Here is a 55,938-nt window from a genome sequence, read left to right on the forward strand (position 1 = left end):
GCGGCCCCCAGCCGCGGGTTTCATCGCCGGCAGGCGGCTCGATCTTGACCACCGTCGCACCGTGGTCGGCGAGCGCCTGCGTGCAGTACGGGCCGCCGAGCACGCGGCTCAGGTCGACGACTTTCAGGCCGTCCAGTGCGCCGCGGGTTGCGTTCGTTGCGTTCGTCGCGCTCATCGTTCGACCTCCGGCAGCAGGTCGAGCGCAGTATCGAGCGCGACCGGCGTGCCGCGCAGCAGCGCATCGAACGCCGCCGGCTCGTCGTCGCGCGACGCCGGCGCGAGCGGATCGACCGGCAGCAGCTTGTGGCGCACGATCAGGTGCGCGAGCGCGAGGCGCCGGTAATCCGGTGCAAGACCCACGCCCTCGCAGGCCATCAGCACGGCCGCGCTCGCGTAGTACAGCGCGGACGCGGCCTGCCGCACGTGTGCGTCGTCGCCTTCCGCCGCGACCCGCGCCAGCGCATCGCAGGCGCGCGCGAGAATGCGCCGCAGCGCCGCGCGGCTCGCATCGGGCAGCGGTGCTGCACCCAGACGGTCGCCCAGGAACGCGCGCAGCGCATCGAGCGCATGCTCGCGCTGCGCGGCCCGCGCGACGTCCAGCGCGACGATGTTGCTCGTGCCTTCCCAGATCGAGCCGAGATGCGCGTCGCGCACGAGCCTCGCGTCGCTCCATTCCTCGATGTAGCCCGTGCCGCCGCGCACTTCCATCGCATCGCCCGTCACGCGGCGCGCGTCGCGGCACGCGCGGAATTTGATCAGCGGCGTCAGGATCCGCACGCAGCGCGCGGCCTGCTCGTCACCGCCATCGGCCTGCGGCAGCAGCAGCGCAATCTGCATGAACATCGCGCGGGCGGCTTCGGCCGGCAGCAGCATCTTCATCAGCTGGCGCTGCATCAGCGGCATCTCGATCAGCTTGCGGCCGAACGCCTCGCGATGCGCGGCAACGTGCAGCGCCTCGTTCAGCGCGCGCCGCATCAGCCCCGCCGCGCGCACGCCGTTCGACAGCCGCGACATGTTGATCATGTCGGCCATCTGGTGGAAACCGCGGCCGATCTCGCCGATCAGGTACGCCTGCGCGCCTTCGAGCGCGATCTCGCCGCTCGCCATCGAACGGCTGCCGAGCTTGTCCTTCAGGCGCACGATCCGGTAGCGGTTGCGCGTGCCGTCCGGCAGCGTCTTCGGCAGCAGGAACAACGCGAGACCCTTGATGCCGTCCGGCGCGCCGTCGGGCCGCGCGAGCACCATCGCGAGATCGGCGTCCGCGTTCGAGCAGAACCACTTGTCGCCGATCAGGCGCCAGACGGTCTCGCCCCGCGCGTCCGTCTCGCGCACGGCGCGCGTCGCGATCCTCGCGACGTCGGAGCCGGCCGCCTGCTCGGTCATGAACATCGCGCCCTGGTACAACGTGTCGAAGTCACGCGATGCAAGCATCGGCAGGTAGCGTGCGACGAGCGCCGGATCGCCGAAGCGGCGCAACGTGCGCGTCAGCGAATCGGTCATGCTGACCGGGCAGCACAGACCGAATTCCGCCTGCACGAACAGAAACGTCAACGCGTACTTGACGAGTGGCGGCACGGTTTCAGCCCCGTGACTGAGCGATGCGAGCCCGAGCTCCGCATACGCGACGCGTTCGAGCGCGACATAGGCGGGATCCTTGTCGATCCGCTGCACGGCCTCGCCGCGCCGGTTGCGGTGCTCGAGCACGGGTGGATGCTTGTCCGCACGCGACGCCCATTCGTCGAGCTCGCCCGACACGCGTGCGCCGAGCGCGCGCAGCCGCGGCTCGAGTGCCGCATAGCGCGCGTCGCCGAGATGCAGCTTCAGCAATGCGCCGAGATCAGGGTCGGCGGTAAAGAAATTGATGCCCCGGCTGTCGGGGATATTGGATGCGCCGGCGTCCGGCGTGCGAGCGGTGTCGTTCATGCATGCGTCTCCTGGATTGCCTGCACGTCGGCCGGAGGCGCAGCAGCGGCGCCCGGCCAGTCCCGCGCGAAGCCTTCCGCAGAGCGTAGGCGCGCGATCGATAAGCGTCCAATACACGATTTATCCGGTACGATAGATATTGCTTATCGATGCCGACGCCGGGAGGAGACACCATGGAACTAAGGCAGTTGCGCTACTTCGTGGCGGTCGCCGAGGAACTGCATTTCGGGCGCGCGGCGAAACGCCTGTTCATCTCGCAGCCGGCGCTGAGTTTCGACATCCGCAAGTTCGAGGACGCGCTCGGCGTGCAGCTGTTCTCGCGCACCAACAAGGCCGTCGCGCTGACCAATGCGGGCGAGGTGCTGCTCGGCGAAGCGCGCCGTCTGCTGCTGCAGGCGGCCGAAGCCGAGCGCCTGACGGTGCGCTCCGCGTCGGGCCTCGCGGGCCGACTGCGAATCGGCTTCGTCCATTCGATGCTGTATCGGGGGCTGCCCGATGCGGTGCGGCGCTTCGAGGCCGACTACCCGGGCGTCGAGGTCGTGCTGAGCGAGATGAACACGCAGGCGCAGGTGCGGGCGATCCAGCGCGGCCAGATCGATCTCGGCTACGCGCACTGGGGCCACTTCCCGCCCGAGGTCGAATCGGTGCCCGTCTATGCGGAGCCGTTCGTGTGCTGCCTGCCGGCCACGCATCCGCTCGCCCGGCGCAAGCAGGTCGCGCTCACCGCGCTCGCAGCGGAACCGTTTATCCTGTTTCCACGCGACGCGGCGCCGCACTATCACGACCTGATCATCGCGCAGTGCGTGAACGCGGGATTCAGTCCGCTGATCCGCCACGAAGCGCGGCTGTGGCAGACGATCCTGTCGATGATCGAGTTCGGAATGGGCGTTGCGCTGGTACCGCGCGTGCTGCAGCAGGCGAAGAGCGACCGGCTAGCGTTCCGGCCGCTGAAGGATGCATCGCTCGAATCGCGCACGCTCGCGCTGAAGCGCAGCGGTGCTGCCGAACCGGTCGCGCTGCAGTTCGCCGACTACGTGCGCGCGTCGATCGACGGGCTGCCTGCTCTGGCGGGTTGAGCACGCGGCTCGCGAACCGGTGCTTGCGGCTATCTGAAAAAATTTGCAGAAAGTACTTTACGAACCCCAAAAGCTCTGACATAATTTCATTCTTCTTCGGGCGGTTAGCTCAGCGGTAGAGCACTGCCTTCACACGGCAGGGGTCACTGGTTCGATCCCAGTACCGCCCACCAAGGATTCATCGGTGTGTGAGCCCGAAGAACAAAGGCCCTCAGGCGTAAGCCGAGGGCCTTTTTCTTTGCAGCCGAACTTGGCGAATTCAGCCTTTTGGCGCAGACGTGGCGCACTCAGACGATAAGCCCGGACGCAACAAGAACCACATAGTCTGGAGCATCGATGCCATCAAACTGGAAGGACTACTGGCGCGCGGAAGTTCGTCGTCGTGGCTAGCCGCCGGCACGCACCAAACCCGCCATGCACGGGAGAAAGGACTGCTCATCAGACATGGCAAACGTCAGCGCGTCGTGCTCTCACAGGACTTCCCGCGAAACGCCATGGTGGAAGTCGATGTAGAAACGGATGATGGCGCCCGCTAGTCGGTCACCTATATCGCCCCCATCAAACACCCAGGGCTTCGCCCCTGTCACTGGTACAAGTAATACGTGCCGGCGACGCACAAGAGGCGCACCGCCCGGCGGGCTACATTGCTGCCATCGAACGGGTCGAGTCAATCGAAGACACCGACTCGGCTGGAGTCGCGAGAGAAGGCGGCAAATACCAGGACAAAGTCGCACAGCAAGGATGATCGTTCGCTATGCTGCGTGTGACAACGCACCTATTCCATCCGACACACATGAGCACACCTGCGCTGACCATTCTCAAAGCCATTCTGAGCATCCCCATTGCCTTTGGGCTCGCCTATCCGCTTATCCATCCGTCAGAAGAGGGAGGCGTTCTCGGCGAGATGGAGATGCTTGGGCCAATCGGCGGCATCGTCGTCATCGCGGTTTTCCTGGCTCTGGTCTATGCCTACGCGAGCGACCTCAGGACTACCCTGAAATCGGTCGACCGAGGATCGCGTGTGGCCGAACCCAACAGCGTCTGGCTGATGTTCCTCTTGCCATACAACTTCATCGAGGACTTCTTCATTATTTCCAACGTTGCGAAGTCCCTGGAAGCGGAGTCTCATATCAATCCGGCTCTGTCGGGTTTGCGCTCGTTCGGCCGGATCAGCGGCATCGGGTGGTGTCTTGCCCAGGTTCTTTCGTTGATACCCAATGCCATTGGCTCCATCGCCGGCGGAGTTGCGGTTTTCCTCTGGGTTTGGCACTGGGTGTTTGTGCGTCGAGCGAACAAGATGCTCGCCGGCAGCCAGGTCTCCGTGGCTATCGGTTGATGCAAATCAGGGAAATACGCCAGCGGAAAAATCTCCCATTTCTTCGCGCATCAAGCGCCGCCACGCCGTCTCCCGGTTCAACGTACGAAACAAAGATCAGACATTTCACTCAGGTTATTAGCATTCTTTCAACACGAAAGAAAGAAAATTCCTAGTGTAATTTTTGGTAATTCTTCTGTAACATTTGTAGAAATCCGGATGCATAGAATTCTTACACCAAATAACAACCAGCCAAATCAGCATCGCATTTAGGCACGAACTCATGACTTGCGATGGTGAGAGCTGGTGACAGAGATTGCACACCCATGGCACAAGAGAAGAACGACTACACCCTGTGGCTTACCGGTCTGAGCGGCGCCGGCAAGTCAACCCTCTCGCGCGAAATCGCCCGGCAGTTGCGCGCACGCGGCATTCCGACCTGCATACTCGACGGCGACGAGTTACGGGCAGGCGTATCTCCCGATCTCGGTTTCTCGCGAGAAGACCGTACCGAGAACTGTCGTCGCACCGCCGAAATGGCGAAATTGCTCAATGCGCAGGGTTTTACCGTCATCGTCGCGCTGATCTCGCCTTATGAAGCCGACCGGCAACGGGCACGGCATATCGTCGGCGCAGATCGGTTTGTCGAGGTCTATCTGAAAACCGATATTGCAACCTGTTCCGCACGCGATCCGAAACAGCTCTATGCAAAAGCAATCACCGGCCAGACGACGCAATTCACCGGCATCTCGGATCCTTACGAAGTACCGATCGCACCCGATCTCGTTGTCGAAACCGGGATGATGGATATCGCGTCTTCGGCCGCACACATCATGGCGTTCGAGCGACAGCGATTCACGCACGCTTGATACCGTCCGGGTTCATTTCCCTTCAGGGCGCCCCCAGTTCACTTTCCGGCAGTCGGACCAGCCGCAATGGCCGGCCCGGCGCCGGGAACGCCACGCTGCAGAACCGCCCCCTCCCGCGCCTGTCCGGTCCGCCGGCATCCATCGAATTTCCGCCGGCAAAGACTCAACACGCCACGACATGATGGCAGCCACGCGAGCGCGGCCGAATCGTCGCACCGCTACCCCACCCGCTCCGCCGTCGCATCGAACGCCTGCTTCGCCTTGTCGACGATTTCGTCGACCTCCGCCTCGCGAATCACGAGCGGCGGCGACAACAGCATCCGGTCGCCGGTCGCGCGCATAATCAGGTTGCCGTTGAAGCAGAAGTCGCGGCAGATCGTGCCGATATCGACATCCGCACCGAACCGCTCGCGCCGGCCGCGGTCGCGCGCAAGCTGAACGCCCGCGACCAGCCCCGTGCCCGCAATCTCCCCGACGACCGGATGATCACCCAGCGCGTCGCGCAGCCGACGCTGGAAATACGGCCCGATGTCGTTCTTCACGCGCTCGACGATGCCTTCGTCGCGCAGCAGCTTCAGGTTCGCGACCGCGACGGCCGCCGCCACCGGATGGCCCGAGTACGTGAGGCCGTGATTGAATTCGCCGTTGTCGATGATCGGCCGCGCGACGCGCTCGTGAATGCCGACCGCGCCCATCGGCACGTAGCCCGACGTCAGGCCCTTCGCCATCGTGATCAGGTCCGGCTCGAAACCGAAGTGCTGGTGCGCGAACCATTCGCCGGTGCGCCCGAAGCCGCCGATCACTTCGTCGGCGACCAGCAGGATGTCGTACTTGCGGCAGATCCGCTGGATTTCCGGCCAGTACGTCGACGGCGGGAAGATCACGCCGCCCGCGCCCTGGAACGGCTCGCCGATGAATGCCGCGACGTTCTCAGCGCCGAGTTCGAGGATCTTCGCTTCGAGCTGCTGCGCACGCGCGAGGCCGAATGCTTCCGGCGTCTCGCCTGCCTGCGCTTCGCCGAAGAAATACGGCTGGTCGATGTGCACGATGTGCTCGACCTTCGACGGCATCTGCTCGTGCATGTAGCCCATCCCGCCGAGCGTGCCGCCCGCGATCGTCGAGCCGTGGTAGCCGTTCTTGCGCGAGATCACGTACTTCTTCTGCGGCTTGCCCTGCACGCGCCAGTACTGGTGCACGAGGCGCAGCACGGTGTCGTTGCCTTCCGAGCCGCTGTTGCAATAGAAGAAGTGGTTGAAGCCGGCCGGCGTCACTTCCGCGAGCATCGCGGACAGCTCGATCACCGGCGGGTGCGTCGTCTTGAAGAACGTGTTGTTGAACGGCAGTTCCTGCAGCTGGCGATACGCGGCGTCGGCGAGTTCCTTGCGGCCGTAGCCGACGTTCACGCACCACAGCCCGGCCATCCCGTCGATCACCTTGTTGCCGTCCGAGTCCCACAGGTAGACGCCGTCGGCCTTCACGATCACGCGGCTGCCGGCGCGGTTCAGCGCGCCCATGTCCGAGAACGGGTGGATGTGGTGCGCGGCGTCGAGCGCGCGGTATTCGGCGGTCGAATGCGGCGGGAAGGCTTCGTGTCGGTCGGTCATGTTTTCTCCGTCAAACAGCGCCGCACGTCACACGTGCAGCAGCAGATGCCTGCGTTCCCACGAGCTGATCACGCGGAAAAACGCTTCGTATTCGGTTTCCTTCAACGCCAGGTACGCCTTCACGAACTTGTCGCCGAGAATGCCGGCAAGCGGCTCGCACGCGGCCATCAGCGAGATGCCTTCCTCGAGGTTGCGCGGCAGCTGGTAAGGCAGGTCGTAACCGTCCGATGCGATCGGCTCGGTCGGCGCGAGCTGCTGCGTCATCCCGAGATAGCCGGCGGCGAGCGTCGCCGCGAACACGAGGTACGGGTTGCAGTCGACGCCCGGAATCCGGTTCTCGATGCGGCGCGCGACGGGGCTCGACTGCGGGATGCGGAAGCCAACCGTGCGGTTGTCGTAGCCCCACTGCACGTTGATCGGCGCGGCCATGAAGCGCGACAGGCGGCGGTACGAATTGATGTACGGCGCGAAGATCGGCATCAGCGCCGGCGTGTACTTCTGCAGCCCCGCGAGATAGCTGTGGAACAGCGGCGACACCGAACCGTCCTCTTCCGCGAACAGGTTGCGCCCGGTGCGCAGGTCCGCCAGGCTCTGGTGAATGTGCATCGCGGATCCCGGCTCGCCTTCCATCGGCTTGGCCATGAACGTCGCATACATGTTGTGACGCAGCGCGGCCTCGCGTACCGTGCGCTTGAACAGGAATACCTGGTCGGCCAACGGCAGCGCGTCGCCGTGCACGAAGTTGATCTCCATCTGCGCCGCGCCGACTTCGTGGATCAGCGTCTCGATATCGAGGCCCTGCATTTCGCAGTACTCGTAGATATCCTCGAACAGCGGATCGAACTCGTTGACGGCCTCGATCGAATACGACTGGCGGCCGGTTTCCGCACGCCCCGTGCGGCCGATCGGCGGACGCAGCGGCAGGTCGGGATCGGCATTCATGTCGACGAGATAGAACTCGAGTTCCGGCGCGACGACGGGCTTCCAGCCCTTTTCCCTGTACAGTTCGAGCACGCGGCGCAACACGTAGCGCGGCGAGATCTCGACCGGCGAGCCGTCGAAATGCACGCAGTCGTGGATCACCTGCGCGGTTGGATCGACGGCCCACGGGATCAGGCAGATCGTCGACGGATCGGGCACGCACACCATGTCGGGATCGGTCACGCCGGTCAGCGTGCCGTCCTCCGGATAATCGCCGGTGACGGTCTGCACCATCACGGCCTGCGGCAGCCGCATCGATTCGCCGGATTCGAATTTGTTGCGCGGAATGATCTTGCCACGCGCGATGCCGGCCATGTCGGGAATGATCGCCTCGACCTCGGTAATGCGGTGCTGTCGCAGGAATTCGCTCAGTTCGGGTTGCATGATCGGCCTCGTTCAGTCGACGTCGGATGCGGCCGGCGACGGCATCGCGCCGCCGGCCGCATGAAGGCGTTGCGTCATGCGCGCGCGGCACGCCACGCCGAATGCCGCAAAAATGTCGCGCGACAGCGGCTGTTCCGCGTAGCGCCATTCGGGATGCCACTGCACGCCGAGCGCGAACGCGCGCGCGCCGCGCACGCTGACGGCTTCGACCAGCCCGTCGGGCGCTCTCGCTTCGACGTCGAGCCCCGCACCGAGACGCGCGATGCCCTGGTCGTGCAGCGAATTGACCGTCGCCTCCTGCACGCCGCGTGCAACCCGCTGCAGCAGGCCGCCCGGCGCGAGTCGCACGACATGCGCGGGGCCGTACTGCCGTTCGAGCGGATCGGCCGGCCGTTCGCGATGGTCGTCGAAGCCGTTCGTCGCGTGCAGCCGCTGATGCAGCGTGCCGCCGTACGCGACGTTCAGCTCCTGCATGCCGCGGCAGATCGCGAGCACGGGCACGCCCGCGTCGATCGCCGCGCGGATCAGCGGCAGCGCGGTCGCGTCGCGCGCGGGGTCGTGCAACGTATCGGGCGCACTCGCGGCCTCGCCGTAATGACGCGGTTCGACGTTCGAATAGCTGCCGGTCAACAGCAGTCCGTCGACTGCCGCGACGATCGCGTCGGCCGGCTGCCGCGCGCCGAGCGCGGGCAGCACGAACGCCAGCACGCCGGCGCCGTCGACGAGCGCGGCGAGGTACTTCTCGCCCGCCGTGTGATTCGGATGCGCACCGCGCAGGATGCGGTCGGCGGTGACGGCTACGATCGGGCGCGCATGCATGAGCGTCTCTCCTGCTCCGGTAATCGCGCACGCCACACGTGCGCACGGGACGATGAAGGCCTGCAGTTGTGCCGCATGCGCGCGCGATCGCGCAGCGCATACGCATGCACATGAGCGATCCTGCCGCGCGGACGATGCGGCAAGCGGCGGTGCGGCCCGGGACGGAAGCGGAAAACGGCGCTAGGGCAACAAGGATGCGCTGCCGTCGCACTGCACCGCGCTGAATACATGCGCGGTCACGAGGTTGAAGCGGCGCAGGCCGCGATGGGAAAGGGCGAAGAAACGAGGCTCGCGTAAAGGGGCGGCACGCGTGCCGCAATCAGCATGCCGGTTCGGCCCGGCCTGAGGCGGCGCGCCCGCCGACGGACTTCGCGTCCGGCGTATCGAAGGGCTGGCGGCTTTCACGATCGTACTCGACTGACTGAAGGAGGCAGGACACGCGTCGCGATCAAGCGCATGCGGCAAAGCCGCGCGGCGACACGTCGGCAAGGTGTCACGCAGCGGTTTCGGCGCGGTAGGGCCAGCGTCGATGCCCCCGCCGCCGGTGCGCGCGTGACGACTTCCTGACATTCAGCTTATATCACCTAAAAATTGCGTCAAATTTTCAGGTGCCGATGACGACATCGATCAGACGAAAAAAACGGCATCGATCTCCGCGATCGATGCCGTGTTGTGCATTGCGTCGGCGCGCATGCTGCATGCCGACGGGCCGCGACGCCCTGCTCCGCCGCGCTGCCGCATGCGTGCGGTCCGCGCTCAGCGATGCGCGAGCGCGGTTTCGACGAGCGTCTGCAACAACGGCGCAATTCGCGCTGCACGCGCTTCGTCGTACGCGTACGGACGCGTCTCTTCCATGTAGGTGATCTGCGACAGCTCGAGCTGCACGGCCTCGACACCGGTATCGGGCACGCCGTAGTGACGCGTGATGTAGCCGCCCTTGAAGCGCCCGTTCGCAACGGCCGTATAGCCGCCGTGCGCGAGCACGCGCGCGGCCAGTGCCTCCGCGAGACCGGGCGCGGCACTCGCGCCGCTCGACGTGCCGAAGTTGAAATCCGGCAGGCGGCCGTCGAAGAAGCGCGGCACGTGCGAGCGGATCGAATGCGCTTCCCACACGAGCACGCGGCCGTGTTGGCGCTTCAGGCGCGCGATCTCGCCCTGCAGCGCGTCGTGATACGGCAGCCAGTAGCGGTCGCGGCGACGCATGATCTCGTCGTTGCCGGGCAGCGCGTTCGCCGGATAGAGCGGCGCCTTGTCGAACGTATCGACCGGCACGAGCCCTGTCGTGTCTTGCCCCGGATACAGGTTCTCGTTGTCGGGCGGACGGTTCAGGTCGACGACGTACCGTGCGTGCGACGGCACGAGGATCGATGCGCCGAGATCGGCCGCGAAGCCGTACAGCCGCTCGAGATGCCAGTCGCAATCGTCGACGAAGCGTGCATCGGGCGTCATCGTCGCGGCGATGTCGTCGGGGATGTGCGTGCCTGCGTGCGGAATCGAGATCAGCAGCGGCAGCGTGCCCTGCTTCAGCGTGAATACAGCCGGTTGTTCAGTCATGTCGCATCACCGTAAGAGTCTGCCGGCGCACGCACGCAGCGTGCGCCGGTTGCCGCGCGTCAGCGCAGCAGTTGCGCCAGCGCGGCGCGGTAGTCCGCATACGCAGCGGCTTCGTCGCGATGCCGGCGGCCGCTCACGACGCGTTCGCCGCCCGTGTAGACGTCGAGCACGGGCGTCTCGCCATGCTCGGCGAACACGATACCCGACAGCCACGACGTGCTGCCGTGTTCGGCGATCACCGGATGATCGGGATCGAGCACGAGCCAGTCGGCACGGCAGCCTTCGCGCAGCGCACCGACGCGCCGCCCGCTCGCCTGGGCGCCGCCCGCGAGCGATGCGTCGAACAGGCGGTCGGCGACATGCGCCTGCGACTCGCTCGCCAGCACGTTGCGCGCACGGTGCACGAGCCGCTGCCCGTATTCGAGCAGGCGCAGTTCCGAGCGCCAGTCGACCGATGCGTGGCTGTCCGAACCGACGCCGATCACGCCACCCTGTGCGAGATAGTCGACAGCCGGGAACACGCCGTCGCCAAGGTTCGCCTCGGTCGTCAGGCACAACCCGGCGACCGCGCGACGCTTCGCGAGCGCGGCCGTTTCGGCCGCATCGACGTGCGTTGCGTGCACGAGGCACCAGCGCGCATCGACGTCGAAGCGATCGAGCAGCCACTGGACGGGACGCGCGCCGTATGTGCGCACGCAATCGTCGACCTCGGCCGTCTGCTCGGCGATATGGATGTGAACCGGCGCGTCGTCGGGCAGCCCGTCGATCAGCGTACGCAGCCCGTTCTCCGACACCGCGCGCAGCGAGTGCGGCGCCACGCCGTAGCGCAGGCCGCCGTGCTCGGGCGCCGCGCGACGCATCGCGTCGAGCAGTTCGAGCAGGCCGTCCGGCGTGTTGATGAAGCGGCGCTGGTCGTCGCGCGGCGGCTTGTTGCCGAAGCCGGCGAACTGGTAGGACACCGGCAGCATCGTGATGCCGATGCCGGCCGAGCGCGCGGCATCGATCACGCGCGTGCCGAGCTCCGCGAGCTGCGGGTAGCGCGAGCCGTCCTGTGCATGATGCACGTAGTGAAATTCGCACACTGACGTATAGCCGCACTTGAGCATCTCGACATACAGCCAGCGCGCGATCGCCGCGAGCGCGTCGGGCGTGATCTTCAGCGCGAAGCGGTACATCAGGTCGCGCCAGCTCCAGAAGCTGTCGGCGGGATTCGCGCGGTATTCGGTGAGCCCCGCCATCGCGCGCTGGAATGCGTGCGAATGCAGGTTCGGCATGCCGGGCAGCACCGGCCCGGCCGCACGCGCGACGCCTGCCGGTGCGTCGCTATCGGGCGTCACGCCGGTCAGCGTGCCGGCCGCGTCCCAGCGCAGCAGCACGTTGCGGCGCCAGCCGTCGGGCAGGTACGCATGGTCCGCGAACAACAGGGTGTCGGTCATTCTGGTTCCTTGTCGAGCGGCCGGGTCACGCGCCAACGTGCCCGGCCCGCTGCAAAACTAGCCGTTCATCCGGCGAAACACGGTCGAGCCGCCGCGCACGACCTGCTCGCACAGCGGCCGGCCGATCCAGTACGCGAGCTCCGACAGCGAGCCGACCGACCATGCGGCGAAGTCGGCCTGGCGTCCGACCTCGAGCGCGCCGTGGCGATCCGCGCGGCCGAGCGCCGCGGCGGCATGGCGCGTAACGCCCTGCAGCACTTCGGGTACCGTCATGCGGAACAGCGTGCAGCCCATGTTCAACGTCAGCAGCAGCGATTCGAGCGGCGACGTGCCGGGGTTGTGATCGGTCGCGAGCGCGATCGGCACGCCGTGCTTGCGCAGCAGCTCGATCGGCGGCAGTTGCGTTTCGCGGATGAAGTAGTACGCGCCGGGCAGCAGCACGGCGACCGTGCCGGCCGCCTTCATCGCCTCGATGCCGGCTTCGTCGAGAAACTCGAGGTGGTCGGCGGACAGTGCGCGGTAGCGCGCGGCAAGCGCCGTGCCGCCCGCGTTCGACAGTTGCTCCGCATGCAGCTTCACGGGCAACCCGCGGCGCGTCGCGGCCTCGAACACGCGTTCGGTCTGCGCGAGCGAGAAGCCGATGCGTTCGCAGAACACGTCGACCGCGTCGACGAGGCCCTCGTCGGCCAGCGCCGGCAGCATCCGGTCGCACACTTCGTCGATGTACGCGTCCGCACGACCGGCATACTCGGGCGGCAGCGCATGCGCGCCGAGGAAGGTCGTGTAGACCGTGACCGGGAAGCGCTCGCCGAGCTGGCGCGCGACGCGCAGCATCTTGCGTTCGCTCGCGAGGTCGAGCCCGTAGCCCGACTTGATCTCGATCGCGGTCACGCCTTCGGCGAGCAGCGGCTGCAGGCGTGCGGCGGCCTGCACGAACAGCGTCGTCTCGTCGGCCGCGCGCGTCGCGCGCACCGTCGACACGATCCCGCCGCCCTGCCGCGCGATTTCCTCGTAGCTGACGCCCGCGAGGCGCTGCGCGAATTCGTCGGCACGCGTGCCGCCGTACACGAGGTGCGTGTGGCAATCGACGAGGCCCGGCGTCACCCACGCGCCGTGCAGATCCTCGCGCTGCCAGTGCGCATAACCGTGCGGCAGCGCGGACCACGCGCCGAGCCAGACGATCGTGCCGGTTTCGTCGACGGCGATCGCCGCGTCGTCGATCGTCTCGTCGGGATGGCCGTGCGGACACAGCCTCAGGTGATGCCAGACAGTCGGTTTCATGCGTTAGTCTCGTGCGCCGATGGCGAGCGATACGGCGAGCAGCGCGCCGCTACCGCTCATGACGACGTCAAACGCACGCAGCGGCCCGTCGAGCCGCAGCGTGTCCATTTCTTCCAGTGCGTAGTGCGTGCCGTCGATCTCGACACCGACGGCGCCGGTCGCGCAAAACAGCAGCACGGTATCGGCGTGCGCAACACGGTGCACACCTGCGCGCCACACGTCGAGCGCGCCGCGCGCGGCCGAGCGGCGCGTCATCAGGTTGAAGTCGCGTGTCGCGCCGTCATGCAGCGTCGCGTCGATCGCCGCTTCCCCGGCGAAATCCGCACGGGCCAGCGGCGCGTCGAGTACGTGCTCCGCACCGCCCGCTTCGGCGAGCGTCATGCCCGCGCCGGACAGCAGCACGAGCGTGCGGTCGACGCTATCGAAACGCGAGAACGGCCCGGCCGTGCCGACGTCCGCGACGCTCACGCGCCACGCGAACGTATCGAGGGCCGCGCCGGGCGGAAACGCGCCGATCTCGCGCGTCACGCCGCCGCCGTTCTTCCACGGCGACGCGACGAGATCCGCTGCGCGAATCATCGTCGCGTTCACCGGCGCCTGGTCGAGCGCCGTCATGCTCAGCGGCCGAGCATCGGCAGCTTCAGGCCGGCTTCGCGGGCCGTCTGCTGCGCGAGTTCGTAGCCGGCATCCGCATGGCGCATCACGCCCGTGGCCGGGTCGTTCAGCAGCACGCGACCGAGACGCTCGTGCGCTTCAGCCGTACCGTCGGCGACGATCACGACGCCCGAGTGCTGCGAGAAGCCCATGCCGACGCCGCCGCCATGGTGCAGCGACACCCACGATGCGCCGCCTGCCGTGTTCAGCAGTGCGTTCAGCAGCGGCCAGTCGCTGACCGCGTCCGAACCGTCCTTCATCGATTCCGTCTCGCGGTTCGGGCTCGCGACCGAACCCGTGTCGAGGTGGTCGCGGCCGATCACGATCGGCGCCTTCAGTTCGCCGTTCTTCACCATCTCGTTGAACGCCTGGCCGAGGCGATACCGATCCTTCACGCCGACCCAGCAGATCCGTGCCGGCAGGCCCTGGAACGCGATGCGCTCACGTGCCATGTCGAGCCAGTTGTGCAGGTGCGGATCGTCGGGGATCAGCTCCTTCACCTTCTGGTCGGTCTTGTAGATATCTTCCGGATCGCCGGACAGCGCGACCCAGCGGAACGGGCCCTTGCCTTCGCAGAACAGCGGACGGATGTACGCCGGCACGAAGCCCGGGAAGTCGAACGCGTTCTCGACGCCCATTTCCAGCGCCATCTGGCGGATGTTGTTGCCGTAGTCGAGCGTCGCCGCGCCGCGTTCCTGCAGCGCCAGCATCGCGCGCACCTGGACGGCCATCGACTGCTTCGCGACCTTCACGATGCTCTGCGGATCGACCTTCTGCGCTTCGCGCCATTGCGCGACGGTCCAGCCTTGCGGCAGGTAGCCGTTGATCGGGTCGTGCGCGCTCGTCTGGTCGGTCACGCAGTCCGGCGTGATGCCGCGCTCGACGAGTTCCGCGAACACGTCGGCTGCGTTGCCGAGCAGGCCGATCGACACGGGCTTGCCCGCGCGCTTCGCTTCGTCGATCATGCCGAGCGCTTCGTCGAGCGTCGTCGCCTTCTTGTCGACGTAACGCGTCTTCAGGCGGAAGTCGATGCGCGTCTCGTCGCATTCGACCGCGATCATCGAGAAGCCGGCCATCGTCGCAGCCAGCGGCTGCGCGCCGCCCATGCCGCCGAGGCCGCCCGTCAGGATCCAGCGGCCCGACGGGTCGCCGTTGAAGTGCTGGTTCGCGACCGAGAAGAACGTTTCATAGGTGCCCTGAACGATGCCCTGGCTGCCGATGTAGATCCAGCTGCCGGCCGTCATCTGGCCGTACATCATCAGGCCCTTGCGGTCGAGCTCGTGGAAGTGGTCCCAGTTCGCCCAGTGCGGCACGAGGTTCGAGTTCGCCAGCAGCACGCGCGGCGCGTCCTTGTGCGTACGGAACACGCCGACCGGCTTGCCCGATTGAATCAGCAGCGTTTCGTTTTCCTCGAGATCCTTCAGCGACGCGAGGATCTGGTCGTAGCATTCCCAGTTGCGCGCTGCACGGCCGATGCCGCCGTACACGACAAGCGCATGCGGATGCTCGGCGACTTCCGGGTCGAGGTTGTTCTGGATCATCCGGTAGGCCGCTTCGGCCAGCCAGGTCTTGCAGGTCTTCTCGCTGCCGCGCGGCGCGCGGATCGTGCGCGTCGGATCGAGACGGGGATCGATGTGTTTCGGATGGTTCATGACGACTGCTCCCGAAGGAAAATGACTATCAAATAGGAATCAGAAATGCCCGGTGAAGCGATAACGGCTGCCGGGATGCCACAGATTCGCCACCGAGGCGACGACGCCCTGCGACCAGGTGCGCCGATGTAAAACCAGACACGGCTCGACGTCGTCCATCCGCAGCTGCTCGCGCCGCTCCGGCGCCGGGGCCGCCGCTTCGATCCGGTACTCGACGCGCTGCAGCGGGGCCGCGCGCATCAGGTACAGGTTCGGCGTCGTATTCGTGAAATCCTGCTCGGCGTAATCCGGCGCGACCACCGGATTCACCCATCGTTCTTCGAGCTGCACGGGCTCGTCGTTCTCGAAGTGCAGCACCTGCGAATGAAACAGCTTCGTGCGCACGGCTACCTGCATCTCGTCGGCGAGCGCCTCGTCGGCGCGGATCGTGTCGAGACCGAGCACGCTGGCGTGATACGCATGCCCGCGTGCGCCGACTTCCTCCGAGATGCTGCGGATCGCCACCAGCGTCGACTCGTACTTCGGCCGCGCGACGTAGGTGCCCGCGCCCTTCATGCGCGTGAGCACCTGCTCGGCCGTCAACTCGCGCAGCGCGCGGTTGACGGTCATGCGCGCCACCTTGAATTCGCGCGCCAGCTCGTTCTCGGACGGCACCTGGTCGCCCTCCTCCCACTCGCCGGCGTGGATGCGGGCCAGGATGAAATCCTTGATCTCCTGGTAGACCGGCGCGCTCATCGGCTTACTGTTCCGATGCGAACGAGAACGGTGCGACCTTCGCGAACGCACGCTCGCCGACGAGCTTCGCGATCACCGCGATGTCCGGCGCGAAGTAGTGGTCGAGTTCGTAGTGCGCAACCTTGGCGCGGATCGTTTCCATCACCGGCGCCAGCTTCGGGCTCGTGTGGTACGGCGCACGCAGGTCGACGCCTTGTGCGGCAGCCAGCAGTTCGATCGCGAGGATGTGCTTCGTGTTGTCCGCGATGTCGGCGAGCTTGCGCGCGGCGAACGTCGCCATCGACACGTGGTCTTCCTGGTTCGCCGAAGTCGGCAGCGAGTCGACCGACGCCGGGTGCGCGAGCGTCTTGTTTTCCGATGCGAGGGCGGCCGCCGTCACGTGCGCAATCATGAAACCGGAGTTCACGCCGCCGTCCTTCACGAGGAACGGGGGCAGGCCCGACAGCGTCGCGTCGATCAGCAGTGCGATGCGGCGTTCGGCCAGCGCGCCGATTTCCGATGCGGCGAGCGCGAGGTTGTCGGCCGCGAACGCGACGGGCTCGGCGTGGAAGTTGCCGCCCGACAGCACTTCGCCGGTGTCCGGGAAGATCAGCGGGTTGTCCGACACGGCGTTCGCCTCGACCAGCAGCACGTCGGCTGCATGGCGCATCTGGTCCAGGCACGCGCCCATCACCTGCGGCTGGCAGCGCAGGCTGTACGGATCCTGCACCTTGTCGCAGTCGCGGTGCGACTGGTTGATCGGCGAGCCTTCGAGCAGGTCGCGATACGACGCCGCTGCGTCGATCTGGCCCTGGTGGCCGCGCAGCTCATGGATACGGGCGTCGAACGGCTTCACCGAACCGGCTGCCGCGTCGACCGACAGCGCGCCGGCGACGAGCGCCGTGCGGTACAGGTCTTCGATCGCGAACATGTTGTCGAGCGCCAGCGCGGTCGATGCCTGCGTGCCGTTCAGCAGCGCGAGGCCTTCCTTCGCCTGCAGCGTCAGCGGCGCGAGGCCCGCGACGCGCAGACCGTCGAGCGCGCTCGCACGCTCGCCGCGGATGAACACTTCGCCGACGCCGAGCAGCACGGCCGACATGTGCGCGAGCGGCGCGAGGTCGCCCGATGCGCCGACCGAGCCCTTCACCGGGATCAGCGGCAGCACGTCGGCGTTGAACAGCGTGATCAGCGCGTCCATCACTTCGCGACGGATGCCCGAGTGGCCGCGGCCAAGGCTCGACAGCTTCAGCGCCATCAGCAGCCGCACCGACGAACGGGCCATCGGCTCGCCGACGCCGACCGCGTGCGACAACACCAGGTTCTTCTGCAGCAGCTCGAGCTGGTCGTGCGGGATGTGCGTGCTGGCCAGGCGGCCGAAGCCCGTGTTGATGCCATAGGCCGGCTCGCCCTTCGCGGCGATGTCGGCGACGGCCTTCGCGCCGGCGTCGATCTTCGCGAAGCTGGCCGGGTCGAGCGTCAGCTGGACGGATTCGCGTGCGATCTGGCGCAGTTGCGGGAGGGTCAGATGGCCGGGGGTCAACGTAATCATGTGAGCAATCCTGTCTAGACAAGTTCGGAATGGATTGAAGTGTAGCCATCACAACTTGTCTAGACAACCCGTTTTTCATAATTCCGACCTCGGGAGTTTCCCTGATGTCCGGCGCGGCCCGTCGGGCCGCTCGGCAGGATCCGATTTTTAACGAATGTTGCAATTATTTTGATTTTGGCAACATACGAATCGTCATCCGCCACGGAGACCACCATGTCCTTCCCATCACGATTCGCCGCTCGCGTCGGCCGCCCCCTGCTCGTCGTCGCGTGCGCGCTCGCGTGCGGCGCATCGCTCGCCGCCGAGCCGCTGTCCGGCACGCTCGAGAAAATCCGGCAGGCCAACCTGATTTCGATCGGCCATCGCGAAACGTCGGTGCCGTTCTCCTACGTCGATGCGAGCGGCAAGGTGATCGGCTTCTCGCAGGACCTGTGCGACCGCGTGATCGCCGCGGTCAAGGCGCGCACCGGCAAGCCCGACCTGCAGGTGCGCTTCATTCCGGTCACGTCGCAGAACCGCATTCCGCTCGTGCAGAACGGTACCGTCGACCTCGAATGCGGCGTGACCACCAACCTCGCCGCGCGCCACGCGCAGGTCGCGTTCTCGACCACCTTCTTCGTCGCGACCACGCGGCTGCTCACGCGCACGACGTCGGGCATCCGCGACTTCCCCGACCTCGCCGGCAAGACGGTCGTGACGAACCAGGGCACGACGTCGGAACGCCTGCTGCGCAAGATGAACGAGGAAAAGAAGATGAACATGCAGATCATCAGCGCGAAGGACTACGGCGAAGGACGCCTCACGCTCGAATCGGGCCGCGCGGCCGCGTACATGATGGACGATGTGCTGCTCGCGGGCGTGCGCCAGCTCGCCGCGAAACCGGCCGACTGGCAGATCGTCGGCACGCCGCAGTCGTCGGAAGCCTACGGGTTCATGCTGCGCAAGGACGATCCGCAGTTCAAGGCGCTCGTCGACGGCGTGCTCGCACAACTGATGAAAAGCGGCGAGATCAACGCGCTGTACGACAAATGGTTCATGAAGCCGGTGCCGCCGAAGGGGCTCGCGTTCGATTTTCCGATGAGCGACGTGATCAAGGCGCGCTATGCAGCGCCGAACGATGCGCCGCTCGAGTGATTGCCGTGCGCCGACGTCCGCTCACGCGCGCGTCCACGCGACGCACGCCGCATAGCCGGGCGCCGCGTCGAGCCACGCCGAGTCGAACGCCGCGACGCCGGCAGCGGGCGCGGCCGGCTCGACGATCGTCGTCGCAGGCGTCGCGGCATCGTGCGGCGGCACGACCGCGAACGCGCGCAGCCCGCCGACGATGCCCGTGCCGAGCGCCTTGAGCAGCGCCTCCTTCGCGGACCACACGCGCATGAATTCGCTCGCTCGCACCGCGAAGGGCATGCTGTCGAGATACGCGACCTCGGCGGGAGCGCAGACTTCACGCGTCAGCGCGCGCCAGTCGGCCACGCGGTTGCAGCCCTCGATATCGACGCCGACGCGGCCTGCCGGCGCCCACGCGATCAACGCGTGATCGCCTGCGTGCGACACGTTGAAATCGAGCGACGCGCGATGCGCGGGCTCCAGCGACGGCCGTCCCGATTCGTCGACGACGATCGCGATGTCCCGCGGCGCGATCCCGAGCGCCGCGCCGAGCACGTCGCGCAACGCGGCACGCGTCGCGGCACTGCGCACTGCATCCTCGTGCCGCAGGTAGCGCCCGGCACGCGCGCGCTCCGCGTCGCTCAGTGCCGCGTAGGCGGGCGATCCGAGCGGCACGCGCCAGTCGAAATCGACGCGCGCGACCTGCACGCCGGCACGCGACGCGGCCGGCGGCACATCGAGCAGATGCACGCGCCACGCGCGGGACAGGTCGTCGGAAATCTCGAAATCGGGCGGAATAGGCATCGGCACGCGGCAGCCAGGCGAACGAAACGTTCAATGTTAATCGATCGCACGGGACGGAGACCGACGCATCGCGACCGCGATCGTCGGCAGCAGCAGCGGGCAGCGGCGGCAGCCGGTGCGAGCGCCTCATCGACACGACGGCCGGGCTGCGCGCGCGTGCGCGTTCACCCGTGCGCGACAGCGCCCGGCACGCCGCTTCCCGCCAGCCGCGCACGCTGCGCCGGGTGGCGCGCATGGACGCGGCCCGGCGCATCGGCCGGCAGCGCGCCGTGTTGCAGCCAGTACAGCGCGACGGGCCACAGTGCGTCGGTAAAGCGGCTGTGAAAGAACGCGAAGTGACCGATCGCGTCGACGCCGATGTCGCGCGGCGCGATCCGCAGATGCGTGACGTCGCTGCCCGTGTAGTAGCCGACCAGCCGTTCGATCGCGTCGACCGTGCCGAACCCGTCGTCGTCGAGGCCGATCGCGAGCATCGGCGCCGGCAGCCGCGCGAAGCGGGCCGGCAGCGCGGCGCGGCTCGCTGCGGTCTCGGCAAGCAAGCCGTGCGTGTAGGCGTCCTCGAAGCGCGATTGCGAGCGCACCCACGACAGCGCGACGCCGCGCGGCGTGTCTTCCATCCAGCCGAACCGCTTCGCGGGCACGTAGCCGAACACGGCCGCGAGCGCCGGCATCGCGACGTGCCATTTCCACCACATGCGCCGCCGCTCTTCCGGCCGATAGTCGCGCCAGTACGCATACTGAGCGCCCACCGTCACCACGTGACGCACGTACGCATTCGACGCCGCGAGCCCGAGCAGGCAGCCGCCGATGCTGTGCGCGACGACGTCGAGCGGCTGGCCCGGAAATGCGTCGCGCGCGTACTGCAATGCGGCCTCGCAATCGAGCCGCCCCCAGTCGAGCCAGTTCGCGCGCAGCTTCGCGAGCCGCGCGGGGCGTGAGCCGCCGATCCCACGATAGTCGTACACGAGCACGTCGCGCCCCTGTGCGAACAGCCAGGCCGCGAAACGGAAGTAGTAGTCGCAGCGCACCGACGTCGCGCAATTAATGACCGTCACGGGCCGCACGGCGCCACCGCCGCGATGGCGCCACACATGGCCCTGCAATTCATAACCGTCGGCCGCGCGCAGTGTCACGGGCTCGGGTGGCAATGCACCCGCCGCGCGACCGCGCTGCGCTGCCCCGCTTCCTTCGCTCGAAATCGTCATCCTGTCTCCTGTCGGCGTCAGTTAGCGCTTCAGCGCTTACTCTGATCCCATGCTTCGCGGTCGGTCCAAGTTAGCGCTTTAGCGCTTACTTGCCCCCACGCCTCGCGATCGCCCCACACCCACCGTCAAGCCTCCATTGAACTTGACGCGTGCCGCGTTCTCAACCAATCTTGCTGCTCCGTTCGCATGAGTCACGCGCATGTCAACGCCTCTCGTCCGCCTCCCGTCGCTCGATCTCGTCCGCGGTTTCGTCGCGGTCGGCCGCCGCATGAGCATCACGCTCGCCGCGCAGGACCTGTGTGTCACACAGTCGGCGGTCAGCCGCCAGATCCACGCGCTCGAAGCGCATCTCGGCGTCGCGTTGCTACAGCGCGGCTACCGGAAGATCGCGTTCACGCCGGAAGGCGAGCGGCTGTTCCGCGTCGCGGATGCGGCATTGCACAGCCTGCAGGACACCGTCGCATCGCTCGCCGCCGCGCGCGAGCGCCAGCCCGTCACGATCACGGCCAGCATCGGCGTCACCGCGCTGTGGCTGTTGCCGCGGCTCGGGCGGTTGCAGGCGCGCCTGCCCGCGGTCGACCTGCGCGTCGCCGCGAACGACAAGGTACTCGATTTGCGCGCCGAAGGCATCGACCTCGGCATCCGCTATTGTCCGCGCAATCGTGCGCCGGCCGGCGCGCTGCGCCTGTTCGACGAGATCGTCGTCCCGGTCGCGCATCCCGCGCTCGCCGCGCGGCCGGTCACCAGCGCGGCCGCGATCGCCGATCACGTGCTGCTCGAATTCGACGGGCCTCCGCAGCCGCAGCTGCAATGGCACGCGCACCTGTATGCGGCCGGGCTCGGCGACGCGCGCCCGAAAGGCGTGTTGCGCTTCAACCAGTACGACCAGGTGATCCAGGCCGCGATCGCGGGCCAGGGCGTCGCGCTCGGCCGGCTCGCGCTCGTCGCGCCGATGCTCGCGGACGGGCGGCTCGCGGTGCTCGGCCCGCACACGCAGGCGTTGTCGGATACGTACGGCTACTGGCTGTTCCAGCACGATCCGGCCCCGCGTCGCGAAGTCGCCGACGTGCGCGACTGGATGCTCGCCGAAGCAGCCGAATGCGATGCGGCCATGCGCGCGCACGACACGACGTCGGCGGCGTAAGCCGGCGCAGACTATCCGGTGGCCCCCCGGCTGCGGGCAGTGCCTGCCGCTTCCATCGCATTCCCCGCACGCATGCCAACCTGACCGAATGATCGCTTGAGCGATAGCGACCCCGATCGTCTAATCGGATCGAGCGCGGCCGGTTTCGCCGCGCGCCCTCATCCGGAGACACGCATGACCCCGATCGAACAGGAAGTCCGACGTCGCTGGCTGCCCGTGCTGGCTGGGGGCCTGATCATGGGCGTCGCGCTCGGCATCCGCCACGTGCAGGGCCTTTTCCTCGCGCCCGTCTCGCTCGACCACGGCTGGTCGCGCGAAGCGTTCGGGCTCGCACTCGCGCTGCAGAACCTGATCTGGGGCGTCGCGCAGCCGTTCACGGGGATGATCGCCGACCGCTTCGGCTCGGCGCGCGTGATCGTCGTCGGGATGCTGCTGTATGCGGCCGGGCTCGTCACGATGGCGCATGCGGCCACGACCGGCCTGTTCACCGTCGGCGCGGGGCTCGTGATCGGCATCGCGCTGTCGGGCTCGGCGTTCGCGTCGATCTACGGCGCGCTGAGCCGCCTGTTTCCGCCCGACCGGCGCGGCTGGGCGCTCGGCGTCGCCGGCGCGATCGGCGGGCTCGGCCAGTTCTGCATGGTGCCCGTCGCGCAGGAACTGATCGGCGGCATCGGCTGGCGGCATGCGTTCATCGCGCTGGCGCTCGTCGCGGCGCTGCTCGTGCCGCTCGCCGTGCTGCTGCGCGACCGCCCCACGCAAGCGGCCGGCGCCGCGGCCGGCCCCGACCAGTCGATCGGCGAAGCCGTGCGCGAGGCGTTCGCGCATCGCGGCTTCTGGCTGCTGAACGCGGGCTTCTTCGCATGCGGCTTCCAGCTCGCGTTCATCGCGACCCACCTGCCCGCGTACCTGCTCGACCACGGGCTGCCGGCGCGCCACGCGAGCGTCGCGCTCGCGCTGATCGCGCTGACCAACGTGGCCGGCACCTATGCATGCGGCCATCTCGGCGGGCTGCTGCGGCGCAAGTACGTGCTGTCGGTGCTGTACCTCGTGCGTGCGCTGGCGATGGCGGCGTTCGTCGCCGCGCCGCTGTCGCCCGCGAGCGTGTACGTCTTCGCGGCCGTGATGGGGTTCACGTGGCTCGGCACGGTGCCGCTGACGAACGGCGTGATCTCGCAAGTGTTCGGCGTGCGCTACATCGCGACGCTGTTCGGCTTCGTGTTCTTCGGGCACCAGCTCGGCAGCTTCTTCGGCGTCTGGCTCGGAGCGCTCGTGTACGACGCGACACACTCGTACCTGCCGCTGTGGATCGGCTCGATCGCGCTCGGCGTGCTCGCCGCGCTGCTGCACCTGCCGATCGACGACGCGCGCGTCGCGCGGCCCACGCCCGGCAACGCGGCATGGGCCTGATCCGCGCGGCGCTGGCCGCCGGCACGCTCGCGTTCGTCATGTGGTGCGGCGCGGCCTACTTCGATTCGGGCATCGCATACGCGCTGCTCGAACACACCGCGTTCTGCAACTGACGTGGCGCACCGTGCCGCGCAGGCATGCGCTCAGCGCCGCTTCGGCAACGCGGCCAGCGCATCGAGCGCGCGGGCACGTGCGGCCGCGTGCTCGACGAGCGGTTCCGGATAATCGACGCCGAGCCGCACGCCGGCAGCCTCGAGCGCCAGCGGCGATGCTTCCCACGGCGCGTGGATCGACGCGTCGTCGAGGCCGGCGAGTTCAGGCACCCAGCGCCGCACGTATGCGCCGTCCGGGTCGAACTTCTGCCCCTGCGCAACCGGATTGAAGATGCGGAAGTACGGCGCGGCATCGGCGCCGCAGCCGGCCACCCACTGCCAGCTCGCCGCGTTGTTCGCCGGGTCCGCATCGACCAGCGTGTCCCAGAACCACGCTTCGCCCGCGCGCCAGTCGATCAGCAGGTGCTTGATCAGGAACGACGCGACGACCATCCGCACGCGGTTGTGCATCCAGCCGGTCGTCCACAGCTCGCGCAGGCCCGCATCGACGAGCGGATAGCCGGTCTGCCCGCGCTGCCATGCACGCAACGCGGCGGGATCGTCGCGCCACGGCATCGCGTCGAACTGCGCGCGGAAGTTGTCGGTCGCGAGCGCCGGGAAGTGATACAGCAGCGTGTAGCTGAATTCGCGCCAGCCGAGCTCGCTCAGGAATTTGTCGGCGTCCGCGGCGTACGCCGCACCGCCGGCGTGCGCGGCACCCTGCACCGCGTGCCATACCTGTCGCGGCGACACGTTGCCGAAGCGCAGGAACGGCGACAGCCGGCTCGTCGCGGGAAGATCCGGACGGTCACGTGCGTCCGCATAGCCGGCGAGCGAGTTCGCCAGGAAGGCGTCGAGCTGGGCGTGCGCGCCGAATTCGTCCGGTGCCGGCCATGCTTCGCGCAGGCCGCCGGCCCAGTCCGGCGCATGCGGCAGCAGCGCGAGCGCGTCGAGCGCCAGCGCGCGGTCGCGCACGGCTCTGGGCCACGGATGAAACGCGATCCGATCGGGTTCCGGCAGCGGTGCGGCGACCGTGCGATCGCGGCGCGCCGCCCGCCAGTATGCGGTGAACACCTGGTACGGACCGCCGCTGCCCGTCAGCACCTCCCACGGCTCGTTCAGCAGGCTGCCGTTGCTGCTCTCGACCGTGACGCCACCAGCCTTGAGCGACGCTTTCAGCGCCGCGTCGGCGTCGCGCTGCGGCCGTGCATAGCGGCGGTTCCAGTACACGGCTTGCGCGCCCGTGTCGTGCACGACACGCTCGATCTCGCGCCGTGCGTCGCCGCGCAGCAGCAACAGGCGTCCGCCGTGACGTGCGAGCGCGGCATCGAGCCCGGCCAGCGACCCGTGCAGCCACCAGCGTGCCGCGCCGCCGAGCGGGCGTCCTGCGCCGTCGCCGGTGTCGTCGACGAATACGCAGACGAGCGGCCGGCCCGACTCGACCGCGCGTGTCAGCGCGGGCTGGTCGGTCACGCGCAGATCGTCGCGGAACCAGACGATTGCGGGAGCAACGGACGACTTGGCAGGCACGGGCACCTCGGTGACATAAGCGAAAAGAGACGCGTATTGTCGCGGCTGCGCTGCGCGGTGTCGACGCCGGCCATCATGGCCGTCACGACCCGCGCGCGATCCGTACCAATCCGATGGAAGTCGCCCCGCAGAACGTCGGCACGCAAGGAATATTGCTCGGGCTGTGGTACGTCGACCGGTTTGTGCACACCGTGCACGGCTGACGCAACGCTGAACGCATCGAAGCACGCCGCGGCGGCCCGACGGGCCGACCGTGCCCGCCGGTGCGACCGGCTGATCCGGTCAACGATGCGTCGCGTCAATCGAGCCGGAACGCGGCCTCGAAGCGCTCGGCGAATGCGTCGAACTCGGCCTCCGGCAGATGGTTGATGCCGCCTGCGCGCTTGCGCCCGCCGCCCGTCGCGAAACCGCGGCAGAACTCGTCCGCGCCGAGCGGCCGGCCGTCGGGCACGCGCACGCTGACGACGAGCCCGCCGCCGGCACGCGGCGACAGCACCGCGAGCGCCGCATGCGGCGCATTGCGCATCCGCTCGTTCGCGAGCATGCCGGTCGCGCGCCGCGCCCACGGATGATCGGGCATCCGGACCAGCGTCGCCCCCGGCACCTCGCGCAGCGGCGCAAGTGCGCACGCACGCGCCATGTCGTCGCGGTAACCGTCGCGCAGCGCGGCGAACACGGCCGTCCCGCGCACGAAATCGAGCGGATCGACGCACGGCAGCATCGCATCCGCGAGCACCGCCGGATCGAAGTGCAGATCGCCGACGCACTCGCCGTACGCGTTGTAGTTCAGATAGCGCCCGAGTTCGGCGAGCACGCAACGCTCGGCTTCGTCGACCCCATGCTCGCGCGCCAGTGCGTCGCCGAGCGCCGGCAGTTCGTCGCCATAGGCCGCGACGATCGCCCAGCGCACGTAACGGCCGCCGAGATAGCGGTTCACGATCACGCTCGTGCAGACGTCGGCCGCCGTGTCGATATGCGCGTCGAAGCGCGGATGGTCGGGCAGATCGCCCGCGAAGTGATGGTCGAAGTAACGAACTGTCGCGCCGTCGCGCAGCAGCCGCACGCACGCGTCGCGGTTCTGGTCGTGCGACACGTCGAGCACGGTGACGATGTCGCCCGACCGTGCGTCGATCCGCTCGAGCAGCCTGATGTCGCGCTTCACGCCGGTGATGAGCGTGCCGTGCACGCGTTCGGCGAGCCGCAGTTGCTGAAGCGCGCACAGGCCGTCCGCGTCGCCGTTGAACGCGAAGACGTGCCGCGCGTGCTGATTGTCCCGCATGATCCGTTGCTCCATCGTCAAGCCATGAAATCGCCGCCGTTCGCGCGAGCGGCGTGCACGCCGAGTTCGCGCGCCCGGTATTTTGCCGCAACCGCGAGCGCCCCTTCGATACAGCGTAGCCGCGCTCCCCTGCAAACGGCTTGCGGGTCCGTTGCATGTTGATCGTCACGATCGCGCCGCGCAGTTGCCGTTGCCTATGCGGCACGACTTCCTGCATGAGTGCCATCGTGCGAAACACGCGGGTATCGAGCACGGCCCGTCGAGGTCGGTTTTCTCCACCGGCTCCGGAAACGAGCCGTACACGAATGCGCCGCCTCGACCGCGAGTTTCACGCCGAGCTTGGCCCACTCCTGGACTGTGGCCGACACGATGTCGTTTCATGTCATACGTCATCAGACATGAAGTCACACCTTCTCCGTCTCGCAAATTCTCCAAATTTAAGCAAAATTTCGGGTAAACCCGCGACGCCATCCCGAGCGCGCCGGCGTACTATGACGTACGACGACATACTACATAGATCGCCACCCGGATGCGGATGCGACCCGCCGCCCCGTCCGCCGCCGTCCGACCGGAGACACCCTTGAACCCGCCCTCGCCCGCCCTGTCCGGACGCGACCCGCTCGCGTCCGCCGTCTCGAAAGTGAAATGGCACGTGCTGCCGCTCGTGCTGATCATGTTCATCGCGAACTACATCGACCGCGTGAACGTCGGCTTCGTCGATCGCCACCTCGAAGCGTCGATCGGCATCGGCGCTGCCGCGTACGGGCTCGGCGCAGGCCTGTTCTTCGTCGGCTATGCGCTGTTCGAAGTGCCGTCGAACCTGCTGATGCAACGCTACGGCGCACGCGTGTGGCTCGCCCGCATCATGGCGACGTGGGGCATCGTCGCGGCCGCGATGGCGTTCGTGTGGAACGACACGTCGTTCTACACGCTGCGCTTCCTGCTCGGCGCCGCCGAGGCCGGCTTCTTCCCCGGCGTCGTGCTGTACCTGTCGCAATGGCTGCCGCCGCAGGAGCGCGGCAAGGCGATGGCGATCTTCCTCGGCGGCTCCGCGTTCGCGTCGGTGCTGTCCGGGCCGGTAACCGGCGCACTGCTGTCGATCCGCGGCTTCGGCCTCGAAGGCTGGCAGTGGATGTTCCTGATCGAAGGGCTGTTTTCGGTCGCGCTGTGCGGCGCGAGCTGGCTGCTGCTGAAATCGCACATCCGCGACGCGACGTGGCTCACGGCCGAAGAGCGCACGGCGCTCCAGGACGCGCTCGACGAGGAACGCGCGGCACGCGACGTGCGCTCGAACGTGCCGGTGCGCGCCACAGCGCTGCTGCGCGACCCGCAGATCATGCTGTTCTGCTTCCTGTACTTCTCGATCCAGCTGACGATCTATGCGGCCACGTTCTGGCTGCCGACGATCATCCGCAAGATGGGCGGCCTCACCGATTTCCAGGTCGGCCTGTACAACACGATTCCGTGGATGATCGCGATCGGCGCGATGTACGGCTTCGCGGTGCTGTCGTCGAAGTGGAAGCACCCGCAGCGCTGGCTCGCCTGTGCGCTCGTGCTCGCCGCCTGCGGGCTGTTCGCGTCGACGTCGCACGACCCGGTGTGGTCGTTCGCGTCGATCTGCTTCGCCGCGCTCGGTTTCAAGGCCGCGTCGTCGCTGTTCTGGCCGATCCCGCAGGGCTATCTCGACACGCGCGTGGCCGCGGCCGTGATCGCGCTGATCAACTCGGTCGGCAACCTCGGCGGCTTCGTCGCGCCGACGGCCTTCGGCTATCTGAAGCAACATACGGGTTCGATCACGGGCGGCCTGTATGCGCTCGCGATCGCTTCGCTCGTCGCCGCGGTCGCCGCGCTGTTCGCGCGCACGCACCGGCGCAGCGATCCGCCGCGTGGCCTGCCGGCCGACGCATCCTTCACGAACGCTTCGATGCTCCGCCATGCCGAACACTGACCGCTTGACCGTCGTCGTCTCGAATGCCGTCGACGGCGACCTCGCCACGTTCTCCCTCGCCGGCGACGGCACGCTCGCGCCGCTCGCGCGCTATCCGGCCGCCGACGTCGCGATGCCGATCGCCGTGCAGGCCGACCGCGCACGGCTCTACGTCGCGACGCGCGGCGAACAGCCGACGATCGTCGCGTTCCGCATCGCCGCGGCCACGGGCGCGCTCGTGCGGATCGGCACGACCGCGATCGACGCGAGCCACGCGTACCTGTCGCTCGACCGCAGCGGCCGCTGGCTGCTCGGCGCGTCGTACGGCGGGAATTCGCTGAGCCTCTACGACGCCGCGCGCGTGCGCGACGGCGACGGTACGCCGCTGCAGGTCGCGAGCGGCATCGCGAACGCGCACGCGGTGATCGTGTCGCCCGACAACCGTTTCGCATACGTCAGCTCGCTCGGCTCGGACCGCCTGTTCGGCTTCGCGCTCGTCGAGGATGCGGCCGGCCTGCATGCGGTCGAACACGGCGAAACGCGCGTGCCGACCGATTTCGGCCCGCGTCACCTGCAGTTCGCGGATGACGGCCGCACGCTTGTCGTCGTCAGCGAATTCCAGGCCACGCTCGCGACCCTGGCACGCAACCCCGACACCGGCAGGCTCGGCGACGCCCGCGTGGGCGCGCGCCACCCGGCCGTCGCCGAACTCGCGCCGGGCCATGCGCGCCCGCCCGCGCCCGCCGAACCGTCCGTGTGGGCCGCCGACCTGCACCTGACGCCCGACGAACGCTTCGCGTATGTCAGCGAGCGCACGTCGAGCCGGCTGCTCTGCTATCGCCGCAACGAGGACGGATCGTTCGAACCCGCCCACGCAACGGCGACCGAGACGCAGCCGCGCGGGTTCGCGATCGATCCGTCGGGACGCTGGCTCGTCGCCTGCGGCGAACAGTCGGAACACGTGGCGGTGTATGCGATCGCGCCGGACGACGGCGCGCTGACGCCGCACGCGCGCGTGCCGGGCGGACGCGGCGCAAACTGGATCGCGATCGTCTGAAGCCGCGGCCGGTGCAGGCGTTCAGCGCCGCTCGCTCGGCGCGACGCCCGTCCAGCGCTTGAATGCGCGCGTGAAATTGGCGCGGTCCGTATAGCCGACGCGCGCCGCGATCTCGTCGACCGGCAGGCGCGTGCCTTCGAGCAGCCGCAGCGCATCGCGCAGCCGGATTTCGTTGAGCAACGCAGAATAGGTCGCGCCGTACTCGGCGAGCTTGCGCTTGAGCGTACGCGCCGACACATGCAACTCGCGCGCGACGTCGTCGACCGACGGATAGCCGCCATCGCCGCAGATCAGCAGGTTGCGCACGCGCTCGACGACGCTCTCCGCATAGCCGAGCCGCGCGAGTTCGGCCTCGCATTGCTGGACGATCATCTGTGCGGTCTGCGCGTTCGCGGTGCCGATCGGCTCGTCGAGCAGCGCGGCATCGCAGCGGATGCGGTTCGCGCTCGCATCGAAATGACAACGCGGCAGCCGCGCGCGATAACGCTCGAACCACGGCGGCTCGGGCCATTCGAAATGGAGTTCGGCACGCGACTGCAGCGTGCGGCCCGGCATCGGATACAGCAGCGAATTGAACAGGATCGCGGTCTCGACCAGGAAGTTCTCGACCGCGAACTGGCGCAGCCGGCCAAGCGGAAACGCTTCGAGCACGTCGATGTCGACGATCCCGTCGAGTTGCGCGAGCCGCACCGAGAAGAACGGCACGCGTGTCGGCAGATAGCGGATGCCGAGCGCGATCGCCTCGCCGAGCGTCGCGCAGCTCATCAGCCCGAAGCCGATCAGCCCCGCTTTCGTCAGGCTGCTGCGCAGGCCGATCTCGATCGCGATCGACGGGTCGTCCGTCGCGTCGAGCAGGTTGAACACGATCGCCGCCTGCTGCAGCGGCGTAATGCGTGCATCGGGCTGCGCGAGCCGGTCGCGCTCGACGCCCGAGCCGGCGAGAATGCGCCCGCCGTCGATGCCTCGCTCCTCGGCCAGCATCAGCATGAACAGCGCATACGCGGACGACACCGTCGCCTTGTTCAGCTGGCGCGCGGCATCCGGGACGGACAGGGCCATGCGGCGGACTCCGGAGCGGTTTCGGCGGATTGTAGCGTCGCTGGCCCGCAATGACACCGCGGCGGCACTCTAGCCGGACGGCCGCCGTGGCCCGAAATGACACCGTTATTGGCACCGCCGGCCCTCGCGTGCGGTCCGGCGGGCGCCTATGCTTGTCACATCGGCATTGCGCCCTACTCTTTCCGCACGGATTCCGGTCGATGAGCCAACCCGCACGAACCGTCTTTCGAAACGATGCAGACAAGGTCGCGTGCGTCCGCCGCGAGGTCAACGCCGCGAGCGACGCGATCCGCGCGCGTTTCCCGCTGCTCGACAACCAGAACCTCGTCGGCGCGACCGTGATGGCCGTGTCGGTGAGCGCGATGCTCGCGATCGCGTGGCTGTATGCGCGCGGCGCGATCGCGTGGTACGTCGCGCTGCCGCTCGCCGCGTTCGTCACGTCGCTGATCCACGAACTCGAGCACGACCTGATCCACCTGATGTACTTCAAGAAGACGCCGTGGGCCTATCACCTGATGATGGCGCTGTGCTGGCTCACGCGGCCCGGCACGATCAACCCATGGACGCGGCGGCGCATGCACCTGCATCACCACAAGGTGTCGGGCGGCGAATCGGATCTCGAGGAATTCGGCATCACCAACGGCGAACGCTGGGGCGTGAAGCGCCTGCTGATGATCGCCGACGGCATGCTCGCCGTCGTGCTGCGGCCGGCCGCGATGCGCCGCAAGGTGAAGCAGTATGTGGCCGCGCAGCCGGTGCAGGATCCGTCCGAGCGGCTGCAGCTGCGCGTCGAACAGGTGTCGTCGTACATGCCGGTCGGTCATGTGTACTACGTGCTGTGGCATGCGTTCGTCGTCTATCACGTCGGCCTGTTCACGCTGCATGCGCTCGGCTACGCGGTGACGGTGCCGGCCGTCGTCGAGCGCGCGATGAGCGTCGTCGACTTCCTCGCGGTGGTGTGGCTCGGGCCGAACTTCCTGCGCAGCTTCTGCATCAACTTCGTCAGCTCGAACATGCATTACTTCGGCGACATCGATTCGCGCAACGTGATCCAGCAGACGCAGGTGCTGAACCCGTGGTGGATGGTGCCGTTCCAGCTGTTCTGCTTCAATTTCGGCAGCACGCACGCGATCCATCACTTCGTGGTGCGCGATCCGTTCTACATCCGGCAACTGACCGCGCGCACCGCGCATGCGGCGCTGCGCGAAGTCGGCGTGCGCTTCAACGACATCGGCACGTTCGCGCGCGCGAATCGCTGGGGCGGTGATCGGCCGCAGCGCAGCACGCGCCAGGCACCGGCAGACGCGTGACGCGCTGAATCAAGCGCCGATCGGCGGCATCGGCCCCTGCCCGCGGATCCACGACCAGTTCGCGAGCTCGGCCATTTCCTTGTCGCCGCGGCTGTCGCCGTACGCGAACAGCTGCTTCGGCGGCCGGTTGCCCCACCACCCGCGCAGCCGCACGACCTTCTGCGGCCCCCAGCAGTTCTCGCCGTCGAGGCGACCGGCGAAGGTGCCGCGCTCGAACGCGAGCCGCGTCGCGAGCACGGCGTCGAAGCCGGCCGTCCTCGCCCACTTCTCCAGATACAGTGACGGCGACGCGCTGACCAGCACGACTTCATGCCCGCGCGCCCGATGCTCGTGAATGCGCTCGAGCATTTCCGGGCGCACGAGGTTCGGCAGATAGGTGTCGACGAACGTGCGCGCCTGTGCATCGAGCGCGTCCTCACGGATCGGCCCGAATGCGAACGACGCGAACTTCGCCTTCGCGTCGCCGCGCGACAGCAGCCCGGCCTTCATCGCGACGATCCACGGCAGCGCGCGCAGCCCGGCCCAGGCGAAGCGCGGCGTGCCGACCGCGTAGCGGACGAAATGGCGGAAGCTGTCGGTAGTCGTGATGGTGCCGTCGAAATCGAACGCGGCGACGATGCGGTCAGTCATGGAGAATCGGCGGGAAAGCGATGGGATGCCCGGGAAGATAGCAGACTCGCGGCGCCACGCGCGAAACGGCGTGACGCCGCGCCGCGGCCGCCGTGCCGTTTCGTTTGCTCAGCGCTGCGGCCGTGCGGCCAGCGCCGCCGGCAACACGACGTTCATCAGGTGATCGGCGCGCGACAGCAGATCGGTCACGCGCTCGTCGAGCCCGCGCAGTTGCGCCGGCTGCATCCGGATCTGCTGGACGGCCTGCCCGACGATGTTGCGTCGGTCGAACAGCGTGCGCTCGACACCGGCGTCATCCGGCGCACGCACGACGTCCGACACCGCGCTCAGCGCCGCGAGCACGACCACGAGGTTTTCTTCCGCATGGCGGACCTTCGCGGCGAGTTCCTCGGTACGGCGTGGAAAGAACCCGAGCGACTGCTTGAGCGCGCCGATCGCCGCACGGTAGTCGACCTGCCCCGACGCCGCGCCGAACCAGCGTTCGAACATGCCGGCCTTGCGCGTCGCCTGCGCGAGCATGCCGGCCATCATGTCGGCCGCACCGAGCTCGTTGAACTCGCGCGTCGTCGCCGCGACGGCTTCGACGAGATTGCCGGCCGCTTCCAGCGCGCCGTCGCCGATCGTCGCGACCGTCGCGAGCTTCAGCGGCACCAGTTGCCGGATGTGCCGCTCGATGCGCGGCGCGTAGTCGGGATAGAGATTCGGGAGGCTGGCCTGCGCGGCGCGGAAGCAGGCTTCGAGCTGCGGGTGATTCGATTCGCCGAACAGTGCGCGGCCGATCGCGTCGGCAGGCGGCGCCTGAACGCCTTTCCCGGACACGGGCGCCGGCCCGAGGTCGAGCGCCTGCGGCGCGGGCCCCTCCGGCGCACGCACGGGCGGCGCACCGGCCACTGCCGGCGCGTCGAACGCAAGACGCCCGGGCGTGGGCTCGGGCGTCGTATCGAACTCGAGCCGCTTCGGCTCGTCGGACGGATTCGTCATCGCTGCTTCCTGCCCGGCGCGGCGCTGCTCCGCCCGCCGGGCTGCCGCCAGTCAGGCCGCGCCGCCGTACGCGCGCACGAAATCGCCGAGGCCGCGGTTGTAGCCGGCGCCGACCGCCTTGAACATGAAGTGGCCGTCGCGGCGATAGAAGCTGCCGACCTGCACCGACGTCTCCATCGAGAAGTCTTCCTCGAGCGCGTATTTCGCGATCACCGCGCCCGTCACCTCGTCGGCGATCTGGATGTAGCTGTTGCGCACCTGCCCGAAATTCTGGCGGCGTGCTTCGGCCTGGTCGATCGTCACCACCACCGAGATTTCCTCGATGTCGGCCGCGAGCTTCGTCATGTCGATGAAGATCACTTCGTCGTCGCCGGCGCCGCTGCCCGTGCGGTTGTCGCCGCTATGCACGACGCCCAGGCACTTCGACGCCGGCATCCCGCGCTTCGGGAAATCGTCGCCCGGCTGGATGAAGGTTTCCTTGCGCTCCATCGTGCGCACTTCGCTGTTGTAGAACACGAAGTGCTGATCCGAAATCAGCTTCGGATTGCTCTGTTCGTCGTACTTGCACAGGAACACCGACACGTCGAGATCGAAGTCCGTGCCCGTGTCCGTCGCGTTCGCGTCCCAACCGAGACCGATGCGGAATTTCTGCGTGCCGGGCGCCTCCTTCGACAGGTTGACGCGACCGCCTTTCGACAAATTGATCATCTGAACCTCTTCTGCTGGAACCGCCGTTGCGCCGGCGGCAATGCCGGGCCGCACAGCGCGGCCCCTCGTTGATGGCTGTCGTGCCGCGCGCTTATTTGCCGGCCACCGCGGTGCGGTCTTCCCGGCGTTGCACGACGATCGACGACCATACGGCCGCGGCGATCATCGCCGCGCCGATCAGGCCGGTGACGACTTCGGGCACCTCGAACTTCACGCCCAGGAACATGATCGTCGCGAGCGCACCGATCGCCCAGAACGCGCCGTGTTCGAGAAAACGGTACTGCGCGAGCGTGCCCTTCTTCAGCAGCACGAGCGTCATTTCCCGGATGTAGGCCGCGCCGACGCCGAGGCCGAGCGCGATCAGGAAGATGTTGTTCGACAGTGCGAACGCGCCGATCACGCCGTCGAAGCTGAACGACGAATCGAGCACTTCCAGATACATGAAACCCGCGACGCCTTCGCGCACCACGCGCGTGCCCGTGTCCTCGCCGCCGACCAGGTCGCCCACGCCGTGCGCGATCACGAAGCCGATCACGCCGAACGCGCCCGCGAGCAGGAAGCTGACCTGCTCGGCCGCCGGCACGTAGAACGACGCGACGATCACGATCGCGAGCGTCAGGGCCACTTCCAGCGCGGTGATGCGGCCGAGATGGCGCATCGGGCCTTCGAGGAAGCCGATCCAGTGCTCGTCCTTCTCGGTGTCGAGCATGAACTTGAAGAACACCATCAGCAGGAACGCGCCGCCGAACGCCGACACCTCGTGATGCGCGGACGTCAGCACCGCCGCGTACTTGTCCGGCGATTCGATCGCGAGCGTCAGCGCGTCCCACAGGCCGATGTGGCCGATCACCGCGACGATCAGCAGCGGAAACACGAGCCGCATGCCGAACACCGCGACCGGCAAGCCGAACACCATGAAGCGGTTGCGCCACTTCTCCGACCAGTTCTTGAGCACCGAGGCGTTGACGACCGCGTTGTCGAGCGACAGCGAAATTTCGAGCACGCACAGGACCGCGACGATCAGCATGTCCTTCACGCCGCCGAGGAGATAGGCCGCGATCAGCGCGAGCGCCGTGAGCGACAACGGGATCTTGAAGTCTTTCAACATGATGGGGGTAATCGAGTTCAGAAAAAGGGGCGTACGGGCTGCGCTTACTTCGCGCGCACCCAGTCGCAGAATTCCTGCGTGATCAGCTGTTCGTAGATCTGTTCGTCGCTGATATTCAGCGATTCGAGATGCAGGAAGCCGACGTTCGGCATTTCGCCCGCGATTTCCGCGAGGAAGCCGAATTCGCTCGGATCGCCGACGCCGACCAGTGACCAGTACAGCGGGAAATGCTGCGACTCGGCCAGCAGCTGGCGCACGCGCTTGCGGTCGTTCTTCGGGTTCTGGCCGTCGGTGACGAACAGCACCCACGCGGGCAGATGGCCGTTCGCCGGTGCGGAGGCGGCCGGCGCGGACGGTTCGTCCGCACTGCCGAACAGCCGGCTCAGGAGGCCGCGCCTGGCTTCGCGCTTCGGCTGCGGCGCGCGGAAGAAGAAGTCGACGATGTCGTTCATCACCGGCGCATACTGCGTGCCGCCCCACTTCTCGATCCGCGCATCGAGCACGTGATCGGAGATGTACGAGCCGTAGTTGTCCGGCGTCGCGGTCGGCAGGCGGTCGTAGCCTTCGGTGAAGGTCCACGTGTCGACTTCGCCGTTGTCGTCGAACTTCAGCGCGATGCCGAGGATCCGGTCGTGCGTCTCCTGGATCACGCCCGACTGGTACAGCGGCTTCGCCGAACCGGAGATGTCGAGCGCCGCGCCGACGCGCACGACGGGCGGCTTCAGGATCTGGCGTTTTTCGAGGACGATCGCGACCTTCGCCGCGCGTTTCTCAAGCGTAATCATGCGGTGTTCTCTCGGTTCTCTTGGTTATCAGTTCTGCTTCGGAGCGAATCGGGTGATCAGGTCCTGTTCGAGCTGGCGCAGGCGCGGCGCGTCCTGTTCGCGCTGGCGGCGGCCGTCGGCGATGATCTGCGTGATGTCGTCGAACGCGCCGAACAGCTGCTGCTGCGCGTATTCGAACGTGTCGGTCGAGATCACCGGACGCTGGCCGAGCTTCGCGACTTCCTGCGCGTTCTGGCGGTTCAGGTCGGCCTGCGCGCGGATCGCCTCGTCGGCCGCGTCGTACGTCGCATTCGCGAGTGCCGCCGCGCGCTTCGTGCTGAGCTGTTCGAGGTAGAGCGCGAACGCGTTGGTCCACGCGGGGATCAGCACGGTCTTGATCGTCATGAACTTCGACGTCAGCGTGCGTTTCTGGTCCTGCTCCATCCGGATCTGCGGCGCGAGCTGCTTCGACATCAGCATCGCGCGGTCGAGGTCGTCGAGCTTGCTTTCGAGCGCGTCGACCTTGCGCTTCACGTCGAGCAGGCGCTGCGCGGCGAACGCGTCGTCCACCGGCTGCTGGCCGGCCGCGAGGTGCGCGCGCAACGTGGCGAGTGCCGTTTCGCCATGCGCCTTCGACTGCGCGAGCTCCTGGTGCAGCGCGTAGTTGTCGTTGTACATGCGCTCGAGCTCGTCGATGCCGACCTTCTGGCGCTGCGCATGGTTTTCGAGCTCGACGACGAGCGTGTCCATCCGCTTGCTCACCGACTCGTATTGCGACAGCAGCTTCTCCTTGGTCGAGCGGAACAGCCGCGTGACCTGCGTGAGCAGCCCGCCCTTGTCGGCGCCGCGCGGGTCCAGCCCCTTCGCGGTCGCGATCAGTTCGTTGAGCTTGTCGCCGAACTGGTCGGCATCCGACGCGCGGACGCTCGCGAGAATCTGCTGGGAAAAGGCGGCGATCCGCGTGCCCTGCGTCGCGCCGAGCTGGTCGATCTCGTCGACGGTGATCAGGCGCGCGTGCTCCGTCGGCTGGGCGGCCGGTACGACGACGTTGGCGACGGCGGCAGGCACCGCGACGGGTGACGAAGACGGAATGGAAGGACGATCGCTGACCGCATCGGATTTCTTGTCGTCGAATAGCGGCTTCATGTGGCTACCACGTTTCCTTTTCTGCTTTTTGCTACGTGTTGGCGTGCGCGCGAGGCGCGCTTCCGCGGCTGCCGGCGTGCTCTCTCACGGGCGGCAGACGGACAATAAATGGCGACGGTGCAGCGCGTCAAGCCGAGCAAATCTTTCAATTGCCATACTACATGTAATGTATGCGAGAAAAATCTCGATGCCGCTTCTGGTGGCGCGGGTGCAAATGCCTTGATGGAGCGAGATTCCGGATTTCCGGGCAGGTGCCGGCAACGAAAAATAGAAAGTATTTTGAAAGAATTTGCTTCTCGCTATTCCGCTGATTGTTACAGATTGCTTAATGCCGGAAGGGTGTCGTCGCAACGCACCGTCGGCGATGCATCCGCCGATGCTTGACGGGCGGACATGCAATGTATTGCCGCAGTCGCCTGCGCGAGGTCCTACTCCGAATAGCCTTGCGACGCTGGACGCGCATCGTGACGGCGGCCCCACCACGGCAAGTACGCGTTGTTTTCGCCGCGTGCGCGGAACCAGTTCTTGCCGGCATCGATCTGTGTCAGCTTCGATGGCGCGACCACCACCACCGCCGTCGGATGCTCGGCGTCGGTCGTTCCCGCCACGAGCACGTTTCCACCGAGGTGATTCGCGCGACCGATCGCGAGTGCCACATTGGTCAACGCTGAACCGGCACCCATGTCACCGAGCAGTGCCGTCGTGTTGAAGGTATTTCGGAGGAGGGCGTTTTCCGGCGAGAAGATGACGTTCCGCGCGACCGTGCGCAACGTCGCAAACAAGTCGTACTGGCCGTCGACGGTCGGCGGATATCTGACGCAGGGCGATCCGAGGTCGGCATGGTTGTCGATGGCGACGGATTTTCGACACAAGCGGAAGGGAGTGGCGGGCTGCCGCCAGAGTTTGCTATACTCTCGGTCTTCCGGAGAGATGGATGAGTGGTTTAAGTCGCACGCCTGGAAAGCGTGTATAGGTTAATCGCCTATCGGGGGTTCGAATCCCCCTCTCTCCGCCAGTATTTAATGCCCGCGCCAGCGGGCATTTTCGTTTCCGGAGAGAAGCAAGCCGATAGTTCGGCTTGCGTGGGGGATTCGAAGGGATTCGCTTGCAAGCGAATCCGCGGCCCGCGCTCGTGTGGGCGAATCCCCCTCTCTCCGCCAGATTCCATGAAGCCCCTGATTTTCCGCGAAATCAGGGGCTTTTCATTTGGAGCGCCGGCACGCCCCGCCCCCTCACGGATGCCGAATGTAATCCACCAGCGCCCGCGTATACTCATCCGGCCGCTTGTCGCACAGACTCACCGCGATCGCCACCGCAAACCCCGCCGGCACGCCGAACACGCCTGAACTGATCGGCTCGATCCCGAACCACGTGCGCCCGGCGAACCCGGTCAGCTGCGTGAAGTACGGATAAGTCGACACGATGTAGTACACGCACACCGCCAACCCCGTCACCATCCCCGCAATCGCCCCGCGCGTCGTCGTGCGCTTCCAGAACACGCCGAGCACCAGCACCGGAAAGAAGCTCGATGCCGCCAGCGAAAACGCGGCACCGACGAGAAACAGGATCTTCCCCGTATTGAGCGACGCGACATAGGACGCGAACAGCGCGACGCCGAGCAGCAGCACCTTCGAGATCGTCACGCGCCGCTGGCTCGATGCATCGGGCGCGACCATGCAGTAATAGACATCGTGCGACAGCGCGTTCGCGATCGTCAGCAGCAGGCCGTCCGCGGTCGACAGCGCCGCGGCCAGCGCACCGGCCGCGATCAGCCCCGACACGACGTACGGCAGCCCCGCGATCTCCGGCGCGGCCAGCACGACCATGTCCGGCTGCATCTGGATCTCCGACCAGTGCACGATGCCGTCGCGAATCACCTCGACGACGCTGATGAGGTCCGGTTCGAAGTGATGCCATTGCGTGACCCACGCCGGCAATTCCGCGAACGGCCGCCCGACGAGGTTCGCGAGGATCTCGTACTTGATCAGCACCGCGAGCACCGGCACGCTCAGGTAGAACAACGCGATGAAGAACAGCGTCCAGCCGACCGAGCGCCGCGCCGACGCGACCGACGTGGTCGTGTTGTAGCGCGTCAGGATGTGCGGCAGGCTCGCGGTGCCGAGCGACAGGCATAGCAGCAGCGCGAGGAAATTGCGTTCGCGCGGCTTGCGCTCGTCTTCGCTCGCGGCGGGAAACGGCTCGTGCATCGGCACGGGCGGCTCGGCGCGCGCCAGCAGGTCGTCGCGCGCCTGGGTCCACGCGACGCGCGCCGCCGCCGGGTCGCGCGGAAAATCGGCCAGCTCGCGCTCGCGCAGGCTGATCTCGCGCAGCGGCCCGTTGTGGCGCCGCAGGTCGGCCAGCTGGTCGACGAGATGCCGGCGCGCGTCCGCATACGACGAAGGCAGCCGGTCGAGCTGCGTCTGGATACCCGCGGCCTGCCGGCGGTATGCATCGCGCACCTGCTGCTCGTCGGACGCATCGCGCACCTGCGCCTCGCGCGCCGCGACGCGCTCCATCAGCTTGCCGTAATTGAACTGCGGCACCGGGCCGAGCCCGTTCTTCATCGCGATCAACGACACCGGAATCAGGATCGCGCTGATCAGGATGATGTACTGCGCGACCTGCGTCCACGTGACCGCGCGCATCCCGCCGAGAAACGAGCACACGAGAATGCCCGCGAGCCCGCAGAAGATCCCGATCGCGAAATCGACGCCGATGAAGCGCGTCGCGATCAGGCCGATGCCCTGGATCTGCGCGACCAGGTACACGAACGAACACAGGATCGCCGCGCCGGCGGCGAGCGCGCGCACGGCCGTGCTCGAGAAGCGCGTGCCGAGGAAATCGGGAATCGTGTAGCGTGCGAGCTTGCGCACATACGGCGCGAGCAGGAACGCGACGAGGCAGAACCCGCCCGTCCAGCCCATCACGTAAGCGAGCGCGTCGTAGCCGGTCGCGTAAAGCGAGCCGGCCAGGCCGATGAACGACGCGGCCGACAGCCAGTCGGCCGCCGTCGCCATCCCGTTGAACGCGGACGGCACGCGCCGCCCCGCCACGTAATACTCGACGAGATCGGACGTGCGCGACAGCAGCCCGATCACCGCATACACGGCGATCGGCACGAACAGGAACACGTAGCCGATCCAGACGCCCGAGCCGGTCGCGCGCTCGATCCGCCACATCAGCAGCACGAACCCGAGAAACCCCAGCGTGTAGAGCGCGTACGCGCGGATCAGTCGATGCGTCAGCATGAATCAGCGCCCGCCGTTCGCATTTCCGGCGTGCGCCGCATGATCGTCGTACGCGCGGCGCAGCATGCGGTCCGCGCGCTGCATCAGCCCGATGTAGACGACGATCAGCACGAGGTACACCAGAATCGCACCCTGCGCGCCGACATAGAACGGCAGGCTGAAGCCGGCAAAGCGGACGCCCGCGAGCGCGGGCCCGAAGAACGGCACGATGAACGACACCGAAAAGCCGATCACCATCAGCACCGCGATCAGCGCGACGTTGAAGCGCCAGTAGCGCGCGTGGGCACGCGCGAGCGGCTCGGGAACGGGCGGTGGCGCAGCAGGCGCCGAACGGGTCGGAACGGTCATGCCGTTATGTAGCAAAAAGCCCCTGCGCGGGCAATCGGGATTGCCGCGCAGGGGCTCGTGCGCGAGATGCGCAACCGGTACGATCAGCGCACTTCGGCGAGCTGTTCGAGGATGGCCGGATTCTCGAGCGTGGACGTATCCTGCGTGATCGCCTCGCCCTTCGCGAGCGAGCGCAGCAGGCGCCGCATGATCTTGCCGGAGCGCGTCTTCGGCAGGTTGTCGCCGAAACGGATGTCCTTCGGCTTCGCGATCGGACCGATCTGCTTGCCGACCCAGTCGCGCAGCGTCTTCGCCAGCGCCGCCGCTTCCTCGCCTTCCGGACGCGAACGCTTCAGCACGACGAACGCAACGACCGCCTCGCCCGTCGTATCGTCCGGACGGCCGACCACGGCCGCTTCCGCGACGAGCTCGTGCGAGACCAGCGCCGATTCGATCTCCATCGTGCCGAGCCGGTGGCCCGACACGTTCAGCACGTCGTCGATCCGGCCCATGATCGTGAAGTAGCCGGTGTCCTTGTCGCGCACCGTGCCGTCCCCGGCCAGATAGAGCGTGCCGCCGAGTTCTTCCGGGTAATAACTCTTCTTGAAGCGTTCCGGGTCGCCCCAGATCGTGCGGATCATCGCGGGCCACGGGCGCTTGACGACGAGAATCCCGCCTTGCCCGTTCGGCACGTCCTGGCCCGTCTCGTCGACCACCGCGGCCATGATGCCCGGCAGCGGCAGCGTGCACGAGCCCGGCACGGTCGGCGTGGCGCCCGGCAGCGGCGTGATCATGTGGCCGCCGGTTTCGGTCTGCCACCACGTATCGACGATCGGGCAGCGCTCCTGGCCGACGTGCTTGTGATACCACATCCACGCTTCCGGATTGATCGGCTCGCCGACCGTGCCGATGATGCGCAGGCTCGACAGGTCGTAGCTCTTCGGATGCACCTTGTCGTCCGCTTCGGCCGCCTTGATCAGCGAGCGGATCGCGGTCGGTGCGGTGTAGAACACGGTGACCTTGTGATCGCCGATCATCTTCCAGAAGCGGCCGGCGTCCGGGTAGGTCGGCACGCCTTCGAACACGACCTGCGTGCCGCCGCACGCGAGCGGGCCGTACGTGATGTACGTGTGGCCCGTGACCCAGCCGATGTCGGCCGTGCACCAGAACACGTCGTCGGGTTTCCAGTCGAAGGTCCACTTCATCGTCTGCGCGGCCCACAGCAGGTAGCCGCCGGTGCTGTGCTGCACGCCCTTCGGCTTGCCGGTCGAGCCCGACGTATACAGGATGAACAGCGGATGCTCGGCGCCGACCCATTCCGGCGCGCACGTGTCGGACTCGCCGTCCGTGATCTCGTGCATCCACAGGTCGCGGTCCGCATGCCAGTCGATCTTGCCGCCGGTGCGGCGATAGACGATCACGCTCTTCACGGCTTCGCAGCCGCCCATCGCGATCGCCTCGTCGGCGATGCTCTTGAGCGGCAGCGTCTTGCCGCCGCGTGCCTGCTCGTCGGCGGTGATCAGCGCGACCGCGCCGACGTCGACGAGCCGCTCGTTCAGCGATTTCGCGGAGAAGCCGCCGAACACGACCGAGTGCGTTGCGCCGATGCGCGCGCAGGCCTGCATCGCGACGATGCCTTCGATCGACATCGGAATATAGATGACGACGCGATCACCCTTGCCGATCCCGCGTTTCTTCAGCGCATTCGCGAAGCGCGACACGCGCGCCAGCAGATCCGCGTAGGTGACGCGCGTGACGGTGCCGTCGTCGGCCTCGAAGATCACCGCGACGCGCTCGCCGTTGCCGGCTTCGACGTGGCGGTCGAGGCAGTTGTACGACGCGTTCAGCTCGCCGTCGTCGAACCACTTGTAGAACGGCGCGTTGCTCTCGTCGAGCACCTTGGTGAACGGCTTGTGCCACGCGAGGCCTTCGCGCGCGAGACGCGCCCAGAAGCCTTCGTAATCCTGCTCGGCCTCGGCGACGAGCGCGCGATAGGCCGGCATGCCGGAAATGGTGGCCGCCTTCTCGAGCGCCGCGGGCGGCGCGAACTGACGGGTTTCGTGAAGAACCGATTCAATCGCAGACATCGACAACCCCTTGGTGAACATGAATCCTCTGCATGGCGGCGCGATCGTGCGCGCCGCGCGTCTTGGCCGGCGCATGCGCGCCGCTGTCTCCCACCCACCCGCACGCGGCCACGAAGGCTGCGCACGATGCTGCGCCGCACCACATCACGCGAACGTGAACATGCGGCCCGGCAGTTTCCACGATAAGCGCTCGAACTTACCCGTCACTTACGCGACACGGCTGGTTCGCACGCCCGGCGGCGCCGCATGACGGTCGGCTTTACGCTGTTACAACCGCGACCCTACAATCCTAACTGAACTCGCCTTCCGGATTCCAGCTTGAATCGCTACGCCCTCTTCCTCATCCTGTCGATGCTGTTCGTCGGCAGCAACGTCGGTATCGGTAAATCCATCGTTGCATTCGTTCCCGTCGCCATCCTCGCCACGCTGCGCTTCGTGATCGCGATCGCCGTGCTGTGGCCGCTGTTCAGCCCCGTGAAGATGCGCACGGTCAAGCGCGGCGAGTGGCTGAACCTGTTCCTGCAAGCCTTCTTCGGCACCTTCATGTTCACGCTGCTGATGCTCAACGGCGTACAGCGCACGAGCGCGGTGGCGGCCGGCGTCATCACGAGCACGATCCCGGCGATCGTCGCGCTGTTCGCGTGGCTGATCCTGCGTGAAAAACCGAACGGCCGTGCGCTCGTGTCGATCGCGCTCGCGATCGCCGGCGTCGTGACGATCAACCTCGCCAACGGCGGCACGGCCGCGCACGGCGCCGGCGGCGACGCGTCCGGCTCGCTGGCCGGCAACCTGCTGATCCTCGGCGCGGTGTGTTGCGAATCGATCTACGTGATTCTGTCGCGCCGGCTCACGCAGACGCTCGCACCGATCGACATCTGCGCCTACACGCACCTGTTCGGCCTGTTCCTGATGCTGCCGCTCGGCGCGACGGCGCTGTGGCATTTCGATTACGCGAGCGTGCCGGCCGGCACCTGGGCGCTCGTCGTCTGGTATGGCCTGTCGGCCAGCATCTTCTCGTTCTGGCTGTGGATGAAGGGCATCCGGCACGTGCCGGGCAGCCTCGCCGGCGTATTCAGCGCGGTGCTGCCGATCGCAGCCGCCGCGTACGGCATCGCGTTCCTCGGCGAGCGCCCGACGCTCGCACACGGCGTCGCGCTCGCCTGCGTCGTCACCGGCATCGTGCTTGCGAGCCTGCGCGTGAAACGCGTGCCGGCCGCCGCCTCCTGATCCGTCCCCGGCCGGCCCGGCGCGTCGCTGCAGTCGCGCCGGCCGACGCGTTACAATAGCGCGCCTTTTCAAGATTACCCCCGATACCTGCGCACCGCGCCCGTACCCCCAACATGTCCGCCCCGCATTCGCCCGGCCGTCCCGCCCGTCGCCCGCTTCGCCCGCTCCCCGCGCTGATTTTCATGAGCCGCTGGCTCCAGGTTCCGCTGTACCTCGGCCTGATCGTCGCGCAGGCCGTCTACGTGTTCCTGTTCCTGAAGGAAGTCTGGCACCTGCTGTCGCATGCGACGAGCCTCGACGAGATCAGCGTGATGCTCGCGGTGCTCGGCCTGATCGACGTGGTGATGATCTCGAACCTGCTGATCATGGTGATCGTCGGCGGGTATGAAACGTTCGTGTCGCGCCTCGGCATCGAGGGCCACCCCGACGAGCCCGAATGGCTCGACCATGTGAACGCCGGCGTGCTGAAGGTCAAGCTGTCGATGGCGCTGATCAGCATTTCGTCGATCCACCTGCTGAAGACGTTCATCAACCCCGACCAGCACACGATGCACGCGATCATGTGGCAGGTGATCATCCACGTGTCGTTCCTCGTGTCGGCGCTCGTGATGGCGTGGGTCGACCGCCTGACGACGCACACGCACCCGGCCCATTTCCACGAGACGCACGCGCCCGCAACGTCCCGACCGGCGGCCTGAACCGCCGGCAAACCATTCCCCACTGTCCCCACAGAGTCTCAGCCATGACCGTCATCAAACAGGAAGACCTGATCCAGAGCATCGCGGATTCGCTGCAGTACATCAGCTACTACCACCCGCTCGACTACATCCAGGCCCTCGGCCGCGCGTACGAGCTGGAAGAGAGCCCGGCGGCGAAGGACGCGATCGCGCAGATCCTCACGAACAGCCGCATGTGCGCGGAAGGCCGCCGCCCGATCTGCCAGGACACCGGCATCGTCACGATCTTCGTGAAGGTCGGCATGGACGTGCGCTGGGACGGCGCGACGATGGGCCTCACCGACATGATCAACGAAGGCGTGCGCCGCGGTTACACGCACCCGGACAACGTGCTGCGCGCGTCGATCGTCAACCCGCCGGAAGGCGCCCGCAAGAACACGAAGGACAACACGCCGGCCGTGATCCACTACGAGATCGTGCCGGGCGACAAGGTCGACGTGCAGGTCGCGGCGAAGGGCGGCGGCTCGGAGAACAAGTCGAAGTTCGTGATGCTGAACCCGTCCGATTCGATCGTCGACTGGGTGCTGAAGACGGTTCCGACGATGGGCGCAGGCTGGTGCCCGCCCGGCATGCTCGGGATCGGCATCGGCGGCACGGCCGAGAAGGCGATGCTGATGGCGAAGGAATCGCTGATGGAGCCGATCGACATCCAGGAAATCATCGCGCGCGGCCCGAAGGACTGGGTCGAGGAACTGCGCGTCGAGCTGCACGAGAAGGTCAACGCGCTCGGTATCGGCGCACAGGGCCTCGGCGGCCTGGCGACCGTGCTCGACGTGAAGATCATGGCGGCACCGACGCACGCGGCCTCGAAGCCGGTCGCACTGATCCCGAACTGCGCGGCCACGCGCCACGCGCACTTCGTGCTCGACGGCTCGGGTCCGGCCAAGCTTGAAGCGCCGTCGCTCGACGCCTGGCCGAAGGTCCAGTGGGAACCGAACACGGAAACGAGCAAGCGCGTCGACCTGAACACGCTGACGCCGGAAGAAGTCGCAAGCTGGGCGCCGGGCCAGACGCTGCTGCTGTCGGGCAAGATGCTCACCGGCCGCGACGCCGCGCACAAGCGCATCGCCGACATGCTCGCGAAGGGCGAGAAGCTGCCGGTCGACTTCACGAACCGCGTGATCTACTACGTCGGCCCGGTCGATCCGGTGCGTGACGAAGTGGTCGGCCCGGCCGGCCCGACGACGGCCACGCGCATGGACAAGTTCACCGAGACCATGCTCGCGCAGACGGGCCTGATCTCGATGGTCGGCAAGGCCGAGCGCGGCCCGGTCGCGATCGAGGCGATCAAGAAGCACAAGGCTGCGTACCTGATGGCGGTTGGCGGAGCGGCCTACCTCGTGTCGAAGGCGATCCGCGGCGCGAAGGTGCTCGCATTCGAGGACCTCGGCATGGAAGCGATCTACGAATTCGACGTGCAGGACATGCCGGTGACGGTCGCCGTCGATTCGTCGGGTACCTCGGTGCACCAGACCGGTCCGAAGGAGTGGCAGGCGAAGATCGGCAAGATCCCGGTCGCCACCGCTTAAGCGCGCTCGAACGAAGGGCCGGACGGAAGTCCGGCCTTTTTACTTCTCATTCTCATTATTGTGTCCGGCCGGTTATTCGAGGCTGATTCTCATTACATGCAAAAGGCAGGCCAGACAAGGCTTCGAGGCTTGGCTTTTCCCGTTCGAGCGATTATCGTTCGGTTTCTGAAGCCCCACTGAACAAGGAACAGCCATGCAAGGCGACAAGAAAGTCATCGAATATCTGAACGCCCAGTTGAAGAATGAACTCACGGCGATCAACCAGTACTTCCTGCATGCGCGCATGTACAAGCACTGGGGCCTCGAGAAACTCGGCAAGCACGAGTACGACGAATCGATCGGTGAAATGAAGCACGCCGACTGGCTGATCGAGCGCGTGTTCATGCTCGACGGCCTGCCGAACCTGCAGGACCTGCACAAGCTGCTCGTCGGCGAGGAAACCGAAGAGATCCTGAAGTGCGACCTGAAGCTCGAGCAGATCTCGCAGTCCACCTGCAAGGAAGCGATCGCCTACTGCGAATCGGTTCGCGACTACGTCTCGCGCGAGATCTTCGAAAAGATCCTCGACGACACCGAAGAGCACATCGACTGGCTGGAAACGCAGATCGACCTGATCGGCAAGGTCGGCCTGCAGAACTACCAGCAGACGATGATGGGTTCGCCCGAGTAATCGGTCCCTCTCCCACCTCGACGTCCGTATGACGATGACGAGCCAGCCAGCCGCTTCCGGGGTCCGCCCCGCCACTCCCGTCGGCATCTTCGACTCGGGGCTCGGCGGCCTGTCGGTGCTGCGCGCCGTGCGCGCGCACCTGCCCGGCGAGTCGTTCGTCTACGTCGCCGATTCGCACCACGCGCCGTATGGTCCGCGCGACGAGGCGTTCATCACGGAACGCACGCTGGCCATCGGCGAATGGCTCGCCCGGGAAGGGGCGAAAGCGCTCGTCATCGCGTGCAACACCGCGACGGCGCGCGCGATCGCGGCCATCCGCGAACGCCTGGCGATTCCGCTCGTCGGCGTCGAGCCGGGCATCAAGCCGGCTGCCGCGCTGTCCGCGACCGGCGTCGCGGGTGTCCTCGCCACGCAATCGACGCTGAACAGCCCGCGCTTCCAGGCGCTGCTCGACCGCTACGGCGCCGGCCGTCGCTTCATCTGCCAGCCCGGCCACGGGCTCGTCGAAGCAATCGAACGCGGCGACACTGACTCGCCCGCCCTGCGTGCGTTGCTCGAGCGTTACCTGCAGCCGATGCTCGACGATGGCGCCGATACGCTGGTGCTCGGCTGCACGCATTACCCGTTCTTCACAGACACGATTCGTGACCTTGTTGGCGACCGCCTGACGATCGTCGACACGAGCGATGCGATCGCCCGCCAGCTCGCGCGGGTACTCGACGAGCGCGGCCTGCGCGCGCCGGCCGGCACGCAACCCGCGCCGCCCCGCTTCTGCTCGACGAGCGACGGCCTGCAACTGCGCGCCCTCGCGTCGACGCTGCTCGGCCTCGATGCGCCGGTCGAATCCGTCACCATTTCCTCGCCGAACGCGCACGCCTGCGCGACCGCCTGACACGGGCCTACCGGCCCGTTCCCGCCGTAGCCCCGCCGTCCCAGCCATTTCAAGGGTCCGATGACCTTAAAAAAAGCCCGACCCAGGCTTGTCAACGTCTGCAAAATTAATGATAATAATTCGCATTAACGTTAGCTATCGCAACTCATCATGATCGTCTGCGTGTGCAAGTCTGTTTCCGATCGCAAGATTCGCGCGTCCCTCGCCGAGGGCGTCAACTCTTTCGATGAACTCCAGTTCGAACTCGGCGTGGCCACGTGCTGCGGCAAGTGCGAGGAGTCCGTACGCGACCTCATGGCCGAGCAGGGCGTCTGCGCAAGCCGGTGCGGTGTCGAGCATCACGCTCACCCGATCCCGGTCACGTTCTACGAACGCAAGGCAGCCTGACCGGCACCGAGTGTGCGCATGCGGCCCAGGCCGCATTTTTTGTCTTGACCGTCAGCAAGCCACCGTCTGCGCGAGCCAGCGGCTTACCTGCCAAGGAGCCTGTCATGGAATTGCTGATCGGATTTGTGACCACCGTTTGCATCTCGCTGCTGATCTTCCGCAAGTGATGCCGATTCACCCGCCGCGCCCCGGGTGCGACATCGTTCTTTCAAGCTAACATGCAGGCTTCGCATCTCGCTCCTGCCGGCGCCATGCCGGCTGCACCACGTATGAATCCCCGAGTGATCGTCGTCGCGGTCGGTGTGCTTGCCGCACACGCGATCATGCTGACGGCCGCCTGGCTCCATCGCAACGCGCCGCCGCCGGCGAAGCAGATCGAGGTTCAGTCGATCACCGCGCAGCTCATTCCTCCTGCGCCCGCTGCCCAGCCGGTCGCGGTCCAGTCGGCCGCGCAGCAGCCTACGCCGCCCAAGCCTGCGCCTCGCGTGAAGCCGAAGGTCGAGCCGAAGCCGGTGCAGAAAGCAATCCCGACACCTCAGCCAGTCTCGCAGGCACCGTCGCCGACGCCCGCGCCGGCAGTTGCCGACCCGACACCGACTCCCGCCGCGCCGGCTCCTGCTGCGCCGGCTGCAGCACCCGGCCCGGCGCGCGAGACGATGCAGGTCAGCGCGCCGAAAAACGTGGCGACGCTCACCTGCAATTTCGTGAAGCCCGACTATCCGTCGATGTCGAAGCGACGCGGCGAAACGGGCACGGCCTATGTTCACTTCATCATCGGCGTCACGGGCAAGATCGAAAGCGTCCAGCTGCAGAAGAGCAGCGGCTATCCACGTCTTGACGAAGCCGCGCTCGAGGCGACGCGCGCCAGCACCTGCCCGCCGTATATCGAGAACGGCCAGGCGATCCGCGCCGCCCATACGCTGCCCTTCAACTTCACGCTCGACGACTAACCCGTCATATTCGGTAGATTCAAAGGAAACAAGAAAATGCAAAGCTACGGTATCGCGCACGTCTGGGCGCAAGGTGATTTCGTCACGCGCGCCATCGCGATCACGCTGCTCGTGATGTCGGTCCTGTCGTGGATCGTGATCGTCATCAAGGGCTGGAACGTGATCCGCCTGAACCGCCTCACGAAGAATGCCGAACAGGCGTTCTGGCATTCGGACGATTTCGACGACGGCATCAAGAAGCTCGGCCTCGCCGCATCGACGCCGAACGACAACCCGTTCCTCGCACTCGCGCTGTCGGGCAAGGAAGCCGCCGACCATCACCATCAGACGCAACCGCATCTGCACGACCGCATGGACGTGTCGGACTGGGTCACGCGCTGCCTGAAGGACACGATGGACGAAGGCATCTCGCGCATGCAGAGCGGCCTCGCGATCCTCGCGTCGATCGGCAGCACGGCACCGTTCGTCGGCCTGTTCGGCACGGTCTGGGGCATCTACCACGCACTGCTCGCCATCGGCGCAACCGGCCAGACGTCGATCGACCAGGTTGCAGGCCCGGTCGGCGAATCGCTGATCATGACGGCCTTCGGCCTGTTCGTCGCGATTCCGGCCGTGCTCGGCTACAACGCACTCACGCGTGCGAACAAGGGAATCGTCAGCAAGCTGCGCCGCTTCGCGCACGGCCTGCACGCCTACTTCGTGACGGGCGCGAGCCTCGCATCGTCGTCGACGCGCGACGGCCTGCGTCTCGCCGCACGCGCCAGCTGAGACGAGGTGAACCATGGCCATGAACACCGGTTTCAGCGACGATGACGACGATGCGGTGATGAGCGAGATCAACATGACGCCGCTCGTCGACGTCATGCTCGTACTCCTGATCATTTTCCTCGTGACGATCCCGGCGATGCAGCATGCGGTGAAGATCGACCTGCCGCACGCCAGCAGCCAGCCCGTCGACGAAAAGCCGCAGACGGTCGACGTCGCGATCCAGGGCGACGGCACGATCCTGTGGGACGACCATACGGTCACGCGCGAACAGCTGCAGGCACGCATCGCGGAAGCCGCGAAGCGCACGCCACAGCCCGAGTTGCACCTGCGTGCGGATCGCAAGGTTGCCTATGAGCACGTTGCGGAAGTGATGTCGGATGCGCAGGCAGGCGGCCTGACGAAGCTCGGCTTCGTGACGGAGCCGGGCGCGAAAGCGAAGTAATACGCGCACGTCTTGCGGTCACGCATCGCCGGCCGCACAAAGTAAAAGGCCTTCATCGCCAGATGAAGGCCTTTTTTCATGCGCACGCGGGCGCCTTCGGGCGGCGGGCTCTTTGGCGGTATCGGTTGCGCCTCGAGCAACGCAAATGCGACTCTGCCGTGGTCTGCACGGACTGCGCGTTCTGCCCTATCTGGCTCACAATATATGCGGCCACCTGATTTCGCTCAGAACTTCCTTCACGAAATGGGATTTCAATATAGGCCCGCCCGCGCACGCATTCAAGGTTCCGGCGATTGAAACTTGCGATTGCAGGCGACGCTTCAATGACAAAACAAATTTGCGTCGTCGCGCACGCCGTGTTCAGGTCGCCGAAACATCGGCCGCGGCTTCCTTCTTCGCGCGCTCGGGACAACCGGGCTCCTTGTACGCGCCGTGATCGAGCTTCTCGACCAGGTAGTCGACGAACGCGCGCACGGCAGGCGGCATCCCCTGCCGCGACACGAACACCGCATATAGTTGCGGCACCGGCAACGTCCAGCCCGGCATCACGGGTGACAGTTGCCCCGCACGCAGCGCGTTGCCGTACATCATCTCCGGCAGCGCCGCGATGCCGAGGCCGTCGAGCACGGCCTCACGGATCGTCATCAGGTCGGCCGTCACGAGGCGCGGGTCATGCTCGTGCACGTGGCGCGTCCCGTCCGGCGCGATCAGGTTGAATACGTGCCGCCCGTCGACGCTCGGCGTATCGAGCGTCTCGAAGCCGGTCAGGTCGTCCGGTACCAGCGGCGGCGCATTCTGGCTCAGCAGGCTCGGCGCACCGACCAGCATCTGCTCGGTGCGCCACAGCGGGCGCACGACGATGTTGGCGTTCTGCGGCGGCTCCGAGCGCACGCGCAGCGCGACGTCGATCGAATCCTCGAACAGGTCGATCACGCGATTCGTCACGCGGACGTGCACCTTCACTTCGGGATAACGGCGCAGGAATTCGGGCAGGATGCGCGACAGCATCGTCTGCGACAGCGTGACGGGCACACTGACCCGCACCGAGCCGCGCGGCGACGCGCGCAACTGCTGCACCGCGTTCATCGCGGCCTGCGCTTCGGCCAGCATCGCCTGGCAATGCTGGTAGAACAACTCCCCCGCCTCGGTCAGCGCGAGCTTGCGCGTCGAGCGCTGCAGCAGGCGTACGCCGAGCGCCGCCTCGAGCTCGGTCAGGCGCCGCGACAGGCGCGATTTCGAGATGCCCAGCACGCGTTCCGCGGCCGAGAAACCGCCATGTTCGACGACCTGCGAAAAGTACATCAGGTCGTTCAGGTTATGTGCATCGATATTCATCTCATCGTTCCAATTTCAGAACAATCCATTGCGAACCGCCGCAAATCGAACGGTAAAACGCCCAATATAATAGCGCTGTGTTTCAAAAATAACGCTATTCCGACGATTTCGAGGGCTTCCCCCATGACGACCGCTCGCTCGCTTGACCGTACCTACCCCGCGCTTCGCACGACCGAAGGCGGCGGGTTCGTGGTTCACCGCCCGTTCCCGACCCGGCTGCTGATGGACTTCGATCCGTTCCTGCTGCTCGACGAAATGGGTCCCGTCGACTACGCGCCCGGCGAGGCCGTGGGTGCGCCCGCCCATCCGCATCGCGGCTTCGAGACCGTGACGTATGCGCTCGACGGCCGCTTCCGCCATCGCGACTCGTCCGGCCACGCCGGTACGCTCGGTTCCGGCGACGTGCAGTGGATGACGGCCGGCGCCGGTGTCGTGCACAGCGAGATGCCCGACCCCGCGTTCGCGCAGACGGGTGGCCGCGCGCACGGCTTCCAGCTGTGGGTCAACCTGCCGCGCCGCGACAAGATGATCGCGCCGCGCTACCAGGAGATCCCGGCCGAACGCATCCCGACCTCGACGTCGCCGGATGGCCGCGCACGCGTGCGCGTGATCGCCGGCGAAGCGTTCGGCGTCCAGGCAGCGATCGAGACACGCACGCCGATCCTCTACCAACATTTCACGCTGGAGCCCGGCGCAACGGTCACGCAGCCTGTGCCCGCCGGTTATCGCGTGTTTGCCTATCCGATCGACGGAACGGGCCTCTACGGGCCCGACAGGCAGGCTGTCGACGCCCGGCACATGATCGTCTACGGCGACGACGGTGACACGGTCGCGTTCGCCGCCGGCGACACGCCGCTCGACCTGCTGCTGATCGGCGGCGTGCCGCTCAACGAGCCGATCGTCCGCTACGGCCCGTTCGTGATGAATACCGAGGAAGAGATCCGGCAGGCCGTCGTCGACTACCAGACAGGCCGCATGGGCCGCATCGAAGCATGACGCCCGATCAGGGGCGGCAGGTGCCGCGAAACGCGTGATTTTGCGTCACAATGCCTTCTTGAACCATGTGGCCACCCGCCACCAGAAGGAATCCGTCCCCTTGAACTTCGAACATCTGATCCAGATAAACGCCGACGATCCGGCCGTGCCGACCCTCACCCGCGACCAGCTTTGGGAGGGCCTCGTGCTGCGCGCCGAACAGCCGCAACTGTTCGTGCTCGGCCTCGACAGCTGCGTCGTCCTCGAACGGACGGACACGACGCTCGAACGCGAACTGCACTACGGCCATGCGACCGTGCGCGATCACGTCACGTTCACACCGAACCATCAGGTTCGCTACGACATCCGCGCGGCCGATGGCGAGATCGGTGGCTCGCTGACGATGACGATCGAGGAGCGCGACGACCACGAGCTGTTCCTGCGCTTCGAGTACCGCACGACGCTGACCGTCACCGACGACAGCGAGGATGCGCGGCAGACGCACGGGATCGTCAAGGAGGCCTATCGCACGTCGGATATCGACACGGTCCGCCTGATCCGCGAATACGCGCAGGGCCGCAAGGACCCCGACCCGTTGCACTGACGCCGGCGGCGGCCTGCCGGCCGCCCTTTGATTCAAGCTATCAGGTCTGATTTTCGATTGATAAAGAGTTTTTGTAAATGGGAATAGTTATCATTTAGAATTCATTCCATCGTATCGACAGTCACCGATCAAACCGAATGACCGACACCATGCGCCCGACCACGCTGACCCTGCGCCGCACGACGGGACCCGCAGCCAGCAGCCGCCAGAAGACGGCAGCGGTCACCACGCCGGCGAAACCCGCCGGCAACCGCGATGCAGGCACGCGGGTCGTGAACAGCGACACGCTGCTGCAAGGCCACAGCCACATCAGCATCGCGCATAACGGAGAGACGTATCAGTTGCGCGCCACGCGGCTCGGCAAGCTGATCCTGACGAAGTAAGACAGAGTATTGTGGGGACCACCTCCCTGAGAGGTGTTGGGCAGTAGCCAGCGTAACGGCTTGCACGCGAGATCTAGACCCCTTCGTGCAAACACACTCAAGCAGCCGTTGCAGCAAGCCAAGCCACTTTTTTTGGTTCTCGCACCAGGTAGAAAAAAAGCGGCACGTCGAAGGACGTGCCGCTTTTTCGTTTGCGCGGTCGATGCGAAAGGCATGCTGCTCACCTGCGTCGATGCGCTGCTGCATGCGGCCTGAGCCGCACGCGAACACGTCAGAAACCCCAGAACATCAGCCACCACGCGCTGTCGACGACGGCCAACCCGGCGGCGAACCAGGCGAATGCCGCGACCCGGCGCGGCCACGCCGCATAACGCCCCGTCACTTTCCACGCGAGCCATGCGCTCCATGTGTTGGCGCCGACCAGGATCGCGATGCGCACATCGGTCGCCCAGCCGAGCGGTACATGCTCGGCGCGCAGCAGCGACAGCGTCGTGGCCGACAGGCCGAGGAACACACCCGCGCCCGCGATCGGGATCAGTGCCTGCGCAAGGTGATGCAGCCGCACGCGATCGAAGCGGCCGAGCATCAGCGTGGCGCCGGCCAGCAACACCAGCAGCGCGGTGCCGTATACGAGCCCCGTGCCGACGATGTAGCTGACGACCAGCCCGCCGTCGAGCCAGGAGAACACGTCGTTGCGATCCGGATAGTGCGTGAGCAGGAACCACGGTGCGTTGGTTTCGAGCGGCCACGTGATGTCGCGGTCGATCAGCCAGCCCGCGAGCCACTGCTTGATTTGCACGAACCACGGGCTGACGGTCCAGTGGAATGCGCCGATCGCAACGCCGAGCAGGCCGTACAGGATCAGCGCGGTGTCCCACGGGTTCGCCTGCTGCGCACCGAGGTTCACGACTTCGTCGGACGGCGAGCGCAGCGACAGCGAGATCGCGTCGCGATGCCCGCTGCAGCGGCCGCACATATGGCAATCCGCCGCGCCCTTCATGTTGCGCAACGGCACGAGCGGCGCACAGTTGATCGGAATCACGCGATGGCCGTGCTCGCCGTTCTTGTACGAACGCCGCCACGCATCCTCGTCAACTTTGTAGCGCATCGGCGCGAGCCGCGCGAGCAGCCCGAACACGCCGTTCACAGGGCACAGGTACTTGCACCATACGCGCTTCTCGCGGCCGTACAGCAAACCGATCACGATCGCGCCGACGGTCGAGCCGCCGAGCACGAACAGCACCGCGAGCGGGTACTGGTACACGCTCACCATCTGCCCGTAGATCGTCGTGATCCCGAACGCGACGAACGGCCAGCCGCCCCACCGGATCCAGCGCGGAATCGGCCCGCCGCGGCCGAACTTGCTCGCGTACTCGGTGAGCGCGCCTTCCGGGCACAGCACGCCGCACCAGACGCGGCCGAGCATCACCATCGACAGCAGTACGAACGGCCACCAGATGCCCCAGAACGCGAATTGCGCGATCAGCGTGAGGTTGTTCCACAGATGCGCGGAATCGTCCGGCAGCGGCAATACCGCCGGCACGATGATCAGGAACGCGTAGACCGCGACGACGATCCACTGGATGCCGCGGATCAGCGCGCCGTGGCGCTGCATCCACTGACCGGCCTGTGCGAGCCAGCCCGGCTTGGCTGCGGCGACCACGCTCATGCCGCGCGGCCCGCAGCGACGGCCGGACGACGGCTCGCGCGCTTCATCAGCAGCCAGACGACGGCCCAGTACACCGCATAGGCGACCAGGTTGGTCAGTGCCGGGTGCGCACGATAGCCGGTCAGCGTCGCGACGAGCGAGCCGAACGTGCCCGAGTCATCGAGGATCGCGGAGGTATCCCACACCTGCGAGATGCCGAGCGGCAGGATTTCCTTGTCGATCAGCTTGTCGACGCCGGTCTGGAACAGGCCCGCGCCGAGGAACAGCAGCATCACTTCGGTGACGCGGAAGAAATGCCGCCACGAGAAGTACTTGCCGCCGAGTTGCAGCAGATAGAACGTGAAGAACGCCAGGCCGAGACCGATCAGGACCGCGAGCATCTGGCTGCCGTCGACGTGACCCGACTGGCCGAAGCCGAGGCCGTACAGGAAGATCACCGTCTCGCTGCCTTCGCGCGCGATCGCGAGCGCGACCAGCACGGCGACGCCCCACCAGTTCGAGTCGCGCGTACTCTGCTGCAGCGATTGCTCCATGTCGCGCTTGAGCGTGCGGCCGTGCCGGCGCATCCACAGCACCATCTGCACGATCAGCACGCACGCGATCAGCACCATCGCGGTCTGGAAGTAGTCCTGCGCGTCG

52 protein-coding genes, 2 tRNA genes and 1 pseudogene (2 of these 55 only partly in view) are annotated in these 55,938 nt (G+C 66.8%); 25 read left to right on the forward strand and 30 right to left on the reverse strand.

Going from position 1 to position 55,938, the window contains the following annotated elements; translation table 11 throughout:
- Both AC5LXX_RS11210 and AC5LXX_RS11215 read right to left on the reverse strand, forming a co-directional pair.
- Positions 1-175, reverse strand: partial view of a CaiB/BaiF CoA transferase family protein gene (locus AC5LXX_RS11210; protein WP_493409510.1) — the beginning only. Its footprint begins 1,052 nt before the window's first position; only the first 175 of its 1,227 coding nucleotides appear in the window; its start codon is at positions 173-175; its stop codon lies off the left edge, out of view.
- Positions 172-1,923: an acyl-CoA dehydrogenase family protein gene (locus tag AC5LXX_RS11215; RefSeq protein WP_493409511.1), complete on the reverse strand. Its 1,752-nt coding sequence runs from the start codon at positions 1,921-1,923 to the stop codon at positions 172-174. The genes AC5LXX_RS11210 and AC5LXX_RS11215 overlap by 4 nt, the downstream gene beginning before the upstream one ends.
- Positions 1,924-2,096: 173 nt before the next feature.
- Between AC5LXX_RS11215 and AC5LXX_RS11220 the strand changes: the two genes are divergently transcribed.
- The 4 genes from AC5LXX_RS11220 (at position 2,097) to cysC (ending at position 5,183) form a co-directional block, all read left to right on the forward strand.
- Positions 2,097-2,999 carry a LysR family transcriptional regulator gene (locus AC5LXX_RS11220; protein ID WP_493409512.1) on the forward strand — a complete coding sequence of 301 codons (903 nt, stop codon included), beginning with the start codon at positions 2,097-2,099 and terminating at the stop codon, positions 2,997-2,999.
- 98 nt (positions 3,000-3,097) lie between these two features.
- Positions 3,098-3,172 (forward strand) — tRNA-Val (locus tag AC5LXX_RS11225).
- Positions 3,173-3,792: 620 nt separating this feature from the next.
- Positions 3,793-4,335: a hypothetical protein gene (locus AC5LXX_RS11230; protein ID WP_493409513.1), complete on the forward strand. Its 543-nt coding sequence runs from the start codon at positions 3,793-3,795 to the stop codon at positions 4,333-4,335.
- A gap of 305 nt (positions 4,336-4,640) precedes the next feature.
- Positions 4,641-5,183 (forward strand): adenylyl-sulfate kinase, encoded by a 543-nt coding sequence (cysC, locus tag AC5LXX_RS11235; RefSeq protein WP_493409514.1) that lies wholly within the window; start codon positions 4,641-4,643, stop codon positions 5,181-5,183.
- 218 nt (positions 5,184-5,401) lie between these two features.
- Here cysC and AC5LXX_RS11240 read toward each other — a convergent pair whose 3' ends face one another.
- The 10 genes from AC5LXX_RS11240 to hutH all read right to left on the reverse strand — a co-directional run bounded on the left by AC5LXX_RS11240 (position 5,402) and on the right by hutH (position 17,811).
- A complete protein-coding gene (locus AC5LXX_RS11240) occupies positions 5,402-6,787 on the reverse strand; it encodes an aspartate aminotransferase family protein (protein ID WP_493409515.1) in 1,386 nt (461 codons plus the stop codon).
- Between the two features lie 27 nt (positions 6,788-6,814).
- A complete protein-coding gene (locus AC5LXX_RS11245) occupies positions 6,815-8,152 on the reverse strand; it encodes a glutamine synthetase family protein (RefSeq protein ID WP_493409516.1) in 1,338 nt (445 codons plus the stop codon).
- A gap of 12 nt (positions 8,153-8,164) precedes the next feature.
- Positions 8,165-8,971, reverse strand: coding sequence for a gamma-glutamyl-gamma-aminobutyrate hydrolase family protein (locus AC5LXX_RS11250; protein WP_493409517.1), 807 nt, complete (start codon positions 8,969-8,971; stop codon positions 8,165-8,167).
- Between the two features lie 756 nt (positions 8,972-9,727).
- Entirely contained in the window at positions 9,728-10,525 is a 798-nt protein-coding gene (gene hutG, locus AC5LXX_RS11255) for an N-formylglutamate deformylase (protein WP_493409518.1), read from the reverse strand.
- A gap of 59 nt (positions 10,526-10,584) precedes the next feature.
- Positions 10,585-11,961 (reverse strand): formimidoylglutamate deiminase, encoded by a 1,377-nt coding sequence (locus tag AC5LXX_RS11260; RefSeq protein ID WP_493409519.1) that lies wholly within the window; start codon positions 11,959-11,961, stop codon positions 10,585-10,587.
- Positions 11,962-12,018: 57 nt separating this feature from the next.
- Positions 12,019-13,242 (reverse strand): imidazolonepropionase, encoded by a 1,224-nt coding sequence (gene hutI, locus AC5LXX_RS11265; RefSeq protein ID WP_493409520.1) that lies wholly within the window; start codon positions 13,240-13,242, stop codon positions 12,019-12,021.
- Positions 13,243-13,245: 3 nt separating this feature from the next.
- Positions 13,246-13,857: a HutD/Ves family protein gene (locus AC5LXX_RS11270; RefSeq protein WP_493409521.1), complete on the reverse strand. Its 612-nt coding sequence runs from the start codon at positions 13,855-13,857 to the stop codon at positions 13,246-13,248.
- Between the two features lie 2 nt (positions 13,858-13,859).
- Positions 13,860-15,548, reverse strand: coding sequence for a urocanate hydratase (gene hutU / locus AC5LXX_RS11275; RefSeq protein ID WP_124456885.1), 1,689 nt, complete (start codon positions 15,546-15,548; stop codon positions 13,860-13,862).
- A gap of 39 nt (positions 15,549-15,587) precedes the next feature.
- Positions 15,588-16,283, reverse strand: a complete 696-nt coding sequence (gene hutC / locus AC5LXX_RS11280) for a histidine utilization transcriptional repressor HutC (RefSeq protein ID WP_493409522.1) — start codon at positions 16,281-16,283, stop codon at positions 15,588-15,590.
- Positions 16,284-16,287: 4 nt separating this feature from the next.
- Positions 16,288-17,811, reverse strand: coding sequence for a histidine ammonia-lyase (gene hutH, locus AC5LXX_RS11285; RefSeq protein WP_493409523.1), 1,524 nt, complete (start codon positions 17,809-17,811; stop codon positions 16,288-16,290).
- Between the two features lie 213 nt (positions 17,812-18,024).
- Here hutH and AC5LXX_RS11290 point away from each other — a divergent pair, with 213 nt between their 5' ends.
- Positions 18,025-18,945 (forward strand): glutamate/aspartate ABC transporter substrate-binding protein, encoded by a 921-nt coding sequence (locus tag AC5LXX_RS11290; protein WP_493409524.1) that lies wholly within the window; start codon positions 18,025-18,027, stop codon positions 18,943-18,945.
- Between the two features lie 21 nt (positions 18,946-18,966).
- Here the strand turns inward: AC5LXX_RS11290 and AC5LXX_RS11295 are convergent, their stop codons facing one another.
- Entirely contained in the window at positions 18,967-19,722 is a 756-nt protein-coding gene (locus AC5LXX_RS11295) for a 4'-phosphopantetheinyl transferase family protein (protein WP_493409525.1), read from the reverse strand.
- A 164-nt stretch (positions 19,723-19,886) separates the two neighbouring features.
- Positions 19,887-20,927, reverse strand: a complete 1,041-nt coding sequence (locus AC5LXX_RS11300; protein WP_493409526.1) for an alpha/beta hydrolase family protein — start codon at positions 20,925-20,927, stop codon at positions 19,887-19,889.
- 199 nt (positions 20,928-21,126) lie between these two features.
- Between AC5LXX_RS11300 and AC5LXX_RS11305 the strand changes: the two genes are divergently transcribed.
- The 3 genes from AC5LXX_RS11305 (at position 21,127) to AC5LXX_RS11315 (ending at position 23,591) form a co-directional block, all read left to right on the forward strand.
- Positions 21,127-22,071 carry a LysR substrate-binding domain-containing protein gene (locus AC5LXX_RS11305; protein WP_493409527.1) on the forward strand — a complete coding sequence of 315 codons (945 nt, stop codon included), beginning with the start codon at positions 21,127-21,129 and terminating at the stop codon, positions 22,069-22,071.
- 174 nt (positions 22,072-22,245) lie between these two features.
- Entirely contained in the window at positions 22,246-23,478 is a 1,233-nt protein-coding gene (locus AC5LXX_RS11310) for an MFS transporter (protein WP_493409528.1), read from the forward strand.
- Positions 23,469-23,591, forward strand: coding sequence for a hypothetical protein (locus AC5LXX_RS11315; RefSeq protein ID WP_493409529.1), 123 nt, complete (start codon positions 23,469-23,471; stop codon positions 23,589-23,591). Before AC5LXX_RS11310 ends, AC5LXX_RS11315 begins: the two co-directional genes overlap by 10 nt.
- A 30-nt stretch (positions 23,592-23,621) precedes the next feature.
- Here AC5LXX_RS11315 and AC5LXX_RS11320 read toward each other — a convergent pair whose 3' ends face one another.
- Positions 23,622-25,100, reverse strand: coding sequence for a cryptochrome/photolyase family protein (locus tag AC5LXX_RS11320; protein WP_493409530.1), 1,479 nt, complete (start codon positions 25,098-25,100; stop codon positions 23,622-23,624).
- A gap of 298 nt (positions 25,101-25,398) precedes the next feature.
- Complete coding sequence (locus AC5LXX_RS11325; protein WP_493409531.1) at positions 25,399-26,379, reverse strand: acetyltransferase; 981 nt, start codon at positions 26,377-26,379, stop codon at positions 25,399-25,401.
- A gap of 580 nt (positions 26,380-26,959) precedes the next feature.
- Between AC5LXX_RS11325 and AC5LXX_RS11330 the strand changes: the two genes are divergently transcribed.
- Together AC5LXX_RS11330 and AC5LXX_RS11335 are read left to right on the forward strand one after the other, a co-directional pair.
- Entirely contained in the window at positions 26,960-28,327 is a 1,368-nt protein-coding gene (locus AC5LXX_RS11330; RefSeq protein WP_493409532.1) for an MFS transporter, read from the forward strand.
- A complete protein-coding gene (locus tag AC5LXX_RS11335; protein ID WP_493409533.1) occupies positions 28,314-29,363 on the forward strand; it encodes a lactonase family protein in 1,050 nt (349 codons plus the stop codon). The genes AC5LXX_RS11330 and AC5LXX_RS11335 overlap by 14 nt, the downstream gene beginning before the upstream one ends.
- Before the next feature lie 21 nt (positions 29,364-29,384).
- Here the strand turns inward: AC5LXX_RS11335 and AC5LXX_RS11340 are convergent, their stop codons facing one another.
- On the reverse strand, positions 29,385-30,422 hold the full coding sequence (locus AC5LXX_RS11340) for an AraC family transcriptional regulator (RefSeq protein WP_493409534.1): 1,038 nt from the start codon (positions 30,420-30,422) through the stop codon (positions 29,385-29,387).
- A gap of 200 nt (positions 30,423-30,622) precedes the next feature.
- Between AC5LXX_RS11340 and AC5LXX_RS11345 the strand changes: the two genes are divergently transcribed.
- Positions 30,623-31,732 carry a fatty acid desaturase gene (locus tag AC5LXX_RS11345; RefSeq protein WP_493409535.1) on the forward strand — a complete coding sequence of 370 codons (1,110 nt, stop codon included), beginning with the start codon at positions 30,623-30,625 and terminating at the stop codon, positions 31,730-31,732.
- Positions 31,733-31,741: 9 nt separating this feature from the next.
- Here AC5LXX_RS11345 and AC5LXX_RS11350 read toward each other — a convergent pair whose 3' ends face one another.
- From AC5LXX_RS11350 to AC5LXX_RS11375, 6 genes are all read right to left on the reverse strand, one after another.
- On the reverse strand, positions 31,742-32,362 hold the full coding sequence (locus AC5LXX_RS11350) for an HAD family hydrolase (protein ID WP_493409536.1): 621 nt from the start codon (positions 32,360-32,362) through the stop codon (positions 31,742-31,744).
- A 108-nt stretch (positions 32,363-32,470) separates the two neighbouring features.
- Entirely contained in the window at positions 32,471-33,343 is an 873-nt protein-coding gene (locus tag AC5LXX_RS11355; RefSeq protein WP_493409537.1) for a hypothetical protein, read from the reverse strand.
- Positions 33,344-33,394: 51 nt separating this feature from the next.
- On the reverse strand, positions 33,395-34,051 hold the full coding sequence (locus AC5LXX_RS11360; protein WP_493409538.1) for a TerD family protein: 657 nt from the start codon (positions 34,049-34,051) through the stop codon (positions 33,395-33,397).
- Between the two features lie 91 nt (positions 34,052-34,142).
- Positions 34,143-35,159, reverse strand: a complete 1,017-nt coding sequence (locus AC5LXX_RS11365) for a DUF475 domain-containing protein (protein WP_124456868.1) — start codon at positions 35,157-35,159, stop codon at positions 34,143-34,145.
- Positions 35,160-35,203: 44 nt separating this feature from the next.
- The gene (locus tag AC5LXX_RS11370; RefSeq protein WP_493409539.1) at positions 35,204-35,944 is read right to left on the reverse strand and encodes a VWA domain-containing protein; all 741 of its coding nucleotides are present in this window, start codon (positions 35,942-35,944) and stop codon (positions 35,204-35,206) included.
- A 27-nt stretch (positions 35,945-35,971) separates the two neighbouring features.
- On the reverse strand, positions 35,972-37,069 hold the full coding sequence (locus tag AC5LXX_RS11375; protein ID WP_493409540.1) for a toxic anion resistance protein: 1,098 nt from the start codon (positions 37,067-37,069) through the stop codon (positions 35,972-35,974).
- A 108-nt stretch (positions 37,070-37,177) separates the two neighbouring features.
- Here AC5LXX_RS11375 and AC5LXX_RS11380 point away from each other — a divergent pair, with 108 nt between their 5' ends.
- Entirely contained in the window at positions 37,178-37,453 is a 276-nt protein-coding gene (locus tag AC5LXX_RS11380) for a hypothetical protein (RefSeq protein ID WP_493409541.1), read from the forward strand.
- Positions 37,454-37,497: 44 nt separating this feature from the next.
- Here the strand turns inward: AC5LXX_RS11380 and AC5LXX_RS11385 are convergent.
- Positions 37,498-37,785, reverse strand: a pseudogene (locus tag AC5LXX_RS11385) (virulence factor); the annotation flags it as partial.
- 208 nt (positions 37,786-37,993) lie between these two features.
- Between AC5LXX_RS11385 and AC5LXX_RS11390 the strand changes: the two are divergent.
- Positions 37,994-38,084 (forward strand) — tRNA-Ser (locus tag AC5LXX_RS11390).
- Positions 38,085-38,301: 217 nt separating this feature from the next.
- On the opposite strand, the gene AC5LXX_RS11395 is transcribed toward AC5LXX_RS11390, so the two are convergent.
- The 3 genes from AC5LXX_RS11395 to acs form a co-directional block, all read right to left on the reverse strand.
- A complete protein-coding gene (locus AC5LXX_RS11395; RefSeq protein ID WP_124456859.1) occupies positions 38,302-40,317 on the reverse strand; it encodes a sodium:solute symporter family protein in 2,016 nt (671 codons plus the stop codon).
- A 3-nt stretch (positions 40,318-40,320) separates the two neighbouring features.
- Complete coding sequence (locus AC5LXX_RS11400; protein ID WP_124456858.1) at positions 40,321-40,665, reverse strand: DUF4212 domain-containing protein; 345 nt, start codon at positions 40,663-40,665, stop codon at positions 40,321-40,323.
- 83 nt (positions 40,666-40,748) lie between these two features.
- The gene (gene acs, locus AC5LXX_RS11405; protein ID WP_493409542.1) at positions 40,749-42,731 is read right to left on the reverse strand and encodes an acetate--CoA ligase; all 1,983 of its coding nucleotides are present in this window, start codon (positions 42,729-42,731) and stop codon (positions 40,749-40,751) included.
- A gap of 318 nt (positions 42,732-43,049) precedes the next feature.
- Between acs and AC5LXX_RS11410 the strand changes: the two genes are divergently transcribed.
- The 9 genes from AC5LXX_RS11410 (at position 43,050) to AC5LXX_RS11450 (ending at position 50,333) form a co-directional block, all read left to right on the forward strand.
- Positions 43,050-43,958, forward strand: coding sequence for a DMT family transporter (locus AC5LXX_RS11410; protein ID WP_493409543.1), 909 nt, complete (start codon positions 43,050-43,052; stop codon positions 43,956-43,958).
- A 113-nt stretch (positions 43,959-44,071) separates the two neighbouring features.
- On the forward strand, positions 44,072-44,656 hold the full coding sequence (locus tag AC5LXX_RS11415) for a TIGR00645 family protein (protein WP_493409544.1): 585 nt from the start codon (positions 44,072-44,074) through the stop codon (positions 44,654-44,656).
- 44 nt (positions 44,657-44,700) lie between these two features.
- Positions 44,701-46,224: a fumarate hydratase gene (locus AC5LXX_RS11420; protein ID WP_175655444.1), complete on the forward strand. Its 1,524-nt coding sequence runs from the start codon at positions 44,701-44,703 to the stop codon at positions 46,222-46,224.
- Between the two features lie 193 nt (positions 46,225-46,417).
- Entirely contained in the window at positions 46,418-46,894 is a 477-nt protein-coding gene (gene bfr, locus AC5LXX_RS11425; protein ID WP_011352652.1) for a bacterioferritin, read from the forward strand.
- A 28-nt stretch (positions 46,895-46,922) separates the two neighbouring features.
- Entirely contained in the window at positions 46,923-47,786 is an 864-nt protein-coding gene (murI, locus tag AC5LXX_RS11430) for a glutamate racemase (protein ID WP_493409545.1), read from the forward strand.
- Between the two features lie 150 nt (positions 47,787-47,936).
- A complete protein-coding gene (locus AC5LXX_RS11435; protein WP_039370093.1) occupies positions 47,937-48,173 on the forward strand; it encodes a (2Fe-2S)-binding protein in 237 nt (78 codons plus the stop codon).
- Between the two features lie 218 nt (positions 48,174-48,391).
- Positions 48,392-49,123, forward strand: coding sequence for an energy transducer TonB (locus AC5LXX_RS11440; protein ID WP_493409546.1), 732 nt, complete (start codon positions 48,392-48,394; stop codon positions 49,121-49,123).
- 36 nt (positions 49,124-49,159) lie between these two features.
- Positions 49,160-49,891: a MotA/TolQ/ExbB proton channel family protein gene (locus tag AC5LXX_RS11445; RefSeq protein WP_493409547.1), complete on the forward strand. Its 732-nt coding sequence runs from the start codon at positions 49,160-49,162 to the stop codon at positions 49,889-49,891.
- A gap of 13 nt (positions 49,892-49,904) precedes the next feature.
- The gene (locus tag AC5LXX_RS11450) at positions 49,905-50,333 is read left to right on the forward strand and encodes an ExbD/TolR family protein (RefSeq protein WP_006478310.1); all 429 of its coding nucleotides are present in this window, start codon (positions 49,905-49,907) and stop codon (positions 50,331-50,333) included.
- Between the two features lie 360 nt (positions 50,334-50,693).
- Here AC5LXX_RS11450 and AC5LXX_RS11455 read toward each other — a convergent pair whose 3' ends face one another.
- On the reverse strand, positions 50,694-51,668 hold the full coding sequence (locus AC5LXX_RS11455; protein WP_034190356.1) for a LysR family transcriptional regulator: 975 nt from the start codon (positions 51,666-51,668) through the stop codon (positions 50,694-50,696).
- Between the two features lie 123 nt (positions 51,669-51,791).
- On the opposite strand from AC5LXX_RS11455, the gene AC5LXX_RS11460 reads away from it, so the two are divergent.
- From AC5LXX_RS11460 to hemP, 3 genes are all read left to right on the forward strand, one after another.
- Positions 51,792-52,664 (forward strand): pirin family protein, encoded by an 873-nt coding sequence (locus AC5LXX_RS11460; RefSeq protein ID WP_493409548.1) that lies wholly within the window; start codon positions 51,792-51,794, stop codon positions 52,662-52,664.
- A gap of 100 nt (positions 52,665-52,764) precedes the next feature.
- Complete coding sequence (locus AC5LXX_RS11465) at positions 52,765-53,247, forward strand: SRPBCC family protein (RefSeq protein WP_124457085.1); 483 nt, start codon at positions 52,765-52,767, stop codon at positions 53,245-53,247.
- A 137-nt stretch (positions 53,248-53,384) separates the two neighbouring features.
- Complete coding sequence (gene hemP / locus AC5LXX_RS11470) at positions 53,385-53,630, forward strand: hemin uptake protein HemP (RefSeq protein WP_493409549.1); 246 nt, start codon at positions 53,385-53,387, stop codon at positions 53,628-53,630.
- Between the two features lie 271 nt (positions 53,631-53,901).
- Here hemP and AC5LXX_RS11475 read toward each other — a convergent pair whose 3' ends face one another.
- Positions 53,902-55,299, reverse strand: a complete 1,398-nt coding sequence (locus tag AC5LXX_RS11475; RefSeq protein ID WP_493409550.1) for a 4Fe-4S binding protein — start codon at positions 55,297-55,299, stop codon at positions 53,902-53,904.
- Positions 55,296-55,938: the 3' portion of an FTR1 family iron permease gene (locus AC5LXX_RS11480; RefSeq protein ID WP_059233632.1), read on the reverse strand. Its footprint extends 200 nt past the window's final position; the window shows 643 of its 843 coding nt (coding positions 201-843); the start codon falls outside the window, past its right edge; it ends in the stop codon at positions 55,296-55,298. Before AC5LXX_RS11480 ends, AC5LXX_RS11475 begins: the two co-directional genes overlap by 4 nt.

The sequence above is a fragment of the Burkholderia torrens genome (genome assembly GCF_984668525.1).

Coding starts and splice junctions, on each gene's coding strand:
- AC5LXX_RS11215 (WP_493409511.1), bottom strand. CDS start 1,923: ATGAACGACACCGCTCGCACGCCGGACGCCGGCGCATCCAATATCCCC.
- AC5LXX_RS11220 (WP_493409512.1), top strand. CDS start 2,097: ATGGAACTAAGGCAGTTGCGCTACTTCGTGGCGGTCGCCGAGGAACTG.
- AC5LXX_RS11230 (WP_493409513.1), top strand. CDS start 3,793: ATGAGCACACCTGCGCTGACCATTCTCAAAGCCATTCTGAGCATCCCC.
- cysC (WP_493409514.1), top strand. CDS start 4,641: ATGGCACAAGAGAAGAACGACTACACCCTGTGGCTTACCGGTCTGAGC.
- AC5LXX_RS11240 (WP_493409515.1), bottom strand. CDS start 6,787: ATGACCGACCGACACGAAGCCTTCCCGCCGCATTCGACCGCCGAATAC.
- AC5LXX_RS11245 (WP_493409516.1), bottom strand. CDS start 8,152: ATGCAACCCGAACTGAGCGAATTCCTGCGACAGCACCGCATTACCGAG.
- AC5LXX_RS11250 (WP_493409517.1), bottom strand. CDS start 8,971: ATGCATGCGCGCCCGATCGTAGCCGTCACCGCCGACCGCATCCTGCGC.
- hutG (WP_493409518.1), bottom strand. CDS start 10,525: ATGACTGAACAACCGGCTGTATTCACGCTGAAGCAGGGCACGCTGCCG.
- AC5LXX_RS11260 (WP_493409519.1), bottom strand. CDS start 11,961: ATGACCGACACCCTGTTGTTCGCGGACCATGCGTACCTGCCCGACGGC.
- hutI (WP_493409520.1), bottom strand. CDS start 13,242: ATGAAACCGACTGTCTGGCATCACCTGAGGCTGTGTCCGCACGGCCAT.
- AC5LXX_RS11270 (WP_493409521.1), bottom strand. CDS start 13,857: ATGACGGCGCTCGACCAGGCGCCGGTGAACGCGACGATGATTCGCGCA.
- hutU (WP_124456885.1), bottom strand. CDS start 15,548: ATGAACCATCCGAAACACATCGATCCCCGTCTCGATCCGACGCGCACG.
- hutC (WP_493409522.1), bottom strand. CDS start 16,283: ATGAGCGCGCCGGTCTACCAGGAGATCAAGGATTTCATCCTGGCCCGC.
- hutH (WP_493409523.1), bottom strand. CDS start 17,811: ATGATTACGTTGACCCCCGGCCATCTGACCCTCCCGCAACTGCGCCAG.
- AC5LXX_RS11290 (WP_493409524.1), top strand. CDS start 18,025: ATGTCCTTCCCATCACGATTCGCCGCTCGCGTCGGCCGCCCCCTGCTC.
- AC5LXX_RS11295 (WP_493409525.1), bottom strand. CDS start 19,722: ATGCCTATTCCGCCCGATTTCGAGATTTCCGACGACCTGTCCCGCGCG.
- AC5LXX_RS11300 (WP_493409526.1), bottom strand. CDS start 20,927: ATGACGATTTCGAGCGAAGGAAGCGGGGCAGCGCAGCGCGGTCGCGCG.
- AC5LXX_RS11305 (WP_493409527.1), top strand. CDS start 21,127: ATGTCAACGCCTCTCGTCCGCCTCCCGTCGCTCGATCTCGTCCGCGGT.
- AC5LXX_RS11310 (WP_493409528.1), top strand. CDS start 22,246: ATGACCCCGATCGAACAGGAAGTCCGACGTCGCTGGCTGCCCGTGCTG.
- AC5LXX_RS11315 (WP_493409529.1), top strand. CDS start 23,469: ATGGGCCTGATCCGCGCGGCGCTGGCCGCCGGCACGCTCGCGTTCGTC.
- AC5LXX_RS11325 (WP_493409531.1), bottom strand. CDS start 26,379: ATGCGGGACAATCAGCACGCGCGGCACGTCTTCGCGTTCAACGGCGAC.
- AC5LXX_RS11335 (WP_493409533.1), top strand. CDS start 28,314: ATGCCGAACACTGACCGCTTGACCGTCGTCGTCTCGAATGCCGTCGAC.
- AC5LXX_RS11340 (WP_493409534.1), bottom strand. CDS start 30,422: ATGGCCCTGTCCGTCCCGGATGCCGCGCGCCAGCTGAACAAGGCGACG.
- AC5LXX_RS11345 (WP_493409535.1), top strand. CDS start 30,623: ATGAGCCAACCCGCACGAACCGTCTTTCGAAACGATGCAGACAAGGTC.
- AC5LXX_RS11350 (WP_493409536.1), bottom strand. CDS start 32,362: ATGACTGACCGCATCGTCGCCGCGTTCGATTTCGACGGCACCATCACG.
- AC5LXX_RS11355 (WP_493409537.1), bottom strand. CDS start 33,343: ATGACGAATCCGTCCGACGAGCCGAAGCGGCTCGAGTTCGATACGACG.
- AC5LXX_RS11360 (WP_493409538.1), bottom strand. CDS start 34,051: ATGATCAATTTGTCGAAAGGCGGTCGCGTCAACCTGTCGAAGGAGGCG.
- AC5LXX_RS11365 (WP_124456868.1), bottom strand. CDS start 35,159: ATGTTGAAAGACTTCAAGATCCCGTTGTCGCTCACGGCGCTCGCGCTG.
- AC5LXX_RS11370 (WP_493409539.1), bottom strand. CDS start 35,944: ATGATTACGCTTGAGAAACGCGCGGCGAAGGTCGCGATCGTCCTCGAA.
- AC5LXX_RS11375 (WP_493409540.1), bottom strand. CDS start 37,069: ATGAAGCCGCTATTCGACGACAAGAAATCCGATGCGGTCAGCGATCGT.
- AC5LXX_RS11380 (WP_493409541.1), top strand. CDS start 37,178: ATGGCGACGGTGCAGCGCGTCAAGCCGAGCAAATCTTTCAATTGCCAT.
- AC5LXX_RS11395 (WP_124456859.1), bottom strand. CDS start 40,317: ATGCTGACGCATCGACTGATCCGCGCGTACGCGCTCTACACGCTGGGG.
- AC5LXX_RS11400 (WP_124456858.1), bottom strand. CDS start 40,665: ATGACCGTTCCGACCCGTTCGGCGCCTGCTGCGCCACCGCCCGTTCCC.
- acs (WP_493409542.1), bottom strand. CDS start 42,731: ATGTCTGCGATTGAATCGGTTCTTCACGAAACCCGTCAGTTCGCGCCG.
- AC5LXX_RS11415 (WP_493409544.1), top strand. CDS start 44,072: ATGTCCGCCCCGCATTCGCCCGGCCGTCCCGCCCGTCGCCCGCTTCGC.
- AC5LXX_RS11420 (WP_175655444.1), top strand. CDS start 44,701: ATGACCGTCATCAAACAGGAAGACCTGATCCAGAGCATCGCGGATTCG.
- bfr (WP_011352652.1), top strand. CDS start 46,418: ATGCAAGGCGACAAGAAAGTCATCGAATATCTGAACGCCCAGTTGAAG.
- murI (WP_493409545.1), top strand. CDS start 46,923: ATGACGATGACGAGCCAGCCAGCCGCTTCCGGGGTCCGCCCCGCCACT.
- AC5LXX_RS11435 (WP_039370093.1), top strand. CDS start 47,937: ATGATCGTCTGCGTGTGCAAGTCTGTTTCCGATCGCAAGATTCGCGCG.
- AC5LXX_RS11440 (WP_493409546.1), top strand. CDS start 48,392: ATGCAGGCTTCGCATCTCGCTCCTGCCGGCGCCATGCCGGCTGCACCA.
- AC5LXX_RS11445 (WP_493409547.1), top strand. CDS start 49,160: ATGCAAAGCTACGGTATCGCGCACGTCTGGGCGCAAGGTGATTTCGTC.
- AC5LXX_RS11450 (WP_006478310.1), top strand. CDS start 49,905: ATGGCCATGAACACCGGTTTCAGCGACGATGACGACGATGCGGTGATG.
- AC5LXX_RS11455 (WP_034190356.1), bottom strand. CDS start 51,668: ATGAATATCGATGCACATAACCTGAACGACCTGATGTACTTTTCGCAG.
- AC5LXX_RS11460 (WP_493409548.1), top strand. CDS start 51,792: ATGACGACCGCTCGCTCGCTTGACCGTACCTACCCCGCGCTTCGCACG.
- hemP (WP_493409549.1), top strand. CDS start 53,385: ATGACCGACACCATGCGCCCGACCACGCTGACCCTGCGCCGCACGACG.
- AC5LXX_RS11475 (WP_493409550.1), bottom strand. CDS start 55,299: ATGAGCGTGGTCGCCGCAGCCAAGCCGGGCTGGCTCGCACAGGCCGGT.